Below are 57,671 nucleotides of genomic sequence, written 5' to 3'. Positions count from 1 at the left end.
TGTCAGGATTATTTTGCCATGCAGGTGGAACCAATAAGCGCATAGCTCGTACAATATCCATTCCTCCTACAAGAAATAGCTCAAGCATGTTATCTAATGAACTTGAATCAGAACCTGTGACATTAACAAAAGGTGCCGCATCTTGTAAGTCCGGAATGAGTGGCGTTTTAAATTTATAGGAACGTGCTTGTGCCCATTGTCTATTACCTTCAATAGTGTTTATTTCACCATTATGAGCTAAATGCCGAAAAGGTTGCGCTAATGGCCAACGAGGAACAGTATTGGTTGAAAAACGTTGATGAAATAAACAAATTGCTGTTTCCATTCGGATGTCAGCCAAATCTAGATAGAATCGAGGTAAATCTTTAGGCATACATAAGCCTTTATAGATATTGACCTGATTTGAGAAGCTACAAACGTAAAATGTATCGTCTTGTACCCGTTTTTCAATTCGACGGCGTACCATATATAGGCGACGTTCTAAATCAATTTTTGTCCACCCAGCGGGCGCATTGACAAATACTTGTTCAATTTTTGGTAATGAGGATAGGGCAATTTCACCAAGTACGCTTTTATCAATTGGTACTTCACGCCAACCTAGAATTGATAAGGTTTCATTGGTTAATTCTTCTTCGACAATATCACGGCTAATTTGAGCTTCTTTTTCATTTTGGCTCAAAAACAACATACCAACAGCATAATTACTTGCTAAACGCCAGCCCGCATCTTGTGCCACTAATCTAAAAAATCGATCGGGTTTTTGTAATAAAAGTCCACAGCCATCGCCAGTTTTACCGTCTGATAAAATGGCACCACGGTGTTGCATTCTGGCAAGTCCGTGAATTGCAGTACGCACCACTTTATGACTTGGTTGTCCTTCAATGTGAGCAATTAAACCAAATCCACAGTTATCTTTTTCATGATGCTGGTTATATAACATATCATTGCCTCTAATTCATCGCTTTTATAAGAAGGTATAGGCTTTAATCCCATATTAAATGTGACGTTAATTAAAAAAACTTTTTTGGTCAAATAAATATTACTTATAAGTCAATTTTCTAATAATTTATATTGGGGTTATTAATGAATCTAATAGTAGTATATATCTTTATGATTTTTTATAAGTTGAAACTACGCATTCAACAATTAGCATAAATATATTAAGTATGAATTCTTTTTCTTATTGAAAAGTTTCAGGAAAGCATTTATTTCAGTATACCAATTCTGTTCCGTCCAATGGCTATGAGTGATAATTGTATACTGTTATAATTTGTTATCTTTTAATTTTTGAAGTATTAATAATGCAAACTAAAATTACGATTGTAGGTGCTGGTGCTGCTGGGCTTTTTTGTGCAGGCTTACTGGGACAAAAAGGTTATGAAGTTACAGTAATTGATAATGGTAAAAAATTAGGTCGTAAAATCTTAATGTCTGGTGGTGGTAATTGCAATTTTACTAATCTTACTGTCGAGCCAAGTAATTATATTTCTGAAAATCCACACTTTTGTAAATCCGCATTGAAACGATATACACAATGGGATTTTATCCAATTAGTAAATCACTATGGTATTGCTTACCATGAAAAAGATCATGGCCAATTATTTTGTGATAATTCAGCGCAAGATATTGTTGATATGCTATTAAACGAGAGCAAGAAAGGGCATGTTAATTTTATGATGCAGACTCAGGTTGAAGATATTAGCAGTGATGGAATAGGATTTAAATTACATACTTCTCAAGGTATTATTGATACTGGGAAACTTATTATCGCAACGGGAGGTCTATCTATGCCAGCTCTTGGTATGACTTCAATTGGTTATAAAATTGCTGAAAAATTTGATATTCCTATAGTGCCAGTAAAAGCGGGACTAGTACCACTTACGTTGCATAAACCTTTACTTGATGTGTTATCAACCTTGTCAGGTATTGCCGTTGCTGTTGAAGTTTCTAATGAAAGAATTAGTTTTAAAGAAAATTTATTGTTTACTCATCGAGGGATTTCTGGGCCTGCTATTTTGCAGATATCGAGCTATTGGCAGGCTGGTGAGCCAATTACTATTAATTTATTACCTGATTTTACATTCGAATCATCGTTTAAACCATTATTAGAGCAAAATCGTAATCAAACGATAAAAAACTGCTTAGCACAGATTTTACCTAAAAGGCTTATTGAAGTGTTAATACAGATCAATTTGATAAATGATATAACAGTTAAGCAACTTAATCTTAAACAACAGCAAGACTTGTATAATGTGTTAACACATTGGCGTATTATTCCAAATGGGACAGAAGGTTATCGTACTGCTGAGGTGACTCTTGGTGGTGTAAGTACTGATGCGTTGTCATCCAAAACTATGGCAGTTAAAACACACCCCAACCTTTATTTTATTGGTGAAGTTGTCGATGTGTCAGGCTGGCTAGGAGGTTACAACTTTCAATGGGCTTGGAGCAGTGCTTTTGCTTGTACTGAGGATTTTTAATTAATAAATTTGCTATTGATAAGTTGTGATTTAATTTTATTATATTGATTATTTCTTTATTGAAATTGTAAAGAGGATAAATGGTGAGTAAGTAGTCGATAATTTGATAATTAGAGATGATATTATCTTTTGACAATCATCACTACAAAATACTATCTTCTTTTTTTAAATTAGGTTAAACTTTAGCTACTATTATTTCCTATGGTCTTATCTTTAAGATAGCAATTAAGGTCACGCTTTTCTGTTGTAATAGTATATTTACACCTTATCGATAATGGCTTTGCCAATGTGTTAAACCAAAAAAATTTAAATATTTCCAAAGATTGTAATTATTCAAGATTGACTATCATAATATTAGTACATTATGAAATTTGGATTGTTTGCTAAAACGTGTTCTTTTATTAAATGCCTTTCTATCATCTTTAATAAAATTAATGAATGTTTGTCATAGTAGTCTGTTTTATTTAATGACAAATATTTTTATCAGAAATGTTTTACCTATTTATTTAATTATTATATTTTTCAAATTGATCTATCAATTGCATTGGATGCAATAAGCTATTTTTGATTGTTTTCTTATGTAGTTTTTATGTATTAATTAACTGGAGGTCATATGTCCGACAAAATTATTTCTAATTACAATAAATTACGTAAAGATCTTATAATGAAAGATCGACGTTTTAGTGCTCAAAACGGTAAATTATGTTTTGAGGGCGTTAATTTAGAAGAATTAGCAAAAAAATATCCAACCCCTTTTTATGTTTTTTCTGAAAAGGAAATTGACCGTAATGTACAAGAAATTAAACAGGCATTTAAGGCTCATTCAAATACTAAAATTTTCTATGCATCAAAAACTTGTTCAGTAATGGGCGTTCTTAAAGCAATTAAAGATGCAGGAATTTATGCCGAAGCGAACTCAATGTTTGAAGTGCGCAAATGCTTGGAAATTGGTTTTAGTGGCAGCCAAATTGTGTTCAATGGGGTAGTGAAAAAACCGGTGGACTTAGAGTATGCTATCGAAAATGATCTGTATATTATCAATGTGGATAGTTTATATGAACTTGATATTATTGATGAAATTTCAAGGCGCTTGAAAAAAGTGGCAAATGTTTGTGTGCGTGTTGAGCCAAATGTTCCATCAGCAACCCACGCAGAATTGGTAACAGCGTATCATGCTAAATCTGGCATTGATCTAGAGCAAGCGGAAGAGACTTGTCGTCGTATTATTGAAATGCCTTATGTGCATTTACGTGGTTTACATATGCATGTTGGTGATCAGGTTCCAGAATCAGAACCTTTTGCTAAAGCAACTAAAGTATTAGTTGATGAATCACGCCGTTTAGAAGAAGTGCTTGACATTAAATTTGATTTAATCAACGTAGGTGGTGGTATTCCTGTTCCATATAAGTATGACGAAGAGAATGGCGATCCATTGCAAGATAACATGTATGCGGGAATTACTGCACAAGAATTTGCTGATGCCGTTATTAATGAAGTACACAAATGGCGTACTGATGTTGAAATTTGTATTGAACCAGGTCGTAAAGTAACTGGATCAGCTGGCGTGCTTGTAACCGAAATAGCCTGTGAAAAACGTAAAACTAACTATGATTTAGACGGCAATATTGAAGAGCATGTTGAATGGAAATTTGTGGATGCTGGCTATAGTGTGCTTTCTGATAGTCAACATTTCGATTGGTTTTTCTATGTTTATAATGCTTCAAAAATCAATGAAGCACATGATGAATATGTTAAATTAGCTGGTCCTTTATGTGATGGCGGTGATTATTACCATGTTGGTGTAAAAGGCGAAGAGTTCTTAATGCCAAAAGATACACAGATTGGTGATATTGTGGTTTTCTTGGATGCTGGTGCTTATACCATTGAAAGCCAAACAGTTTATAACAATCGCCCTCGTACCGCTGTTGTGATGATAGATAAAAAAGACAAGGATAGGTTGATTAGACGAGAAGACACTTACGAAGATATGGTTGGATACGACGTATATTAATCATGAACTATCTGGAGATTTTTTAGGCTCCAGATATTATAATGTGAGGTTACTATGAGTGATTCTAAAGATTCAAGCTTGCTTGGTATTAAAGACATTGTGTTTATGAATGTCATTGCGATACTCAGCTTGCGTCAAATCCCGAATGTTGCTCCTTATGGGGCATCTGCAATGATACTTTGGCTCATCGCTGCATTTTGTCTATTTTTTCCATTAGCAATGGTTTGTGGTGAGCTTTCAACAGGCTGGCCAAAAGATGGTGGAATCTTTGTTTGGGTAAAAGAAGCTTTTGGTAAACGTATTGGCTGGATAGTAGTTGTTTGTTTCTTGTTTTCTTGTGTGCTCTTCTTCCCGTTAATGTTGCAATTTGGTTTTACTGCAATTGGATATATGTTTAGTGCCGAATTAGCCCAAAATGAGGTGTTTATTGGAGTAGGATCTATGGTGGTATTTTGGATTCTAACGCTGATGAATATTCGCGGCATGCAATGGACTAAAATTATCAATAGTGTGAGTGCATGGCTCGGTGTATTTATCCCAGCAGCTATTATCATATTACTTGCTATTGTTTGGTTATTTACAGATCATCCAATGGCAACTAATTACAGTCATTTCAGTGATTGGATGCCAGATTTAAGCAGTTGGGATACTATTGTTTTCCTATCTAGCATGATGTTCGCATTTGCTGGCCTTGAGGTGGCTCCAATGATTGCAGGGCGTACACGAGATCCACAACGAGACTTTCCAAAAGCAATGTTGGTTTCAGCAGTGGTAATTGTTGGTATTTATATGGTCGGAACATGGGCTATTAATACTTTATTACCCGCAGCCGATACTGATATCGTAGCGGGTGTTATGCAAGCAATGGAAGCGGCTGCAAAAGAGTTACATATGCCTTGGTTGCTTCCTGTTATGGCAATCTGTTTATTTTTTGGCGCATTAGGACAAATTAACTCATGGCTAGTTGGTCCTATCTATATGTTACAAGAAGCATCAAAAGAAGATAATTTGCTGGGTGAGCGCATTGGCCATTTACACCCAGTATATCAAACCCCTGCTTTTGCATTAACTGTTCAAGCTATTATCGTAACGGTACTTTGTTTTTCAACATTCGTTTCACCAAGTATAGCTGCTGCGTATTGGATGTTAACAGCGTTAACTACAATTTGTTACTTCATCCCTTACTTAGTGATGTTTATTGCATATTATCGTTTACGCATTGCTCAACCCGATGTACCGCGTAGCTTTAAAATTCCTGGGAAAGTCCTTCCGATTATTTTACCGGCTTTAGGGTTTCTATCTACATTGTTCGCAGTGATATTAGTATTTATTCCCCCAGCCCAAATTGATATGGGTGGATATGTTGAGTATATCGCTAAAATTGTTGGTGGTGCAGTGCTTGCTATTGTATTGGCTGAATGGATCTATCATCGAGCTCAAAGACGTAATCATTTGCAACAACAGTAAAATATAGAGGAGTAAATATGTACAAACCTATATTGGAAATCGATTTATGTAAATTAAAAGAAAATGCTCGTGTTGAAAAAACTATTTTAGCCAAACACGGTATTGATGTAATGGCTGTTAATAAAGTTTTTGATGGCTGTATTGAAACAGCAAAAGCTGTTCTTGATGGTGGTATTGATGTGATTGCCGAATCAAGAACTTACAATTTAAAAAAATTGAAAGATGCTTTAAATTGTAAAACATGCTTATTACGTAGTCCTTGTTTAAGTGAAATTAGTGATGTGGTTAAATACGCGGATATTAGCCTAAATAGCGAAAAGCAAGTTATTCAATCACTTTCTGATGAAGCTGTTAAGCAACAAAAAGTTCATCAAGTTTTGTTGATGGTAGATATGGGAGATTTACGAGAAGGTATTTGGTTTGAAAATATTGATGAAATTATTGATATGGTAAAATTAATCCTTGCTTTACCAGGAATTGAACTTTATGGACTTGGAACCAATTTTAATTGCTATGGTACGGTATTACCGACGGTTAAAAATGGGGTGGATTTTTTACATATAGCACGTAAAGTAGAGCAAACTTGTAGTATTAAAGTACGATATCTATCGGCAGGAAATTGTACCAGCTATCATTTGTTAGATAAAAATATTTGGCCAGAAGGGTTAAATCACATAAGAATTGGTGGGTTACATGAGTTTGGTATTGAATATGTTGAAATGAAATATCTTGATGAATTTCATCATTCCAATAAGCCTGTTGGTAAAGCATGCAGTAATATCTATAAATTATATGCACAAATCATTGAACTTAATAGTAAACCAACCGTTCCTGTTGGAGAATTAGGTGTTGATGCTTTCTTGAATAGTAAGACATTTATTGATCATGGAACTCGTAAACGGGCACTACTTGCTTTTGGCCGTCAAGATGTACCTGCTGAAAACTGTACTCCTATTAGTGATAGTATTACTATTTTAGGGCAAACGAGTGATCATACTATTGTTGATATTGAGGATGTTCCTAATACATTACGAGTTGGTGATGTGATTGGTTTTGAACTTGATTATACTGCTTTACTTATGGCGTGCCAAGCGAGTGGCGTAGACAAACGGTTTATTTATTAATTCATTCATGTATTCATGTTGCTGCTGGTTTCCAGCAGCTTTTATTCCTGACTAGGTGGTTTACATGGTAACATCAGAATATCAAGGAAGTTCCTATCCTAGTACTAGTAGTTTAAAGAAGAATTTAAAGAATCGCCATCTTTTAATGATCTCTTTAGGTGGTTCAATTGGTACAGGACTATTTATTGGTATTGCAGCACCTCTTAGCGATGTTGGACCGCTAGGCACTATTATTGCTTATTTGTTAGCTGGTAGTATTATGCTTTCAACCATGCTATGTTTAAGTGAATTATCGTGTGCCTTTCCTCATGCTGGTTCTTTTCAACATTATGCATTAATGTTTATACCGAATCCAATTTGGAGCTATACCATTGGTTGGTTATATTGGTTAAGCTGGGTGCTGTCTATGGCTGCAGATTTAACGGCTGCTGCGATGATTGCTTATCATTTTTTTAATTCAATTCCTATCTATCTTTTTAGCTTATTAATTCTTGTTATTTTAACCTTAGTACACTTAACCTCAGTACGAGCTTTTGGTGAAAGTGAATACTGGTTTTCAACCATTAAAGTCTTTGCAATTATTGCGTTTATAGGAACAGGTATTTATCTGCTTTATCATCAATATGTTGATACACAGGTTTTACCTACGTTAAAAACAGAAAATGGTTGGTTTCCCAATGGTTTTTCAGCCATATTGGTTTGTATGACTATTGTGACTTATTCTTTTCAAGGTGTTGAATTAATTGGTAGTGCAGCAGGTGAAGCTGAGTCACCACAGGCAGTTTTACCGAAAATTATTACAGGTGTTGCTTTTAGAATTATATTGTTTTATGTCTTATCGATTGCAGTATTAGCGTTTGTTTATCCCTATGGAACAATACATGGTGAGATTAGCCCCTTTGTCTGGGTATTTAACCGCGCAGGTATTAAATTTGCTTCATATGCAATGTTGTTTGTGATTTTTTGTGCAGCAATATCTGCGGCTAATTCTGCAATCTATGCAAGCTCAAGGATGTTATGGTCTATGGCTCAGGATAATTTAGCTCCTAAGTATTTTTCAAAAGTAAATAGGCGAGGAGTACCAACAAAAGGAATTTTATTTATTTCAAGTATTGCATCAGTATCGTTATTATCGAAGTATATTGCTGCTGAAAAACTTTATCTTTATTTAGTTGCAGCCACAGGGCAAGTAGGTTGTTTTGCTTGGATCATTATTGCTTGGTGCCAGTATCAATTCCGAAAAGGTGTGATTAATGGTAAATATTCCAAAGAGATGATTAAATTTAAATCTCCGTTATTTCCTTGGTTAGCTGCAATTTCAATTATTGCTAATGTTGTGATTATTGTTGGAGTATGGTTTGGCGAATCGGGTCACTTTATTTTATTATCTGAAGTTATCTTAGTCATAATCATTTTACTGACTTACTTTTTCTATAAAAACCGTAAACTTCACAATAACTACTAAATTAGATTAGTGATGAACATACTTAGTCAATTAAGTATGTGATTACCTAATGGTAATTACATACTATTCTGAATTAAATCAGATCTAAGACATTTAAAACATGTATTTTATCTATTTTATATAGCAGTTTGAAGAAATTATAAAAGTCATGCTAGGTTATTTTATAAAAGCAGATATTCCGGTAAAGACAACTTGTGCGGCTATAGCTGATATTAATAGCCCGGTCAGTTTCGATAAAATTGCAATACCTGTATTTTTTAATACTTTTGCAATGCTTTTTGCGCATAACAGCATTGCATAAATTCCTGAAGAAGCAATGAATAAAGAGACGGCACCAACCATATTGGCAGCAAAGCCTACTGAACTTGTTCCCATAACAATGATAGTACCAATAGAAGCGGGTCCCATACAAAGTGGAATTGCAAGAGGTACCACACTGATATCTTCATCACTACTAATTTTGTTTTTTTCAGGAGAATCATTCATTAGTGAAACCGCTGTGATAAAAAGTAATGCACCAGAGCCTATGCGGAATGCATCTAGAGTAAAGCCAAAAACACTAAACATAGTATTGCCAAAGAAAAACAGTACAATACCAATGATAAATACAGCATATGAGGTTTTTAGCGCTGTTTTGCGCCTTAATAATTCATCATATTGCTTAGTACCGCTCAAAAATGCACTTAAAACTGCTGGAGGAGTCATTAATGCAAATAATTTAACTGTTGTGGCAAGAATATCAATAAGATAGTTACCCATAGCATTCCCTTTTGAATAAAACTACTTTTAATTTTCTAACTAATTAAAATTAACATAAATAATTTCTTTTAGACATAAAAACGGTCACCATCGAGGTGACCACCTTTATCTGGTTTTAAATATCAACCAATAAAAAATTAGTTAAGGCGCTCTTTAATGCGAGCCGCTTTACCACGAAGTTCACGTAAGTAGTAAAGTTTAGCTTGACGTACTTGACCGCGACGTTTCACAGTAATTGAATCAACAATTGGTGAGTGAGTTTGGAATACTCGTTCAACACCTTCTCCATTCGAAATCTTACGCACTGTAAATGCAGAGTGCAAACCACGATTACGAATGCCAATAACAACACCTTCATAAGCTTGAAGACGTTTTTTATTACCTTCAACAACCCATACTTTTACTTCAACCGTGTCACCTGGGCGAAAAGACGGGATGTCTTTTTTCATTTGTTCTTGTTCTAATTGCTGAATAATTGCATTTTTCATAATATTATCTCTTACTAGTTATACTGAAATATTAATTGCTTAGTTTGTCACCGTATTCTTGTTGGAATTCAGTGAGTAAACATTGCTCTTCATCAGTCAGAGCTAGATTTGCAAGAAGATCTTCTCTTCTTAACCAAGTTCGTCCTAGTGATTGTTTTAATCTCCAACGACGAATCGCTTCATGGTTACCAGACATTAATACGTCAGGTACCGCCATTCCATCTAACACCTCAGGCCGAGTATAGTGTGGACAGTCAAGTAAACCGTTAGCAAAAGAGTCTTCTTTTGCCGATGATTGGTGATTTAGCACGCCAGGAATAAACCTTGCTAATGCATCAATCATGGTCATCGCTGGTATTTCACCACCACTTAACACGTAATCCCCAATTGACCATTCTTCGTCAATTTCGGTTTGAATAACGCGTTCATCTATACCTTCGTATCGTCCACAAATCAAAATTAAATTTTGATTTTGTGACAATTCGCAAACACCTTGTTGGTCTAATTTGCGCCCTTGTGGGGAAAGATAGATTACTTTTGTATTGTTACCTGCAACTGTTTTTGCCGCATGAATTGCATCTTTAAGTGGTTGAACCATCATTAACATGCCGGGACCACCACCATAAGGCCTATCATCGACAGTCTTATGCTTATCATGCGCAAAATCGCGAGGGTTCCAATATTCTACTGTTAACAGTCCATTTTTAACGGCTCGACCAGTTACGCCATAACAGGTAATGGCTTGAAACATTTCGGGAAAAAGGCTGATTACGCCAATCCACATAGTTTTACCTTACCAATTAAAAAGCAGGATCCCAATCGACCACAATCATTTTTGCTGTTAAATCAACTTGTTTTATAAATTGATTATCAACAAAAGGGATTAAACGTTCTGTTGCGCCAAATGCATCTTTTAGATTTGCTTTAACCACTAATACATCGTTAGATCCGGTTTCCATCAAATCAGTTACCTGTCCTAAATCATAGTTATTAACTGTTTTAACTCGGCAACCAATGAGATCCTTCCAATAAAAATCACCATTGCTAAGTGCAGGTAATTTTTCTGCATCAACAAACACTTCAATATTGGTTAATGCAATGGCTTGATCACGATCATCAATGCCTTTAAGTTTCACAATCATATCATGATTATGCGGTTTAAAGCTCTCTACAATTACCTCTTGCCATTGTCCAGCACGCTGAATATACCAAGGTGTGTAATCAAAAATGCTATCTGGGAATTCTGTAAACGAAAAAATTCTGAGCCATCCGCGAATGCCGTAGCTTGAACCAAGTTTACCAACAACAATAAGATTCTCAGTATTCATCATTACAGTGATTATCAATTACTAAATTAAGCAGCTTTTTGCGCTTGTTTAATTAGTGCATTAACACGATCAGAAACAGTTGCACCTAAACCAACCCAATGATTTACGCGATCAAGATCTAAACGTAATTCCTCTGCTTTACCTTGTGCAATTGGATTAAAAAAACCAACGCGCTCAATAAAACGACCATCACGTGGGCTACGGCTATCGGTAACAACTACTTGATAAAAAGGGCGCTTTTTAGAGCCACCACGAGCTAAACGAATAGTTACCATAACATCCTCTTAAGTTAAAAAATAATCTTCTTTTTGTCCAACACGGACAAAATCAAAGCCATAGGATTATACTCTTTTTGGCAAAAAGCGCAATGGTTGTTTGTTGATGATGGAGGCTATATTGGTGGACTTAAACTAACTTAAAAAAGGATGGATAAAAATGATACCAACTATAATTCATTTAATTTAAGTGAAAATCGATAAATATAACAAAATAGTGATTTTCATTTTTTGTTCTTTTTGTGAAAAAAAGCTCTCTTTAAAACATCAAAAAAGCCAAGTGACCGGACCATTTTTTGCCCGTCAACATAAACTCGAATGGCTTTTAATACCTTCTTGGGCTCTTTAGATGCAAAGGTATATGTACCATTTTTTTTTGTTTGTATTGAATAACGAGGAATCCATCTACCACCTAATAATACAGAAGCAATCACATAGTCAACTTCATTCCATGGTATTTGGATATATTTGCGTGGATCTTGTTGATGATAAAACTCAAAGGCTTTGTTACCAATTATTATATTGCCGTATTCAGATAAGCCTGTAAATGCGGTTGCTTTCACTGTCAAATCAATTTTAGTATTTAATGATTGAACCATCTACCCTATATCCATGCAAAGTTCAAATGATTAATGACACCTTTTCATCGCATTATGTGATGAAAAGGTTAATGTAATATTAAATAGAAAGTTGGAGCTATTTTTAAATATCATACTTTCCAAATATATGTAGGCATAGCTATATGTTTATAAAAGGCCGATTACATGACCAACAATACCTACTATAAATAATCCCAAAATAATTAGGATTGGTGATACTTTTTTACGAAGTAACCACATACAAAAGAAGGTTAATAGTAAAGGAACAAGTCCAGGTATTAACTGATCCAAGTTATTTTGTAAGGTGGTTACCTTTTGTTGAGTCAGTGATAATCCGCTTTGCATTTGAATTAATGCTTGTTGAATGCCTTCAGCACCTGCTGGTAATGTATTCCAATCAATAAAAGCACCATTGTCTAGCTTGACAGTAGATACGACTGGTTGGAATTTAATTGATACCCATCTTTGTACTAAGGCCGCCAGTACAAACATCCCTAAAATAGAAGCTCCTTTGGTGATTTTTTGTAGTAATCCGCCAGATAAATTATCGGTTATTTTAGAGCCTGTGCGGTAACCAAATTCTTGGGTATACCACATGAAGCCCCAACGAATAATATTCCATAATAAGAAGAATAAAATTGGTCCCATAATATTACCACTTAGCGCAAGTGAAGCGCCAAGAGCACCGAGCATTGGACGTACGGTAAACCAGAATACTGGATCACCCACACCCGCTAATGGTCCCATCATCCCAACTTTTACCCCTTGAATTGCTACGTCATCAACAGCAGCTCCATTAGCCCGTTCCTCTTCAAGTGCAAGAGTTACCCCAAGTACTGGAGAAGCTAAATAAGGGTGAGTATTAAAAAATTCTAGGTGACGCTTAAGAGCAGCAGAGCGCTCCTCTTTGGTGGTATATAATTTTTTGATAGCAGGGATCATTGAATAGACCCATCCACCATTTTGCATACGTTCATAGTTCCAAGACCCTTGGAGGAAGGTTGAACGCCAAGCAACCGCTAAACGATCTTTTTTGTTTAATTGGATTCTATCAGTCATTTTCTTCTCCAAGTTTTTAGTAATCATTTAAAATATCATCAAGTGGATCACCTTTGCTACCACCATTGGATGAATTGCCACGTTCAGAAAGATTGAGGTAAATTAGTGCTAATGCTATACCTAAAGCGCCAAGTGCAATCAGTGTTAATTGTGATATCGCAGCAACGACAAAACCAATAATGAAAAATGGCCATACTTCTCGGTTTGCCATCATATTGATTACCATTGCATAACCAACAGCAACAACCATTCCACCACCAATAGCCATTCCTGTTGTTAGCCATTCTGGCATTGCTTCTAGTGTACTTCTAACAATTTCAGCAGGAATAAAGAGTAATGCAGCAGCTGGGATTGCGATACGTAAACCTTGTAAACAGATACCTAAAATTTGTAACCATTCAATTTTTTGAATATTGCCTTCCTCCGCTGCCGCATCCATCATGTGTACTAATGGAACTGCAATAGTTCGCACAATCATGGTTAAAAATAGCCCTGCAACTGCAAGTGGAATAGCAACAGCTATAGCGGTAGATACGCCAGCTATACCTTGGCCACCTAATACTAAAATAATTGATGAAGCAACCGATGCTAAAGCTGCATCAGGCGCTACTGCCGCCCCAATATTGGCCCAACCGAGAGCAATCATTTGCAACGAACCGCCCAATACAACCCCTGCTTCTAAATTACCTGTTACAAGTCCAATTAAAGAACAAGCCACTAAAGGTTGGTGGAATTGAAACTGATCTAAAATACCTTCCATACCAGCTAGAAAGGCAATAACTATCACTAAAATGATAGCAATAATTGACAATGTCATAATATAACCCCTTAAATAAACTAATTCTTTTGTTGCGCCAATTCTTCTTTCGCTTTTTTCAATAATTCGTCCATATTACTGCTAGAGTCATTAGGTACTTTGCGAACATCAAATTTCACATTTTTTGTTTTTAATTTTTCAAATGTATCAACATCATCAGAATTCATTGACAGCACTTTATTAACCATAACCTTTCCTACGGAATGGGCCATTGAACCAATATTAAGTTCATTGATATCGACACCGCCCTCTATGGTTCGTAGCACATCTTGTGGATTTTCAAATAGAAGTAGCGCTTTGGTATTACCAAAACGAGGATCGCGTGAAACTTCAATAATTTTTTTAACTGGAACTACATTTGCTTTTACACCAGGAGGCGCTGCTTCTTGGATGAGTTTTTTTCTTAATTCATCTTTTGCAACCGAATCAGAAACAACAATAATCCGGTTCGGATTGGTTGATTTTGTCCATGCTGTCGCCACTTGCCCATGTAATAGGCGTGAGTCAACACGAGCTAACACGATTTTCATCTTACCATCTCCGAGTACTGTTCCTTCGGGGATAGTATTTGCGTTTTTAGTAGAAGCAGAAGATTGTGTTGGTATTTCGACTGTTGCTCGAACTCCTTCTTTGCCTGGTTCAATAATTGCAGCAGCAATTTCTTTTGCACTTTCCATTGAAAAGCGCGAGGAATAGGCTTCAATTAACATAGGTAGATTTAAACCGGCTACAATAGCCCAGTTGCTATGCTCTCCACATAAATTGTTAGCCTGATTAAATGGTGTGCCTCCCCATAAATCAACTAAAAAAAGTATTTCATCTTGATTATCAAATGTAGCTATTGCTTCAAGCATTCGCTCTTTTAAACTTTCCGGACTATCACTTGGATACAAGGTAACAGCTTTAACGTTTTCTTGCTCTCCAAATATCATCGTTCCTGATTGTAGAATACCTTCAGCAAACTCACCATGAGTTGCTAGGATGATTCCTACCATACAACTACCTCCTAATTTTATATTAATTAAATAATATAAATAGTATAAAAATAAAAGCATTTATTTTATAACACAAAATAATTTGAAAATTATGTATCTATCACATTTTGATAACAACATAAATTTTCTATTTTTTATTAAAACAAAGTTAGTTTATGTTACAGCGTTTGACGAATAAAACCATTTTCTTTTTTAAGTTTCAGTCTTGCTTGCTCTGCATTTAAACCTGAAAGAATCATTAAAATAGCGGTTTTACAATGTTTGTTACTCTCTGCTAATGCTGCAATGGCTTTTTCACGGCTGCAATCGGTAGCCTGCATAACAATAGATATTTGCCGTTCAACAAGCTTGGCGTTGGTAGCTTCTACGTCAACCATCAAATTACTATAGACTTTGCCGATTTTTATCATGCTGGCAGTGGTTAACATGTTGAGGACTAATTTTTGTGCTGTGCCCGCTTTCATTCTGGATGAGCCAGTAATTACTTCTGCACCAACGATTGGTGTAATAGCAATATTGGCTAAATTAATCATTGGAGCTAATGGGTTACAGCATAAGCTAATCACTGTTGCTCCAATTGATTTAGCATATTGCATAGCACCTATTACATAAGGTGTGCGCCCACTAGCGGCAATGCCAACTAAAACGTCATTTGAGCTAAAATTAATGTTTTTTAAGTCAGTAATTGCCAATTCTGGGTTATCTTCTGCATTTTCAACCGCCTTAAAAATGGCTGTTTTGCCCCCAGCAATTAAACCAATAACTTGTTCTGGTGATGTACCATAAGTTGGTGGACATTCACTTGCATCTAAAATACCTAGTCGTCCTGATGTGCCAGCACCGATATAGATTAGTCTACCTTGATTTGAAAATGCTAAACTAATTGCATCAACAGCTTTTGCGATATTGGGTAACTCTTTTTCAATAGCCAATGCGACTTTTTTATCTTCATTATTGATGATTTGTAGCATTTCTAATGTTGAACAGTTATCTATTTTTTCGCTATTAGGATTACGCCTTTCTGTTAGCATTGCTGATAAATTAATGTGATTCATTATTTTTTAATCCTAACCATAACAAAAATATAACTAAAGCAAATAAACTCCCAAAACCAACACCGATAGCAGTAACCGATAAATTTAAAGCAACGGCTAACGTATAAAGCCCTAACATTATCATCATCGCTGAGTATTCACTTAGATTTTGTACCGAAATAACACTGCCGGCACCGACCAAATCTTTCCCCATTTTTTGAATAAAAGCATTTAATGGTACCAAAAAGAAGCCACCTAATGCTCCGATAACAATGAGTAAAATATAAGACGAAATTATGTTCCCTTGCAAAGTGAAGGCAATTACCGCTATGCCCATCATTATACCAGCAGGAACGCAGCTTAAGGTTTTGTTAATAGCAATAAATGTACTAGCTAGACCTGCGCCAATAACAATGCCGATAGCAACTATTGCATTAAGGTTTGTTGGTGTTGCGTTGTCATGAATATTTAAGATAGCTGGAACCCAGCTAATTAAAAGAAAACGTAAAGTAATACCTGCTCCCCAAAACAAACTAGTACCTAATAATGTAAATAAGATTTGCTTATTGGTGAAGGTAATTTTGATTGTGTTAGCAAAATCTTTGATCATGCCTATAAATTGCCATGAAATATCCTGTCGTGCAGCAGGTAATTTAGGAATAAAAAAGTTAGCAATAACTGCCAGCCCATACACTAACACGCACGCAATTAAGGAAGCGCTCACATTAAGATCGGCAATATGACCACCAGCCAGCGAACCAAGTAAAATGGCTGCAATGGTTGATGCTTCTATTAACCCATTTGCTTTAACTAAATTATCGCCTGTCGTAAGTTCACCTAAAATTCCATATTTAGCAGGAGAGTAGGCCGCAGCGCCTATACCGACTAGGAAATAGCCAGCAAAAGGACTGATGTTTAAACAAATGCAACTAGCACCCAGTAATTTTATACTATTTGAAATCATCATTGCCTTACCTTTTGATATGCTGTCAGCAAATTGACCAACAAAAGGCGAAAGGATAATAAATGGCAGTACAAAACTAATCTGTAATACCGATTGACTCCATGTTGGATAATGTAAATTTTTGATGAAAGCTAAGATCGCAAAAAAGATTGCATTATCAGCAAATGCTGAAAAAAACTGCGCCAGCATGGTTGCAACCATGCCTTTGCTTAACAGAGAATGTTGTTTCATGTGACATCCTTTAGTTTATTCGTCAGCCATTTTTCGTAAAGTAATAAAATCAATTTTACCTGTACCTAGTAGTGGTAACTCTTTTACTATACGAATATCACGAGGAACGGCTAATGCCGGAATGCCTAATTCTTGAGATGCCAGATTAAGTTGCTCTCGATTTAATTTTGTTGAGGTAGTAAATAAGACAATTGCTTCACCTTTAGCAGCATCGGCTTTAACTGTTGCACCGTGCATTGCATCAGAGTCAACTTTTTTTGCTAAGGATTCAACACTTTCTAATGAAACCATTTCACCGGCAACTTTGGCAAATCGCTTCAAGCGCCCTTTAATTGTTACAAAACCTTCACTATCAATAGCAACGATATCGCCGGTATCATACCAACCTTTTTCGGCTTGTCCATTTTCATCAACTGCAACTGGCTCTTCAAGTTTTCCGGGATTTTCCACCCTTAAATAACCCTTCATCACATTAGGCCCTTTGACTTGTAATTGGCCTCCATCGCTAATGCCTGGAATATGAATTAATCTTGATGCCATGCCCGGCAGTAATCGTCCTACAGTACCAGTTTTAAATGCCATAGGAACATTAAGCGCTACAACAGGCGCACATTCGGTAACGCCATAGCCTTCTAAAATACGAATACCATATTTATCTTTCCATTGTTCTCGTACTGCATCTGATAATTTTTCAGCGCCTGCAACAACATAGCGTAAACGCATAAAATCATATGGGTGAGCATAACGGGCATAGTTTGCCAAGAAAGTTGGCGTACCAAATAAAACTGTACAGTTTTGGTCATAAATAATTTCAGGAACCATACGGTAATGTAATGGATTTGGATATAAAAATGTACGGCTACCTGAAAATAGCGGCAGGAATAATCCTGCTGTAATACCAAAAGCATGAAATAATGGCAGTGCTGACATAAATCGATCTGCTGGAGTTGGATCAATAACCGTTCGAATTTGCTCAACATTAGCAAGTAAGCTAGCATGGCTATGAGCAACACCTTTAGGGTTCCCCTCTGAACCAGAGGTAAACAATACTAGTGCTTCGTCATCGCTTGATTGTTGATATTTAATTAAGCGTGGAATATATTGATGCACTGCAACATAAAACTTATCTTTTAAAGTTAAGTTTTTCCGCAAATCTTCAAGAAAACACCACTTAACGTCTTTGATTTCTTCAAGTAGATAATCAAGTTTCCCTTTTCTAATAAATGTGCGTGAAGTAATAATCGTTTTTATTTCAGCCGCAGTAATGGCACAGTTTAAGCCTTTTGTTCCCGCAGTATAGTTAAGCATTGCTGGAATTCGATTTTTTACTGACAAACCAAAAATAGTTGCAACAGTAATGGTCGCATTGGGTAATAAAACACCTACTCGCTCTTTATTTTTAGTAATTTTGGCAATAATACAACCAACACCTATAATTTGTTTTAATAAATTGCGATAAGATGCTTCGTGAGTTGTCGGGTCTTGTACCATTCTTGATTTCACGCCATAGCGAACTTGTGCTTCTAATAATGCTTCAAACAGCGTTAATTTTGGACGACTTGCCATGCGTGCATTCATCATAATTTGATGAAGTTTTTCACCTGCAATATAACGCCTTTCACTAGCTTTAGGCGCATCTGGCATCGGAATAGATGTGGGGTTAAGAACATGAATAGTTATTTTAGGAAATAAACGACGCTTAAATAAACCTTTTAAACGACTAGTTAAAGTAAATTCAGCTCCTTCGATCCACACTGGTACAATGGTGGCTTGAGAGCGAGCAGCAACAAAAGCAGCGCCATCATAAATTTTCATTAATGAGCCAGTTATAGTAATTCTCCCTTCAGGGAATATGACTATCGGGCGGCCTTTTTCAACTTCGCGAACTAATCGCTTTATTGCCATTGGACTAAGCGGATCCATTGGCACAAAATCAACATAGTGCTTTGCTAAGCGAACTAACCAATGATTAATATAACCCGAATAAATAGCAAAGACAGGTCTTATGGGTAAAAATATGCCGATTAGAATACCATCAAGGAAAGATACATGGTTAGGTGTAATAAGAAGTCTATCTTGTTTTAAATTTTCTAAATCGCCATCAATTCTGACATGAAATAAAGTCTTTAAGAAAAATTTTAATATTTTAAATAACATCTGATATTCTCAAATATCGTGCAAAAGTACACGCAGTAATAATAGTGAAAATATAAAAGATATACAAGAACTGCGATTTTTGTTATATAAAACAGTTTTTTATGGTTTAATTAACAATAAATCTTGCTCTAAAAAATAGATATTAGATACTAAAGTTTAAAAAATATAGAAAATCAATAAGGAATAAAAATGCTTATTTTAACAGCCAATGATATTGAAAGATTTTATACAATGAAAGATGCAATAGCTGCAGATAAACAAGCCTTGAAAATCTATAGCCAAGGAAACAGTGATGTGCCGTTACGAATAAATTTTGATATGCAAAAGGGACAATGTTTGTTTATGCCCGCGCATATTAAAGGTAGCGATATTGTGGGTATAAAAATTGTTTCGGTATTTCCTGACAATCCTAAATTGGGTAAACCATCAGTACCAGCTCAAGTTTTAATGTTAGACCCACAAACAGGTGAAGTCTGTGCTATGTTAGATGGTACTTTTGTCACTCAGCTTCGTACAGGAGCCGTTCAAGGTGCAGCAACCGATTTGCTGGCGCGTAAAAATGCTAGTCGAGCAGTATTGATAGGTACTGGTGGGCAAGCAGTATCTCAATTAGAGGCAATGTTAACTGTTCGTTCACTTACTGACGTTGCTATTTTTGATATTGATACACAAAAAGCGAAACAATTTACAGAAGAGATGAGACATCGTTTTGCCCATTTTTCTACTAATCTTTATTTTTCAAAAAATTTGGATGATGATATTAGCCAGGCTGATATTATTACTTCGGTTACAACCTCAAAAGTTGTGACATTTAATGGCGAAAAAGTAAAACCTGGCACGCACGTTAATGGAGTGGGTGCTTATACGCCAGAAATGCATGAAATTCCAGAATGTATTGTTGAAAAGGCTAATATTCGTGTAGTTGATACTAAAGAAGGTGTATTTGCTGAAGCCGGCGATATTATTGATCCAATTAAACAACAATTGGTATCAGAAGATGATTTTTTAGAGTTAGGAGATTTAGTGATAGATCCAGCTCAATGCCGTCTAAATGATCAGCAAATTACGCTGTTTAAAACTGTTGGTACAGCAGTATTAGACGTGTATATTGGCTACGATATCTATCTTAAAGCAAAAGAAAAAGGAATTGGTACGTTTTTATAATACTTAGGTATCAAGTTAGTATAATTTTGTGTTAAAAAGTTTCCGGTAGGTGTTTGAGTATAAAAATTAGCTTTTTAGTTCTTCTTTTTGTGATCGTCTAAGTAATGCCATCGCTGCTTGTTTGGGGTCTTTATGCTCATAAAGGATTTGATAAATTTGATCAGTGATTGGCATATCTACATGATATTTTTGGGCTAATAACCAGACCTCTTTTGTATTATTGCGACCTTCAACAACTTGGGCAATAGCATCTTGAGCTTCTTGAATGGATTTATTCTGACCCAGTAACATTCCAAAACGACGATTACGAGATTGATTATCGGTACAAGTTAAAACTAAATCACCTAATCCTGCCATCCCCATAAAAGTTGCTGGATCTGCGCCTAATGCAGCACCTAAACGCATCATTTCGGCAAGTCCACGTGTGATTAATGCTGTTCTGGCATTGGCGCCAAAACCAAGACCATCAGATAATCCAGCTCCAATAGCAATAACATTTTTGATTGCGCCACCAAGTTGCACTCCAATAAAATCTTTGCTGCTATAGACTCGGAAGCTTTTGCTACAATGAAACAAAGTTTGCAGTTGATTCAAAAAATGCTCATCAGTTGATGCTACAGTTACTGCCGTTGGTAATCCAGATGCCACTTCTTTAGCAAAAGTTGGACCAGAAATAACCGCTAATGGGATTTTATCACCTAAAATTTCCTTAGCTACATCTTGTAACATTCGCCCTGTATTAACCTCAAGCCCTTTTGTAGCCCATACAATTTTAGTATCTTGGCGCAAAAAAGGTTTAATTTGTATCAGAATATTTGCAAAGGCATGGCTTGGTACAACAATCAACAAAATAGGGGCAGCTAAAACAGCTGTTTGTAAATCGCTTTCAATTTGAAGCGGATCAGGAAAAGCAATATCCGGCAAAAATTGCTTATTTTGTCTGTCTTGCTGTAGAGCAGCCATTTTATCAGGGTTATGACCCCATAGCAGAGTTGGATGCCCATTACGAGCGAGTAAAATAGCTAAGGAGGTTCCATAAGAACCTGCTCCAATTACTGTCACTACAGCTTTTTTTTTCATAACAATTTATTAATTTATCGTTAATGTTAATTAATTTAGAAAAATCATTGTAGCGTTTCGTTTGTTTCAGATTCGGCTCCAACATTAGCTTCAGCTTGTTGTTGCTGTTGTTGAAGATAATTCATAAATAACACATCAAAGTTAACTGGCTCTAAATTTACTGGAGGGAATGTACCTTTACTAACTAAACCAGAAATAGTTTCACGTGCATAAGGGAACAAAATATTAGGACAATAAGCGCCGAGGCAATGTTGTAATTGAGCATCATTGAATCCAACAACAGAAAAAATACCTGCTTGAGTTACTTCACAAATATAAACTACTTCATCTTGTGATTTCATTGTAACTGTAACGCGTAATGCAACTTCAAATACATTTTCATTCAACAATTGAGAGGAAGAATTTAGCTCAACATTCATAGCAGGCTGGAACTGCTTAGTAAATATCTCAGGTACATTGTTGGTTTCAAAAGAAACATCTTTAGTGTAGATTCGTTGAATCGCAAATTGTGTTTCTGAACGTTGTGTATTGTTTTGTTCTGTCATGATAAAACCTTATTTTAAAATTATATTATTTTCTTACTAATGGTAAATTTTCGCTATTCCATCCTACAATGCCATCTTTCAATGTAAAGACATGCAAAAAGCCTTGCTTTACAAGGATTTCACCAATAGCCGTTGATGATAAACCATTTTCGTCAACTAAAACAACAAACTTTTCTTTAAATTTTTCAATTGGCTTAATATTCGCATTTTTAATATCAATTGGCAAAATGTTATAAGACTCAGTAATATGCCCTTTTTTAAAGTTATCTGCTGAGCGAACATCAACAACAATTGCATCTTGTTTATTTATTAAATTAATTGCTTGAGCATTATTAATGTTTTGAACTTTAGATAATTTACTTTTGATGGTCAATACAATAATTGCAATAACTAAAATAATCCAACCGAGTGAAAGTAAAATATGATTTTTTATAAAAGGTAGTAATTCGAGTGTAAGAAATTCCATACTTGTATGATTACCTAATTTTTTCGATATAAACGCAGATTATAACGATATTACAAACTGAAATATAGTAGAAATATAAGAAAACTTGCCATAGTATGCTTAAAATCTTTGTAACAAGTAAAGTGTTAAAAAGTTTTTGAGTTATTAGCTTAATAGTTTGATTAAATTGTTTAACACTACCAGATTTATGCGCTTATTAAAGTTCGATATTCAATGAAGTTAAAATCGAGTTGAGAAATATTTAATATAAAATTATGAGTCATCTTTTGAAGATAATTTAACTAAATTTATTTAGTAAATATATTAAGCATTAATTAACATAACAATATAACTTGTGTACATATTATATGTCTTATTTTAGTGCATCTATTTGGTGCTTAATGCATTGTTTTGGTGTGTTGTGATGTTTGTGTTATTATTTACATAATAAAAATGATTAAAAAAACACAAAAAAATGGCATCATATTTGCATACACTCTATTTACATAAATAAATTACTTGGCGAGTATGCCATATACTGAACAATTATTTGTCCTCAATGGAGAAGCTACATGTCTATACAAAAAGTTTTAACACTAATTAAAGAAAATGATGTTAAATTTGTTGATTTACGTTTTACAGATACTAAAGGTAAAGAGCAACACGTAACTATCCCTGTTAATCAAATTGATGATGATTTTTTTGAAGATGGCAAAATGTTTGATGGTTCATCAATTGCTGGTTGGAAGGGTATTAATGAATCAGATATGGTATTAATGCCGGATCCTTCAACGGCGGTAATCGACCCATTTTTTGAAAATGCAACATTAAATCTACGTTGTGATGTTTTAGAGCCAGCAACGCTGCAAGGATACGATCGTGACCCGCGTTCAATTGCTAAACGTGCCGAAGAATTTTTAAAATCATCAGGTATTGCTGATACTGTTATTTTCGGTCCTGAACCAGAATTTTTCTTATTTGATGATGTTCGTTTTGGATCGCCAATGTCTGGTAGTTTTGTTCATATTGATGATATTGAAGCAGCTTGGAACTCTGGCACAAAATATGAAGAAGGTAATAAAGGCCATCGTCCTAGCGTTAAAGGTGGTTACTTCCCACTTCCTCCTGTTGATTCATCACAAGATATTCGTTCTGAAATGTGTTTAATCATGGAACAACTTGGTTTAGTTGTTGAAGCGCATCACCATGAAGTTGCAACAGCTGGCCAAAATGAGATTGCCTGCCGTTTCAATACATTAACTAAAAAAGCTGATGAAGTTCAAATTTACAAATATGTTGTACAAAATGTGGCACACGCATATGGTAAAACTGCGACATTTATGCCAAAGCCTATGTTTGGCGATAACGGTTCTGGTATGCACTGTCACCAATCACTTGCTAAAGATGGCGTAAATCTTTTTGCTGGTGACAAATATGCTGGCCTTTCTGAAATGGCATTATTCTATATTGGTGGTATTATTAAACACGCTAAAGCAATTAATGCATTTACTAATCCTGCAACTAACTCTTATAAACGCCTAGTTCCAGGATATGAAGCACCAGTTATGCTTGCATATTCTGCTCGTAACCGTTCTGCATCAATTCGTATCCCAGTTGTTACTAGTCCTAAAGCGCGACGTATTGAAGTTCGCTTCCCAGATCCAGCAGCTAACCCATACTTAGCATTTGCTGCTCAGTTAATGGCTGGTTTAGACGGCATTATCAATAAGATTCATCCAGGTGATGCCATGGATAAAAACTTATATGACTTACCACCAGAAGAGTCTAAATTAATTCCTCAGGTTGCGGGGTCACTTGAAGAAGCACTTAATGCATTAGATGCAGATCGTGAATTCTTAACACGTGGTAACGTATTTACTAACGATACTATTGATGCATACATTGATTTAAAACGTCAAGACGTTGATCGTGTACGTATGACACCACACCCAGTTGAGTTTGAAATGTACTATAGTCTATAAACTATATAGTAATTTAACCTATCAAACCACCGTTAATTTGCGGTGGTTTCTAATCAGGACGGAAAACCAACGATGACATTTAATAATGAATCTGATGCTAATCTTGTTCTCGATTCTATGATTACAAGTATTTTATTACTTGATACTAAACTTAATATTTTGTATGCCAATATTGCTGCGCAGCAATTATTAGCACAAAGTTCAAAAAAATTATTAGAAAGTTATCTTCCTGATTTGCTGGGATACTTTTCTTTAGATATAGATTTAATGCTCAGTACATTAGAGCAAAATCAAGGTTTTACAGATAATGAAGTCAATTTAGTTATCAATAATGAATTGCATATTTTAACATTGACCGCTCAACTATTAGTTAATGGACAGATTTTAATTGAAATGACTCCATTAAATAGCCATAAACGTCTTAGCCAAGAACAATTGCAACAAGCTCAACAGAGTGCTGCTCGTGAATTAGTTCGTGGACTAGCTCATGAAATTAAAAATCCACTAGGAGGGCTTCGAGGCGCTGCTCAATTATTATCACGTGAACTACCTAAAAATGAATTGCAAGATTACACAAAAATTATTATTGAACAAGCGGATAGGTTAAGAAATCTGGTGGATAGGTTATTAGGCCCACAGCAACGATTACAGCAAAAAGAACAAAGTATTCATCAAGCAATAGAACGTATCTATGCTTTGCTGTGTTTAGAAAAGACAACCAATATTAAAATTCTGCGTGATTATGATCCAAGCTTACCTGATTTTATTCATGACTCTGAACGAATAGAGCAGGTAATTTTAAATATTGTTCGTAATGCTTTGCAAGCTATCGGGTCAAATATAGGTACAATTACGATCAGAACACGGACAGCTTTTCAAGTTACTTTACATGGACAACGTTATCGGTTATGTGCACGGATAGATATTGAAGATAATGGACCTGGTGTGCCTATTCATATACAAGACACACTTTTTTATCCAATGGTGAGTGGTTATGAAGGAGGAACAGGTATCGGGCTTTCCATTGCACATAATATTGTTGACCAACATCATGGAAAAATCGAATTTAACAGTTGGCCTGGACATACAGAATTCTCGGTATATTTACCAATTAAACAATGAGGTAAGTTAAAATGAATGTTTGGATTGTTGATGATGATAGCTCAATTAGATGGGTGTTAGAAAAAGCTCTAAAAAATGCCCATTTTACTTGTGTTAGCTTTGCGACGGGACAAGAAGTCATTGATGCATTAACCACACATGTGCAAAAACCTGCTGTATTAATTTCGGATATAAAAATGCCAGGATTAGATGGATTAACTTTACTTCATTATGTCAAAGAACATGAACCCAATTTACCGGTGATCATAATGACTGCACATTCTGATCTTGATGCAGCAGTGAATTCCTATCAGAAAGGAGCTTATGATTACATCCCCAAACCTTTTGATGTTGATGAGGTTATTCAGCTTGTTGAACGAGCCATATTACAAAATCAACGTGACAAGTCACATCATCGTGTTACAACCAAAGCCTCTACAAGCATTATTGGCGAAGCACCTTCAATGCAGGAAGTTTTTCGTATTATTGGTAGGCTTTCTAAATCATCAATTAGTGTATTAATTAATGGTGAATCGGGAACGGGGAAAGAGTTAGTAGCTAAAGCACTACATACCCATAGTCCACGCTCACAATCACCTTTTATTGCGCTAAATATGGCAGCCATACCTAAAGATCTTATTGAGTCAGAACTTTTTGGTCATGAAAAAGGGGCGTTTACTGGTGCAGTTCAAATTAGGCACGGAAGGTTTGAACAAGCGAATGGTGGTACATTATTCCTAGATGAAATTGGTGATATGCCTCTTGATGTTCAAACCAGATTATTAAGGGTGCTTGCTGATGGGCAATTTTATCGTATTGGCGGTTATTCACCTGTCAAAGTAGATGTTCGTATTATCGCAGCTACTCATCAAGATTTACAAGCTAGGGTTCGTGAGGGGAAATTTAGAGAAGATCTTTTTCATCGTTTAAATGTAATTCGTATCTTATTGCCACCGCTACGCGATCGAACTGAAGATATACCAAAACTATCAGAACATTTTTTACATACAGCAGCAAAAGAATTGGGGGTAGAAAGTAAAGTGTTTAGTTCGGAAGCTTTAAATGTTTTATGTCGCTTTAATTGGCCAGGTAATGTTCGTCAACTTGAAAATATTTGTCGCTGGGTTACCGTAATGTCTTCAAATAAAGAAGTTATAGTTCAGGACTTACCGCCAGAATTATTGCAATTATCGTCAACTAAAACAGTTGTTGCAAATGAAAAAACCACATTGCCTACAAGCCACTTTTCTCAACAAGAAGTTGATTGGAAGGTATTGCTGGAACAATGGGCAAAGCAAGCATTAGTAGATGGTAAAACAGGAATTTTGACTGAAGCAATAAATGATGTTGAACGAATCTTATTAAGAAGTGCGCTTGATTTTACTCGAGGCCATAAACAAGATGCTTCTCATCTGCTAGGCTGGGGGCGAAATACCTTAACTAGAAAACTTAAAGATTTATCCCTTGATCACACTAAACAACTCTAATTATCAATATTAATTATGCTATCGAATAAAAATCGATAGCTTTTTAATCCGTTCATTTCAGAGTTATTTAATCTATTTCTTATCACATATTAGTTTTTTAAACATTTAAAGTACATTGAATAGAACAAAATTTTTAGTTACAATCATGATGTAAATGATAATTATTATAATTATCGTTTTTGTTTTTTTACTTGGCTGATAATTAGGAGTTACAATGTATTCATATATCAAAGTGAAATTTTTAGTTTTACTTGCTGTTTTGCTTGTTTTGGTTGGATGTGACAATAAAAAAGAACAGCAAACTTCTGCAAATACACTTATCATTGAACATGCTCAAGGTAAAACTAATCTGCCTGAAAATCCTAAAAAAGTTGTTGTTTTTAATACTGCAACACTTGATATCATGGACGCATTAAATATTCCTGTGACGGCTGTGCCTCAATCAGATGTGCATTATCCAACTTTTTTATCTAAATATGAGCGCAAAGACTACACTAATGTGGGCACTTTATTTGAGCCTAATTATGAAGTTTTAAGTTCAATTCAGCCAGATGTTATTGTTGCTGGAGGTCGTGCTACTGATGCTTATAAAAAATTGAATGATATTGCTCCGACGATTTCTTTAGATATTGACCCAAATAACTTTTTAATCAGTTTAACTCAAAGAACAGAACAATTAGGCTCAATCTTCAATAAACAAAATGAAGCTAAGAAACTTATTGTCGATTTTAATCAAAAAATCGAACAATTGAAAACTAAGACAACTACGGCTGGCACAGCACTTGTGATTATGGTTAATGGCGGTAAAATGTCGGCTTATGGTTCAAAATCTCGTTTTGGTTTTGTGTTTGATGTACTTGGTTTTCAGCCTGCAACCACTTTCCAAGAAGCTGGTCGTCATGGTAATGCAGTTACCTCTGAATTTATTTTGAGTGTTAATCCGCAGTGGATATTTGTGTTAGATAGAGATAATGCAATTGGTAATAAAGAAGCTCAGTCTGCACAACAAGTACTTGACAATGAATTGATCCGAAAAACTGCGGCATGGCGACAAAACCATATCGTTTATTTAGATTCTTCTTCCATGTATATTGCTGGTGGTATCCAAACCTATAGCCATTTGATGGACCAAATAGATGCCGCTTTGCAAAGTGAACCAGCACATTAATGTAAAACATGATTAAATCATTTTATTTTATTGCAGGCATGTTCATTTTATTGATCATGACTGCAATAAGTTTATTTATTGGTGCAGGGCATGTGACACTATTTGATTTATGGTCAGATAGCAATATGCGTGAGATTTTTTTTGTAAGCCGTATTCCTAGAACTGTTGCCTTATTGTTAGCTGGTAGCGCCATGAGTGTTGCAGGTTTGATTATGCAATTATTAACACAAAATCGATTTGTTGAACCCTCTTTAGTTGGCACTACTCAATCGGCTAGTCTTGGCTTATTAGTTATGATGGTTCTAGCTCCTGGCGCTAGTGTTATGACTAAAATGGTTGTTGCTAGCCTATTTGCTATGATTGGCACAATGATATTTATGGCGATTTCTCGAAAGATTATTTTAAAGTCAGCAATAATGGTACCTCTTATTGGCATTATGTTAGGTGCAGTTATTAGCGCTATTACTACATTTTTTGCCATGTATTTTGATTTATTACAATCACTTGGTGGTTGGGAATCAGGTGATTTTTCAGCTATTTTAAAAGGCCGTTACGAATTATTATGGTTGGTGGGTGGTTTGACATTACTTGCTTGTTGGTGTGCGGATCAGTTTACTGTAGTTGGCTTGGGGCGTGATTTTTCTATTAATGTAGGGCTTAACTATCGTCGTGTTATGTTTACAGGGCTTATTGTTATTGCATTAATTGGCGGTATTGTCGTTGTAGTTGTTGGAGTTTTACCATTTTTAGGATTGATTGTACCAAATATTGTTAGTTTATTATTTGGAGACAATGTTCGTAAAACCATGCCATGGATCTGTTTGTTTGGTAGTGGATTAGTTTTAATTTGCGATATTATTGGGCGTGTAATTCGCTATCCTTTTGAGATCCCCGTGAGTGTTATTCTTGGCGTAGTTGGCGCTATTATTTTTTTAATATTGTTGAGTCGAAAACGTCATGTTAGTTAATCAAAAACGCCATATTTTGTGTCAAAAAAGAGTTCTTTTATTGTTAATTATTGCTCTAGTTTGCATAATATGTTTTATGACTTTCAACCTTAAAGGCAATATTAGCTATATTTTGAAGCATCGAACGTGGGTAATGCTAACTATGATTTTAGTCGCTTTTTCGGCTGCGACATCAACACTGCTTTTTCAAACAGTTACCAACAATCGGATATTAACACCTTCTATTATGGGATTTGAATCACTATTTGTACTTATTCAAACAGTTGTAATCTTTTGTATTGATTCACAAGGTATTCCTTATATTGGTATTATTGGTAAATTTGTATTCGAATCACTTTTATTAATTCTATTCTCTTTATTTTTATATCGAGGTTTGTTTACTAGAATCAAGAAAAATTTACATTTGGTATTATTAATAGGAATTATTTTAGGCACATTATTCCGTAGTTTTTCTAATCTATTGCAACGCTTGATGACCCCGTCTGAATTCGCTGTGCTTCAAAGTCGTATTTTTGCTACATTTACACGTGCAGAGCCTATATTGATTATCTTTTCGTTAGTAATAGTAGCTATTGTTGGTCTATTTTTATGGCAAATGCGATTTAAATTTGATGTACTTGCGTTGGGTCGGGATAATGCAATCAATTTGGGTATCGATTATCAAAAAAGTGTCACTATTATATTATTGCTAGTTTCAGTTTTAGTGTCAGTGTCAACGGCATTAGTCGGTCCATTCACTTTTTTGGGGCTTTTAATTACTAATTTAGCTTATAGTATTAGTGGATCAAGCCAACATCGTTTTTTATTGCCTACTGCTTTTTTGTTAGGTGTTATTTTTCTGGTCGGTGGACAAATGTTTTTAGAGCGAGTATTAAATATGGTTGGTGCATTATCCATTGTCATTGAATTCATTGGTGGTTCTTTGTTTATCTTCTTATTATTAAAAAAGGTTCCAAAGTGATAAAAATTGATAATGTTAGTAAAAACTATCAAACAGTATCTGTATTAAAAAATGTCAACGCGACGATTTCACAAGGTGGAATTACTGCTATTATTGGTCCAAATGGGGCGGGGAAATCGACGCTATTATCAATTATAAGTCGTCTTCTATTAGCTGATGAAGGACAAGTTAAAATTCAAAATATGGATGTTGTTAATACGCCAAGTGATAAACTTGCCACTTATTTATCAGTATTGAGACAAGAAAACCGTTTTACCAGTAGATTGTCTGTTTTTGAACTAGTTGGATTTGGGCGTTATCCTTATACCAAAGGGCGTTTAAATGCTGATGATTATAACCATATTTATCGAGCGCTCGATTTTTTAGATCTTACTGAATATAAAGACCGCTTTTTAGATGAATTATCTGGTGGTCAACGGCAACGAGCTTATGTTGCTATGGTGTTATGTCAAGATACTAAATATGTATTACTTGATGAACCACTCAATAATCTTGATATGAAACATGCTGTTGCCATGATGAAACAATTGCGCCGCGCAGCCGATGAGCTGGGTAAAACCATTGTGATTGTTATTCATGATATCAACTTTGCATCCGTATATTCAGATTACATCTTAGCGATGAAAAATGGTGAGTTAGTTTATCAAGGAACCCCAGAACAGATTATGAACTCAGTTATTTTAGAAGATGTCTTTGAAACCACTGTTAAAATAGAAAAAGTTCATTCTCAAAATATCGCAATTTATTACTAATTGCGCCATAAATAAACACAAATGATGACAAAGTATTACCTATATTAAATAATAGCAAAACTTAGAATAGGTAAAGCATGTTTTATTGGTATTATTTGGGGTTTAGAAAATAATGGATATTCCAATATTATTAAATTTGCCAGTAAGCCAATTGTGCCTTGATGATATTTAATAATATTAAATTAAAAATTTATAGAGATGTTAATTTTCAATATACAAATAATTATCGCATGCAATATGTCGGAATGGTTTTCAATTAATATTTAAAAACATAAATGACCAAACGGAATTTAGCAACTTCCTTTGTGCTTCTTATAATTTGCTCACGTAACTTTCTTAATGTTCTTGAAATATTAAATGGTTATTTTATAAAATGCTTTAGCTATAACGTTGAGCATGAAAGTTTACATTAATCCATATGAATCATATTTATATTTGACGTTAATTCTCTACAAAATTATAAAACTACATAATGGAAAATATTTATAATAAATCTAAAAATTTTAATTAAAATAAAAGAATAAAAAGTTAGATCCAGATCACATATTGTTTATTAATAGAAATAATTTATTGGATAATTAATGTTAATCTATTCATTATTGCAGAATTGATTCATAAAAGGATTTAGATTTGCTGAGTCATTTTAGTCGACCCAACATTTTAACCCAGAGGTATTTATTATATGTTTCATTTAGTTAAAGAAGATATCCATTTAAATGAACAAGCAACCAATAAAATTGAGGCAATTAAGAAGATTGCCGCAGCATTAACTAGTACTGGTTTTGTCGAAGAAGGATATGTTGAGGGGATGCTTGAGCGTGAAGATCAAGCTGCAACTTATTTAGGTATTGGTATTGCGATACCGCATGGTACACCTAAAACTCGCCATTTAGTTAAAAAAACAGGCGTTCAAGTATTCTGCTTTCCTGAAGGTGTAGAATGGGGAGATGATGGAGAAAAAGCTTATCTTGCTATAGGTATTGCTGCGAGCTCTGATGAGCATTTAGAGCTACTTCGACAATTGACACATGTTCTTGGTGCCGATGGGGTAGAGGAACGAATCAGAAAAATTCAATCTGCTGACGAAGCAGTTGCCATTTTAACAGGAAAAATAAGTCCAGAAGATAGTCAATTTGTTGTAAATGAATCATCATTATTATTAGATATTTCTGCTGATAGTTTATCCACACTACAAGCATTAAATGCATCGCGTTTAAAACAACAACATGCAGTAGATTCAAGCTTTCTCGTAAATGTTTTAGATAGTAGACCAAGTTATTTAGGTAGTGGTGTTTGGTTAAACGATAGCAAAGAAGGGAATTTGAAAAATGCGATTGCAATTAGTCGTACTGTCAGCAATTTGAGTGAAGAAGGAAATCCCGTCAAAATGCTCATTACCATGTCTGTTGTAGATGATTCTGTTTCAGACATTATTGAACATTTGGCATCATTAACATTCAACCAAAAATTGGAACACCTACTGACTGCCAATACTGAAAAACTAATAAGTTTACTTACCTCAGGTTGTGCTGAAATATGCACTGAAACCAATAATACAAATATTGAGCATACTTCACCGAACATATCAACGACAACAACTGCTAATAATATTTTGTGCCGTGAATTTGTCGTACCAAATGAGAACGGATTACATACTCGTCCGTCATCTGTACTAGTTAAATTAGTCAAAGAGTTTAGTAGTAAAGTAACAGTCGCAAATCTTGATGGAAAAGGAGAACCAGTCAGTGCTACTAGCTTAATGAAAATTGTTGCACTTGGTGCTAAAAAGGGTAGTCGATTACAATTTACAGCAGAAGGTGATGATGCTGCACAAGCGCTTGATGCTATTGGTAAAGCTATTGAAAGCGGTTTAGGTGAGGGGGTTTAAATGACTTATCGTATTGCAACAATTACTTTAAATCCTGCTTATGATCTATTAGGTTTTTGCCCTAAAGTTGAACTTGGTGATGTTAATTTAGTTCAAACTAACGCTTTGCTAGCAGCGGGTAAAGGTATCAATGTTGCCAAAGTATTATCTGATCTTGGTATTAAATTAACGGTTGGTGGATTTTTAGGTAAAGAAAATCGTGATGGTTTTAATTTATTATTTGATTCACTAAATGTTGTTGATAAATTTCAAACCATCGATGGTCGTACACGTATTAACGTTAAACTAACTGAAGAAAATAACGAAGTAACAGACTTAAACTTTTCAGGTTTTACTATTAGTGATCAAGATTGGCAAACTTTTGTTACCAATTCATTAGAATGGTTAAAAAACATTGATATGGTAGCCATTAGTGGTAGTTTGCCAGTAGGAGTATCTCTTGAGAAATTCACTGAATGGATGAAGCAAGTTAAAGCTATTTGTCCTAAGGTGGTATTTGATAGTAGCCGTGAAGCTTTAATCGCAGGGCTTAAAGCTAAACCTTGGTTAATTAAACCAAATGATAAAGAGCTTGAAATGTGGGTAGGGAGAAAATTATCCACATTGTCAGAAATTAAAACCGCAGCCATGGAACTTATTGATAGAGGGGTAGAAAACGTAGTAATTTCATTAGGAAGTAAAGGTGCTTTATGGGTAACAAAACATGAAGCATGGCTAGCCAAGCCGCCTAAATGCAAGGTGGTTAGCACGGTTGGTGCTGGTGATTCAATGGTCGGTGGTTTACTGTATGGTTTACTAACTAATCAATCAATTAAAGACACCTTAGTATTTGCATCAAGTATTGCCGCTTTATCAGTTGAACAAGCAGGTGTTGGTATCTCAGACCGCCAAGCGGTTACCAACATGTTGGAAAAAATTGAAATAATCGCGGGATAGGAGTATTCATGAATATATACATTATTGAAGGCAGTAATGCAGGCCCAGTTAACGGGCGCTTAGCTAAAGCGGAATTAGCGTTAGCAGCTAATTCTTTAAATTTAAATATTGTTGATAATGCAACATCAGCTGATACCATCATTTCTGTTGGTAGTGGTAATATTAGTGAAAAATCAGTTATTGGCAAAAAAATTTATATAGTAAGTGATTTCAATGAAGTTTTTGCTGATCCTAAAAAAATCTTGAATGAAGCACAAAGTAAAGCAACTGTTTATGAACAATCAGCTAATACTACTATTGCTTCTATCCCAAATAATGGTCAAAAACGTATTGTTGCGGTAACCGCATGTCCAACAGGTGTTGCTCACACCTTTATGGCGGCAGAAGCGATTGAAGAGGAAGCCAAAAAACGTGGATGGTGGTGTAAGGTTGAAACACGTGGCTCAGTTGGTGTCGGTAATGAATTAACACCAGAAGAAGTGGCTTCAGCCGATGTTGTAATTGCGGCTTGTGATATTGATGTTGATTTGAGTAAATTTGCAGGTAAAAAACTTTATCGCACCAAAACAGGTCCAGCTCTGAAAAAAACAGCGCAAGAATTTGATAAAGCATTTGAAGAAGCAACAGTTTATCAGCCAATAGCAAACTCCTCAACAGCTAAGGCAAATAATGATAAAAAAGGTGTCTATCAACATCTATTAACGGGTATTTCTTACATGTTACCAATGGTGGTTGCTGGCGGTTTGATTATCGCTCTATCATTTGCATTAGGTGAGTTTAAAGAAGTAATAAATAACCAAGGTGTTTTGGTTAAAACTTTAGTGGGTGAACCTCATCTAGCTCAAATTGGTGAACTTGCTTTTTCATTGATGGTACCATTACTTGCTGGATATATTGCTTATTCGATTGCCGATAGACCTGGTTTAGTACCAGGACTTGTCGGTGGTTTACTTGCGGTATCGACTGGCGCAGGATTTTTAGGTGGTATTATTATTGGTTATTTTGCTGGTTATTTAGCAATGTGTATTTCTAAATATTTGCCATTACCAAAAACTCTTGAAGCATTAAAACCTATTCTTATTGTGCCATTATTTGCAACATTAATAACAGGGTTAGTCATGCAGCTTATTTTTGCTACACCTATTGCATGGATTATGATTCATTTAGATGTATGGTTAAGATCAATGGGTACCACGAACGCAATTCTTTTAGGGGCTGTTTTAGGCGGTATGATGTGCACTGATATGGGAGGACCTATCAATAAAGCAGCGTATTTGTTTGGGACAACATTAATTTCATCACATCAATATATGCCAATGGCAGCTGTTATGGCTGGTGGCATGGTTCCACCTTTAGCAATGGGGATTGCGACACTTATTGCACGCAAAAAATTTGCTAAAACTGAACAAGAAAGTGGTAAAGCTTCATTGGTATTAGGTTTATGTTTTATATCTGAAGGGGCAATTCCATTTGCTGCGCGCGATCCATTACGTGTTATTCCATGCTGTATTATTGGCGGTGCTATTACTGGTGGCATGGCGTTAGCCTTCGGTTCAACATTAATGACACCACATGGAGGGTTATTTGCTTTAGCGATTCCAGGTGTGGTTAAACCAGTTGGAGGTTACTTATTATCTATCGTTGTTGGTGCCGTTATTGCTGGTGTTGCTTATGCATTTATTAAACAGCCAGAATCGGAAGCTACAGCTGTCGCTTAATGTTTGTTAATAATATAAGAAAAAGCGCCATCAAGTGATGGCGTTTTTATATAATATGACATTTAAGCTATTTTTTTACCCAGCGCTGTAAATCTTTAGGGATAAAATGATCCATTCGTTGTAGTATAGTTTGATGATCTTCCGAAACAATTAATGTTTTATAAAAACTATCTCGAACAAAACCTTCATTCACTGCATGTTGCAAAAAATTAAGCATTGGTTGCCAAAATTCTAACACATTAAATAATGCAACGGGCTTTTCATGATAACCTATTTGCATTGCTGTCCAAACTTCAAAAAGTTCTTCTAAAGTTCCCGTTCCTCCTGGCATAGCAATAAAACCATCAGCCAATTCCGAAAGTCTTGCTTTGCGTTGATGCATATTATCCACTACTTCTAAACGAGTGGTACCGTGGTGTGCTGTTTCAGCCTTGACTAAATGTTCAGGAATAATACCAATCACCTCACCACCATGAGCAAGTGCTGCATTAGCAATAATCCCCATTAAACCTTTATTACCACCACCATAGATTAAACGCCTATTTTGCTGAGCTAATATTTTACCTAATTGTTCGGCATATACTCGATATTCTGGACGGATTCCTTCACTCGCACCACAAAAAACACAAATATTTTTTTTCATAAAACATATTCTAGCAATTGTTAAATTGATTCTCTATTTTAACATAATTTGTTTACAAGATGAGCAATTGGTTTTATTTAGTATTTTTACGATTGACAGAATAACTATAGATGGTTAATATTCTGTCCGTTGACTGTTCCTCCATAGTTCAGTCGGTAGAACGGCGGACTGTTAATCCGTATGTCACAGGTTCAAGTCCTGTTGGAGGAGCCAACTTTCCTAATTCCAATATTTTAACTCCTGCTTATGGCAGGTTTTTTTTTCCTCTACAAACAATATTTTTTAGCCGTTAATTTTTAGATAGCAAGGCTGATTTAATAGGTCTATAATTCAATCATGAGTCCGACAATATGGTTAAATTATGAAGGTTAATATAGTCATTGCAGTCATTCTAACTGCCGCTAGTTTATTTTGTCTCGCTGCTGAACATACTCCACATTGGGGCTACGAAGGGCAAGAAAAACCCGAAAATTGGGGAAAACTTTCGCCTGATTTTTCAACTTGTGAAAATGGCAAAAATCAATCTCCTATCAATATACAGCATGTGCTTAAAACCCATCATAGTGAACTGAGTCTTACTTTCGAATCTGGCAAACAAGAAATGATAAACAATGGTCATACTGTGCAAATCAACATTACAGGGCAAAATACGTTAATTTTAGATGATGAAACTTTTACCTTGCAACAATTTCATTTTCATTCGCCAAGTGAGAATGAAATTAACAGCAAGCATTACCCAATGGAGGCACATTTTGTTTATCAAAACGAAAATGGCGATCTGACTGTTATGGCTTTAATGTTTAAAGAAGGTAAAACCAATTTAGAATTGGAAAAAGCATGGCACCAAATTCCAATATCGGTTGATGATAGTATTTTATTAGATAGGACAATTGATATTAAAGTATTATTACCAGAAGTATTGGATTTTTACCGTTTTAGTGGTTCACTTACCACACCACCATGTACAGAGGGTGTAAGATGGATTGTTTTAGAACATGAAAGTAGTGCTTCAAAAGAACAAATTGAAAAATTCCACTCAATCATGCATCATGATAATAACCGGCCAGTTCAGCCTCTAAATGGTAGGATTATCATTGATTAAGAAACCTGTTTGGCTTTACGAACATAATCAAGCTATTTATTACTTGCTCAAAACTTGATTTTTGCTAAATGGTGAGCAAACGGTAATTTTCTTTTAATCTTCTATTATGTAAATGTTAGGACTACTATTCGAGCAAAGGATATGATAACCGATGTTTATTCACTTTTATTATGGTTGACACGGTTATCTTTAAAAAATTATATGATTATTTAGGTAAATAATCTGTACCAAAATAGTGATAACGACAAGCTTTAATTGGTAACATATGTAATTTATTACCAAATGGCGTATCAACATAATTAATTTTGATGATAAAAAGTTATCTTTATTTATCTCATCATTTTGGGGCATAACAACTTTACCTTATAAACTTATGTTTACTCCTTTTATTTGATAAGGCAAACTTAAGCTATCTAAGTTGGATTAATTTAATCCAGCATCAAATTCTTTTAGAATAAAATAACAAATAAGCATATTTATATAATTATCAATCATATATAGGAATGGTTGTAATATAAAAACAATTATTTACCTAATCGCTTATAAAGTCTTTCTGGGCGACCAATTTTTCCGTGATTAAGTTCGACTGTTAATAGTTTTATCTGTACACAATATTCAAGGTATCGTCTAGCTGTAGTTTTACTGATTTTTGCTTTTTCAACAATTTCATCAACAGTTTGAGGCTTATTGGTTTGCATAAAAAGATCCTTAACTTTTTGTAAAGTGATTTCTTCAATGCCTTTTGAGTGTCGATTCATATCAACAAAATCTTTAGTTTGCAAATTAAATAGTTCATCAATTCTACGTTGATTAACATGTTTTTGTAGACTTTGCCGATATAAGAAAAGTTCAAAACGCTCTAAAGAGTGTTTCAATCTTTGATAAGAAACGGGTTTAATTAGGTAATCAAAAGCGCCATAACGAATTGCTTTACTGCAAGTATCCATATCGCTTGCTGCGGTAATAAAAATTACATAACAATCTAAATTATTATTAAGGATATATTCAAATAGATCGATGCCCTTACCATCAGGTAAATAGTTATCTAGCAAAATTAGCGTTGGCTTAAGTTTTTCAATCATAATTTTTGCTTCGGCAAGATTCGATGCAATACCTATAACTTTAACCTTGGTATCTTTTTGAATAAATTCAGCATTTAGCTCAGCTAAAAGGGGTTCATCTTCAACAATAAGTGCTCTAATGATGTCATCTTTTATTTCATTCATACTTTACTCATCCTATTTAGGTATAAAAACAGAAAAAATGGTCCCATAGGGTTTATTATCTTCAAATATAATATAACCATTTGCTTTCTTGATATAAGTCGAAACAAGATGCAGGCCAATACCATGCTCTTTAGTATCTTGGGAGGTAACACCTGGCTCGAAAATTGAATCACGGATACTATCATCGATACCACAACCTTGATCACTCACCTCAAGCACAATTTCATCAGTTGCATCGCTTAAATATAGATAAATTGTTTTATCACCAAGATTATTTTGCAAACTGGCATTAAATGCATTATCTAGTAAATTACCTAAAATTGACATAAATTCTGTTTCGGTTATTAGATCGGGTAAAGCAGTTAATTGGCAAGCAGGATCGAACACTAATTTTAAACCAATTTCATGTGATTTAGAATATTTACCAATTAATAAACCGCATACAGCGGGAACTTTAAAATGCTGAGTAATAAAATCTAAATTATTTTGATTGTCAGTTGAATGTAATGCAATAAACGATTGTGCTTCATCATAACGCTTCATACAAATTAATCCGGATAAAGTTGCCATCCAGTTAAGATGCTCATGTCTTAAGGCTCGTAAATTATCCACATATTGAGTAACTTGGGTTAACTGCATACTCAATAAATTGATCTCATCAAAGTTACGGAAAGTAATTACCCAGCCTTGAATTTTATCATCAACAATTATCCGTATACGGTTAGCAATCACAACAATATGATTAAACTGGCAAATATGGTCATGAAGATCCTTAGTTTCTTTATCTTCACCATAAAAAATATCTGTCGATTGAATAAAATCACTCAAATCATGATTAGGCAATGCTTCATCACTCACTTTAATACCTAAAATATTTCTTGCTGATTGATTAATATTTATAATTTTATAATTAAGATCGATAGCAATAACACCCTCAAAAATTGACGCCATGATGGATTTTTGTGTTTTGACTAATAACGCAATTTCTTTGGGTTCTAAATTAAACATCTGTGTTTTGATTGCTTTTGAAAAACAAAATGAAAAGATGAATAAAGCAAAAAATAAAAAAGAACAGAAAAAAATAAAAGGTATAAATTGTGTTAGATGTATAGCGTAGATATCATCTATCATATAACCGACAGAAACAATCCCAATAACTTTACCTTGATCTACAATAGGTGCTTTACCTCGTAATGCTAAACCAAGCGAACCTTCGCTAATAGTAATACTGCTATTACCATTAAGTACTTCCTGATTATCTCCTCCAATCATTGGTGAGTATAAAGGACTGTTAGCCGTATGAAATAGACGATGAGCATTAGCATCACCTATAACAATATAACTAGCATCACTTTGTTGAAAAATATCAATAATAAAATCGGCTATTTTATTTGTATTCTTTTCTTTAACGTATTTGATTAAGCTTGGTACAACGGCTAATTCTTTTGCTTGAATTTGGGCTTTTTCACCTAAACTTCGATATAAATTTGTTTCTGTTGTATTCCAAATATAGCTTTGCAGTAGAGCAAGAATTATCAAGGAAAAGAGCAAAAGAGAACCAAATAACTTAGTAGTAAATGAGAAGTGAATTTTTTTTCGCATTTTTACATTTACTTTTCAAATTAAAATAAGAATGAGTGTATCATAGCATTAAAAAACATAGATCCTTTAAAACCATAAAAACCATAGTTAAAATATGATTTAAATCACAAAATTTATGTCAATCTTTTGTCAAGATACGCGCCAATCAAATTCGAGAAAATCAAATTATTTTGGAGAAAAAAAACATATGGTGGATTTCAATTCAATTGGAAAAACGCATAATGAAAAAGAATCAAAGGTTAAGCACTTTGAAGAAAAACAAATAGGCTGGCCATATAACTGGTGGCGATTTATGGACAATTATAAAATTGGTGTAATTCCGCTTCCTTTATTTATAATTGCTGGTATCCTTATTTTCGCTGAAGTTCTGGTTACTGGTAAATTACCTAGCGAAATTGTTGTTATGATAGTAACTTGTGCTTTCTTTGGTTTCCTTTGTGGTGAAATCGGGAAGCGTTTACCGATTGTTGGCAAGATGGGGGCAGCGGCTATTTGTGCTACTTTTATTCCATCTGCACTAGTATATTACAATATTCTTCCAACATCGGTTGTTGAAGCAACAACTAAATTCTATAAAGATACACATATTCTTTACTTATACATCTGTTGTATCATTGTTGGTAGTATTATGAACATGGATAAGAAAACCCTTATTCAAGGTTTCTTAAGAATCTTTGGTCCAATGGTATGTGGTGAGATTGTTGGAATGTTAGTTGGTGTTGGTGTTGGTTATTTACTTGGTTTAACACCGTTTGAAACATTTTTCTTCTTAGTATTACCGATTATGGCTGGTGGTGTTGGTGAAGGTGCAATTCCACTTTCAATCGGATATGCTTCAATTTTAGGTATGGAGCAAGGTGAAGCGCTTGGTCGTGTGTTACCAATCGTAATGTTAGGTGGTTTAACCGGTATTATCTGTGGTGGTATTCTTAACCGTATAGGTAAAATTTATCCACACTTAACAGGTAACGGTCGACTATTACCAGCTGACGATGAAGTTACCGATAAAAAAGAAGCTAAAACTGAATCTATTATTGATGTAACAACTTTTGCTTCAGGTGTATTATTAGCGGCTATTCTGTATATGGTTGGTATGATTGGCCATAAGGTAACAGGTATTCCAGCACCAGTAGGGATGCTATTTGCAGCGGTTTTTGTTAAACTAATATCTGGAGTTTCACCTAAAGTATTGAGTGGTTCACAAGTTGTTTACAAATTTTTCCAAACGTCTGTAACCTATCCAATTTTATTTGCGGTAGGTGTGGCAATCACTCCGTGGGAAAGAATTGTTGAAGCATTCACAATTACAAATTTAGTTGTTATTGTTTGTACAGTAGTAAGCTTAGTAACCACAGGTTTCTTTGTAGCGAAAAAACTTGGTATGTATCCTGTTGATGCTGCAGTTATTTCATGCTGTCAAAGTGGCCAAGGCGGAACAGGTGACGTAGCGATCCTAACCGCAGCAGAACGTATGGAGTTAATGCCATTTGCACAAATCGCAACACGTATTGGTGGTGCAATAAATGTATCAGTGTCATTACTCATTCTCGGCAATTTCCTAGTATAGTTTTTAGAGTTATAAAAGAACAACCTTAGCTTTGACTAGGGTTGTTTGTTTTTATTTTTATAGTAACAATTAGCACAAACAGCTTTTAAGGAGTATTCATGAAGCTTGTAAGTTATCTTGTTTCTGGCAGAGCAAGTTTTGGTCTTCTTACTGACAACGGCATTGTTGACTTAGGTCAAAAGTTAGGCGATAAATATGTTGACCTAAAATCGTTGCTTGCAGATGATGAAGGTTTATCTATTGCCAAAACTTACCTTAATGCCTCAAGTGACATTAATGAACAAGACGTTACTTATTTACCTATTATTCCAAATCCAAACAAAATTTTATGTGTTGGAATGAACTATGCTGAAAAACGTGCAGAATTTAACGAAACAAGTTCAGCACCAACACTATTTGTACGTTTTCCTGATTCTCAAACTGGGCATAAAACAAATATTATCAAACCAGCTATTACAAATGAGTTAGATTACGAAGGTGAATTGGCGATTATTATTGGCAAATCATGTTTCCGAATTAAACCAGAAGACGCATTATCGCATGTAGCCGGCTATAGTTGTTACATGGATGGCTCCATCCGTGATTGGCAATATACTTGGTTTACTGCAGGTAAAAACTGGCCAAGTACAGGTGCATTTGGACCTTGTTTAACTACATCAGATGAAATTCCAGATCCAACAGTATTAACATTAGCGACATATTTAAATGATCAAGAAATGCAGCATGATTCAGTAAAAAACTTGGTTCATACAGTACCAGAATTAATTGCTTATATCAGCACTTTTACCCGATTATCACCGGGTGATGTAATACTTACAGGTTCACCTGGTGGAGTTGGTAAAAAGCGTAATCCACCGGTATTTATGAAAGATGGCGATAAAATCGAAGTTGAAATTAAAGGGATTGGTCGTTTAACCAATTATGTGGTAGCAGAAAAATAGGTGGCATCATGTATAATTTGGTCGATTTTTCAGTAGTAGATATATCTAAATCATTAGAAGAACGTGATCAGATAAAGCAATTATTAGCCTTATCGGATCTGGACTTAGATCCTCAAGTCGACACATTTATCATTGCCCGAATGGATAATAAAATTGTGGCTTGTGCAGGTCTAGATGATAATATTATTAAATGCGTTGCAATTGACCCAAATTATCGCGGGAATCAACTTAACTTAACATTGCTAGATAACGCCATTAAATATGCTAATGAACAAGGTCATTTTCATCTATTTTTATATACAAAACCTGAAAATATCGATTTTTTCAAAGGATGTGGATTTTATCCGATTGTTGAAATAAATGACCTAATAGTGTTAATGGAAAATACACCCGTTGGCATTAAACAATATTGCAAACAGCTTAGCGAACAGCGTAAAGATGGAGCCAAGATTGGCAGCGTTGTCATGAATGCCAACCCTTTTACTAAAGGTCATCAACATCTACTAGAATATGCAGCAAACCAATGTGATTGGTTACACGTTTTTGTGGTTAATGAAAATGTTTCGCTTTTTCCGTTTGATGTTAGATTACAGTTGGTGAAAGAAGGTTCCAAACACATAAAAAATGTTACAGTACATGCAAGTTCTTCATATATTATTTCAAGAGCAACATTTCCTACATATTTTTTGAAAGACAATGATAAGATCGATAGCGCATACATGGGAATCGATTTATTAATTTTCCGTAATTATATTGCCCCAACCCTTAATATTACTTATCGATTTGTTGGCACTGAACCATACAGTAAAGTCACTAATGCATACAACACATCAATGGGTTATTGGTTACAGGATGAAAAAGTTAGCGATTATCCAGTTATCACGTTGGTTGAAATACAACGTATTGTTGAAGGGCAAGATATCATATCTGCTTCTTTGGTAAGAAAGCTACTTGCTGCAGAGCAATATGAACAGGTAAAACGATTGGTTCCAGAAACCACTTGGAATTATCTAGCGGAAAATTTAGATTCAGTCAAAAAATTAATTCGTTCAAAAGGTAACTAAATGAAAATCAAAAAAGAAGCCATGGCAGGGACTCTCGAATCGAGCGATTTGTTAGTGAAAGTCATGCCAAATTCAGGAATCGAAGTTGTTATTAATAGTGATGTTAATAAACAATTTGGCGATCAAATACGAGCAGTTGTAGATCAAACTTTAAATGATCTTAACGTCACAGATGGTTTAATTATTATCGATGATAAAGGTGCATTAGATTGTGCTATTAAAGCAAGAGTACAGTGTGCAGTGTTACGAGGTGCTGAAGAAGAAAGCTTAGATTGGAGTAAATTACTATGAAAAAATTACGTCGAAGTATGTTATTTCTTCCGGGTGCAAATGCTGCAATGTTATCGACATCATTTGTATACAAACCTGATTCAATTATGTTTGATCTTGAAGATGCCGTTTCAATTAAGGAAAAAGATTCTGCGCGTTTATTAGTCGCACAAACTTTACTTCTTCCTATTTATAAAGAAAATGGTATTGAAACAGTTGTTCGAATCAACGCACTTGATACTCCATTTGGTTTAAAAGATCTTGAAGCTGTTGTTAGAGCTGGTGTCGATGTTGTACGTTTACCAATGACCAATAGCGCAGAAGATATCCACGAACTTGAAGCACACGTTGAACGAATCGAAAAAGAGTGTGGGCGTGAAGTTGGTAGCACTAAATTAATGGCAGCTATTGAATCTGCTCAAGGCGTTGTTAATGCAATTTCTATTGCTAAATCATCTCCACGTTTAATTGGTATTGCATTAGCGGCATTTGACTACCTTGTTGACATGCAGACTGAACGCGGTGACGGTACTGAACTATTTTATGCTCGTTGTGCTGTTTTACATGCAGCACGTGTAGCGGGAATTGATGCCTTTGATGTAGTATATTCAAATGTTAATGATGACGAAGGCTTCTTAAAAGAAGTCAGCCTAATCAAAAAACTCGGATATAACGGTAAATCACTTATCAACCCAAGACAAATTGAACTATTACATAACGCGTATGCCCCAACAGCAGCTGAAGTTGAAAATGCTCAAAAAGTCGTTGAAGCAGCTGAAGAAGGTGAAAGAAAAGGTCTTGGTGTGATTTCGCTAAACGGCAAAATGATCGATGCACCAATTATTGCTCGCGCTAGAAAGGTGATTGAATTAGCCAAATATTCCGGTGTACGTAAAGAAATTTGATAGGATTAAAAAATGACTACTTCTATAGATAAAAAAATTGATGATTTGCTTAAACAGCATCCTAATCTCAAGAATATTAAGCCTTTTGTTGATGCTAACGCAACAACACCATATTTAAAAGATGAGTCTAAATACACGCGCAAATTGTGTGATTCTATTGAACAAGCAATTAAAAAATGCGAATTACGTGACGGCATGACCATCTCTTTTCACCACGCTTTTCGTGAAGGTGATAAAGTTATTAACAAAGTAGTTGAAACGATTAGCAAATTAGGTATTAAAAATTTAACTTTAGCATCAAGTTCGCTACTAAGTTGTAACTCAGCATTAATTCCTCATATTGAATCAGGTGTTATAACTAAAATTTATACTTCTGGATTACGGGGAAAATTAGCGGATGCTATTTCACATGGTTTAATGGAAAACCCAGTCCATATTCATTCTCATGGCGGACGAGTAAAGCTAATCCAAAGTGGCGAAATTAATATTGATATCGCATTTTTAGCTGTATCAACTGCTGATGAACAAGGTAATGCAAACGGTGTATCAGGTAAATCACAATGTGGTGCACTAGGCTATGCCATGGTTGATGCTCAATTTGCTAAAAAAGTGGTATTACTGACAGAAGATATTGTTGGTTACCCTAATCACCCAGCAAGTATTCGCCAAGATCAAGTTGACTACATTGTGAAAGTTGATGAAGTAGGCGACCCAACAAAAATTAGTGTAGGTGCTGCGCGTATTACGAGTAACCCACGTGAACTAATGATTGCTCGTTACGCTGCAGATGTGATCGAGCATTCAGGTTATTTTAAAGATGGCTTCTCGATTCAAACAGGTTCTGGTGCGTCTTCAACAGCAGCAACCCGTTTTCTAGAAAATCGCATGCGTGCAAAAAATATCACAGCATCATTTGCGCTAGGTGGGATCACAGCAAGTATTGTTGATCTTCATGAAAAAGGCTTAGTTAAACGTTTATTAGATACTCAAAGTTTTGATGGTACAGCTGGGCAATCTTTAGGTAGAAATAAAGATCACATTGAAGTATCAACTAATGTTTATGCAAACCCAGCATCGAAAGGTGCAAGTGTTGATGAACTCGATGTTGTAATTTTAAGTGCTTTAGAAATTGACCTTGATTACAATGTTAATGTATTAACTGGTTCTGACGGCGTAATGCGTGGTGCATCTGGTGGTCATTGTGATACAGCGGCTGGTGCAAATTTAACAATTGTTGTTGCGCCACTTATCCGTAGCCGTATCCCAACTGTAATTAAAAAAGTGACAACATTAGTTACTCCAGGTGAAAGTGTTGATGTGTTAGTGACCGACCATGGTATTGCAGTTAATCCTAACCGTCCAGAAATTGCTGAACGCTTAAAAGCAGCAAATTTACCAGTGATGAGCATTGAAGAGCTGTATCAAAGAGCGGTTTCTTTAACAGGTGAACCCAAACCAATTGAATTTAAAGATAAAATTGTTGGAATTGTTCATTACCGCGACGGTTCAATCATTGACGTAGTGCGTGAAGTTAAAGACTAATCACAACCAAGTAATAGCCTAACATTGAACTAAACAATGTTAGGCTAGTGCGCTTTTATAACGAATAAAATGCTAATAAAATTTGATGATGGAACGCCAATAAGCCTAGAGCAAATGTTACTTGCCAAGGAAAAAAGGGTCGTTAACCAACAATCTGTACTGACGCTTTATCAGCACCCTATAATCTCACTAAGTTTAGTTATTCCTGGTGCTATAAAAAATAGTAGTGGTGCAAAATACCTTTTTAATGAAGCTATCAAAGCACTTCACAAATGCTTTTTAAAAAATAATATTACTATCATTGATGAAAAACATTATTGCGATATAACCGGTTATGAAGCCATATTTTCAATAAATTATTGTGCCGAAAAGCTAAAGCAATATTGCATTAATATTGAAAATAGCCACCCATTAGGACGATTATGGGATATTGATGTTATTGATCCAGTAACCAAAAAAAGCCTTTCTCGAGTGTTATTTGCAAATCAACCAAGACAATGCCTAGTTTGTGATGACATAGCAAAAGTTTGTGGGCGAGCAAAACGACACTCAATTAATGAAGTTTTTATTGCAATAGAAAAAAAGATACAAAACTTTCAGCAGTCATAAAAATATTCACTAGTTTTAAAACGTGCAACAACAATAAATCTACAGTAATTTTATGTCCAATAACAACCTAATTACTATCAAAAACAGGTTGAAGCTTTACTAAAAAAGTAATCGAAAGCTAATAAATTACGGATTGAAGTTATCACCTCAATCCTTATATATTATCCTCTGCAATATTTAAATTATGGCAAGAGCCTGCTCCAAATCAGCTAATAAATCATCAATATCTTCTAGACCAACTGAAATTCGTAATAACTGATCTGAAATACCTGCTGTTTCACGTGCTTTTGCACTAATTCCAGAATGTGTCATTGTCGCAGGGTGGCAAACAAGGCTTTCAACGCCACCTAAAGATTGCGCTAATGTGAAAATATTAAGTGCTTTTAAAAATTTTGGCATAATCTCAGGGTTGCCTGCTAATTCAAAGCTTAAAAGTGATCCAAACCCTTTTTGCTGTTTTTGGGCAATATCGTGTCCAATATTTGACGATAAAGATGGGTGATAAACTTTTTTTATCTTAGAGTGGTTAACTAAAAACTCTACAACTTTCTGAGCATTATCTTGTTGTAATCTTACTCTAGCGGAAAGAGTACGTAATCCACGTAACAAAAGATAACTATCGAATGATGAAGTCAGTGTACCAATATTATTAGCCCACCATAAAACATCGGAAGCAAGCTGCTGCTCTTTAAATACCAAAATGCCTGCCAACAGATCTGAATGACCATTTAAAAATTTAGTACAAGAATGAGTAACAATATCAGCACCAAGTTCCAATGGTTTTTGTAATATAGGCGTCATAAACGTATTATCGACTAAAACCAAAGCACCAATATTATGTGCTTGTTGCGCAATTTTTTGAATATCAACAACACGGAGCAATGGATTACTAGGCGTTTCAATCAATACTAATTTAGGATGTAAGCTGAGTGCTTCTTGCAAGGCCGCTGAGTCAGACTGATCAACAAATTTTACCTTAAAGTAACCTTTTTGGCTTAAACTATTAAAAAGGCGATAGCTACCACCATAACAATCATGGGGAGCAACAACTAAATCATTTGGCGTTAATAAAGCGACACTAACAAGGTGAATAGCCGACATCCCACAATTGGTTAAAATAGCATCTGCGCCGCCTTCTAATTGTGCGACAGTTTCTTCTACTAATCGCCGACTTGGATTTGATTTCCGCCCATAATCGAACTCCCTTGGTTTTGCAAATTCTTGATATCGATAACAAGTAGAAGGTGTAATGACTGGAACAACACTACCATACTGATCATCGGTATTTAACCCCCCACGAACAGCAATAGTACTCTGGTTTAGCTTAGCACATTGGCGTGAAATTTTAGATTGACTGACCATAATATCATTCCTAGAAAAGATTGCGTTTATTAAAACATCAGTTGTATAAGAATAGCACAATAAATAAGGACGTCAACATGTCTAGACGTCTAAGTATCTTGGCGTATAGATTGCAGCAAAATGAAAAAAACGCTAGAATTACCCACATGATTTGTAATGTAATTCGGTGAAAAAAATATGATGGAATGGAATGGTGAGTATATCAGCCCTTATGCAGAGCACGGCAAAAAAAGTGAGCAAGTAAAAAAAATCACAGTATCAATCCCTTTAAAAGTATTGAAAATATTGACAGATGAACGTACAAGACGACAAATTAATAACTTGCGCCATGCAACCAACAGTGAACTATTATGTGAAGCCTTTCTTCATGCTTACACAGGTCAACCATTACCATGTGATAAAGATTTACAAAAAGATCGCGAAGATGGAATACCAAGCCAAGCACAAAAAATGATGCGGGATTTAGGTATCAACCCAGATTTAATTGATGAATAAGATATTGCATTACAATTAGGCTAAAATTAGCTAATTTAATTTACAGAAAGCAAAAAGACGCATAAAGCGCCTTTTTTAACGAATGCCAACTGTACATTTGGGGAAATTATTTTTTACCGCCAACCATAGCAAAACGTTGTTTGAATTTATCGACACGTCCACCAGTTGCAACATCACGTTGTTTACCAGTATAGAACGGATGACATTCACCACATACGTCAAGGTGAATATCATGACCAATGGTAGAATGTGTTTTAATCACATTACCGCAAGAACAAGTTGCAGTAATTGCTTTATATTCTGGATGAATACCTTCTTTCATAATAAGCCTCTAAAGTTTGTTTGTATCGCTATATAAACGGCTATAGTAGCAAAATTTATACACCATACAAGTGTTAAAATAACATGATAAGATCGCAAATTATACGACCAATAGCCATGATAATCAAGTAGTAAAAACTAATTAAACAGACAACTGACCGATTGTCACTTGTAACTCAATCCTTTCACCATTTCGCAAAACTATAATGGGGACAACAGTGCCTGGTTTCAACTCTGCAATCTGATCCATTGTTTCAACAATCGATTTTACAGGTTTATTATTCACCATAACTAAAATATCATCAGTTTGAATACCTGCTTGTAATGAAGGGCCTTCAACATTTGTTACTAAAATACCTAACACAACTGGCATATCACTTGGATTTTGTGTTGGTGCAAACTCTAAACCATCAATACCAATATAGCCGCGAATAATCTTGCCATCTTGAATTAATTTATTCATGATTTTCATTGCTAAAGCGGTTGGAATTGCAAAGCCTATTCCTTCAGGGACTTCATTGCCTAAATTTTTAGCAAAAGTAAGGGTATTAATACCGACTAATTCACCTTTAGTATTAACAAGAGCACCGCCAGAATTACCATGATTAATTGAAGCATCAGTTTGAATAAAATTCTGTCGTCGATAAGGACTTAATCCGTCACGGCCTGTTGCACTAATGATACCTTGAGTAATTGTTTGCCCAATATTATAAGGATTACCGATAGCTAAAACGACATCTCCAATTTTGGGTTCGCGCGAGGTATTGATATGAATAGTTGGGATATTCGTTGCTTCTATTTTAAGCACAGCAATATCCACAAGCTTATCAGCCCCTGCTGAGAGTGCTTCAAAAATTCGTCCGTCTTGCAAGGCAACAATAATTTGTTCTGCCCCCTCGATAACATGATAATTGGTAATGATATAACCTTGATTATTAATAATCACGCCCGATCCAAGAGGCGTAATGGCACTATTTTGTGATTGATGAGAAACGGCATTAACCGAACGGCTATAAATATTAACCACAGCAGGTGCAGCTGTTCTAACTGCATCATAGTAACTTATTGGCGCATTATCAAAAAGTGATCTTGAAAAGCTCGATTGAGTTCCATTACGTAAAGTCGGAAAAATAATCAAAAGAACGAGTGCTAAAACGGCTCCAATCAATATTGGCCATAAGATTTTTTTAAGCATGATTATTTAGATTATAAAAAAGAACGTAGGCAGATTCTAACACATCTATCTAAATGTTAAAATTGACGATTTCCGCCGATGTGAAAACACCGGCGAAAAGAAGAAAATAGCGATAATGACTAATAAAACTTAGCGAAGAATTAAATATAATCGGCTATTTCCACGGATAATATTTAATGCAATGGCTGACGGCTTACTATCAATAATCTTACGAAGATCAGCAATATTATTCACACGCTCTTTGTTTACACCAGTAATCAAATCGCCTTCTTGCAAACTTAACCGAGAAGCGGCTGAACCTTTAGCAATACTTTCAATTAATACTCCTTTTTGACCTTTAACTTCTCCATTGCTTAAGATTGCCCCCTCAAGTGAACGATGAAGTGATCTTGCCTCGGTATTCGATTCATCACTGTGTTTCAATTTAACATCAACCGTAATTTTTTTACCGTCTCGAATTAAACCTAATTTAACGATACGATCAGCCCCAGTTGTTGCAATTTTGGCACGCAATTCAGCAAAGCTATCTACAGGTTTACCGTCCATAGAAATAATCACATCACCAGATTTAATACCTGCTTCTTTCGCAGCGGAATCATCAATAACCTCACTAACAAAAGCGCCTTTTTGCACATCAATATCAAAAGCTTTGGCAATATCAGAGGTTAACTCATTACCTTTAATACCTAACACACCACGCTTCACTTCGCCAAATTCAATAAGTTGGAATGCTAAGTTTTTAACCATATTGCTTGGTATTGCAAAACCTATACCTACATTGCCACCACTTGGTGCAATAATCGCCGTATTAATACCAACTAATTCACCCTTTAAATTAACGAGTGCACCACCAGAATTACCACGATTAATTGACGCATCGGTCTGAATAAAATTTTCAAAACCACTCATACTAAGTCCACTACGAGCCAGAGCTGAAATAATACCAGAAGTTACTGTTTGACCAATACCAAATGGATTACCAATAGCGACAACATAATCACCAACTCGTAATTTATCGGAATCTGCAATTTTAATGGATACTAGCTTTTTAGCATTTTCGACTTTAAGTAACGCAATATCACTTTGTGGATCTTTACCAATCAATTTTGCGGTATATTCATGTCCATCGTTTAAATTAATTGTAATCTTATCTGCATTTTCAATAACATGATTATTGGTTACCACATACCCTTTTTCTGCATCGATAATGACACCAGAACCTTGACCAGTAAATGCTCTTGATTGATTTTCAGGATAGCCAAAAAAACGTCTAAATTCTTCTGGCATCGTATTTTGCATTTTTGCCACACCTTCCACTTTAATACTCACCACGGAAGGTAATACGGTTTCTAACATAGGTGCTAAACTTGGTACTTCAGTATTATCAGCGGATTGAGTAGCTGAAAAGCTTGCATGAGCATTTGAAAAAACGGACAAGCTCATACTGATACTTAATGCAATTACACCTAACAATTTTTTTTGTTTTTTTAATGAATTGTTCATTTTACAACTCTCACTATTCAAAAAATATAATATTTACGAAAGATCCAATTAATATAAAAAACGAAATCGATATTACTTTTCATTTGTTTTAAACAAATTTGGAGGGGTTTCAGAATAATCTTTGGGCTGTTTTTCAAAAACCAAATTATTTTGGGTATCCGCGTTAGGTTCTGAATCAATCCGAATATTGGGTATATTATCATTACCAATAATTTGTTGAGAATTTTCTGCCATGTGTTGATAAAGGCGTCGAAAATCTTTTGCCATATTATCTAAAATTTCTGCACTGTGTGAAAAATGTTTAGCAATGATCTGCTTTTGGGTTTTCAACTCTTCTTGTGCTTGCTCAAGTTCGCGTTTTACACTTGCATACTTACGTGCTTTAGGGCTTATCACATTCATAATAATAAAACTGATAATAAACCCTACGGCAAAACCAATAATAAGGTAGATCACTATATCTTTGTCCATATTTACTCCTTGTATTTATTCATAATAAAATTGCATAAAAAATCGTACTCAAATCTCTGCGCTTATTTTGCATGGTTAGCAAGTTTAATCAATTGTTTTTTTAATTTATCGGGTGCTTGTTGTGCTAAAGTGTATAAATACTTAGCACTATTAATCGTCATATAATTTTTATTATTATTTATTTTTTTTGATTTTTCGGTGCGTGGTAATGGCATTATCAATATATCTGGGTTAATTCGATATTGAATAGAAGATAAAGAAGGCAAAAGTTTTTTACGAATGCCTGACAACAAATTGCTTTGTTCATATTTTAATCGCGTTAGCCAACTAGCTGAACTCACTTCAATAATTAATACTCCTTGACGATAATTTGACACCCGACACTGTTGATTTAATGGTGAAGGTAACAACTCGTTAACGACATAAGACAATTGATTTAATGCAGAAACTCTTTCCTTAATTTGTGACAAACATGTGTCTTGTGTCAATATTGACATTAATACCTGTGGTTCGTTATCACGCATATGTAATCCTATAATCCGTTATCGATCAAGAGTAATAAATTTCATCAAAAATCGTACAACTAATAACTTAATAATTTACCCTAATTGTTAAAAAATGTCTTACCAAAAAATTATATTTACGCATTATTAAATAAAAATTTCATTAATCTTATAATAAATTCATGCCTAGAATAACGCTTAGATTAATAAAAAATAAATTTTAAAATTATTAACTACATTAACAAAACAAAAAATGATAACTTTATTAAAAATAAGGGAAAAATCAACTTAATTACCGCTTTTTTCAAGCTATCCAACTAATTTAATTAAAGAATAAATGAATAAATAAAGATTGCATAATGTCCAAAAATCACGTAGTTTATGGCGAACAAAAAATTACCTATGTTAATTATTCAATACTAGTAATAAAAAGTTAAAAATAAGATTATTAAAATCAGCATGGATATAATACAACAACGAGCAAGGCAATTATTCTTTTTAACTAGCTTCGCATTACTTAACAATTATCTACTCTTTCTAAAAGAAAAAGCTAAAACCACATTGGTATGGTTTCATTTATGTATTGGAAAAAAAACATTATTGAGCCGATGCTATCACGCCGTTTGGAAAACGGATAAATTTAGCAATCTCCATCAGCAACAATTACAACAGCGTTATCGACAAAAAAATATTGTTGTAGCTAAACAGCCCTTGTTATTTTATCGATTATTGCGTTACTTACCTCTAATTATGATTGATCTTTTAAAGAAAAATATCGAGGTAAATACATTACAATCCTTGCTCAATCAATCGACTAAAAATGATATCTCTGCTCAAACTACTTTTTTTGATTCAATACAATATAGTGCTCAGTACCAACATAAAAAAATCCCTATTATGAACAATCATATTGCTTTTCACACGTAAAGGCTATTATCACAATGTATTTTAAACTTAACGTTTCAAAGATTATTTAATAACTATAAAAATAACTAAGGAAATAAAATGGGTGCAAACAATACAAAGATTAACAATACTAACTCAGAATTTAACGACAACGATCTTCAAGCCAATAACGAGCCACCAGTTGTAACACCTGAGCTGATTAATGAAGCCAAGGAAAACATGATATTGAACAATGGTAAATGTGGTGCATGCCAAAAAAAGGGCTTTCCTCTTTTTTTAGTTAGAAAAAGTGTGGTACCTAAAAACTTTAAAGGGATTGAATGGGACAAAGGTATGTTATCCCTAACAGACCGAGAGCCAGAAGAAGCGCTAACCCATTTTAAATATGCTTATCGAACCTTAAGAGAAGGTTATGTCTATCTATTATTACAAAAAAATAAATCGGTAAAAGAATGGCAAGGTACTAACCTAGACCTGTTAAAAGTGAGTGTATTTGAAGTGACCAATTCAGGTGCTTTTCGCTTAAGAGAGTTTAGAAACGTCAAAGGTTCACGCCCCAAAGCGCTACCAACATCGTGTATTGAAGAAGGGCATCAATTTAAAGCGAAATTTATCACAATAGACAATAAAATTTATGACAAAGCGTGGGTAGCCTACAGTTCTTACCGTTGGGATAAAAAAACGGTTGAATATTATCGTCAAAACGAAGACAAACGCAAACAGCGTTTTACTGAAATTGATTTAACCCAAACCAAACCAGAAGAGATGGCGGCATCTCAAAAACGCAGTTTTTCATTTAACGACTTTATGCATACAGGCACACAAGAACGTTACTTGCTTGAACTTGAATGCAGCGATAAAGAAGTACTTGACTATTTTGATACAGAACAACAAACGGCATATCAAAAATCATTAAAAGCAAAAACAACGGCACTAAATACCTCAGCCAATAAAGAGATAGGCAAAGGGGTGTTTTATGCCCAAAAAGTGAATTTAGACGATTTAATTAACAACACCACTGAAGAAGTACTGCGTCATTTTAGCACCTTATTTTGCACGGCTAGCCATTTTAACTCATTAAGAAAAGCGGTCGGTGGCGTGCATAAAGAATTTGAACAAACCATAAACAGCTATCGAAGTGAAGCACGAGAGCATTCAAATTACAAAACTGATGAAATTGGGGTCATACTGGTGGAAGACAGCTTTGGACTAGCCGAAGAGCTTTCAGTCCAACGCCGACAGCTATTAGCGCCGATAGTCAATGGATTAGCGGGTCGCAGTCAAGAACAGGTGATTGCTTTACAAAAAAGATTAAGCGCAAATTTGGGTAAAACCACCGAGAAAATTATTCTTGAAGGTAAAGACGAAATAGGCAACGATATCGACCCTGATATCATCAAATCGTTTTATGCTGAAAATATTTTAGATCTCAGTTATAACCAGCAGTATAAAGAGATTAATAGCACCCCTAACTATTTACGATTTAGCACCCCGCCTCAGGGTTGGTTAGAGCATAAATCTGAGGGCAACGTACGTACAAAAGTAGCTGCAAATTTAGCCGGCCCACGAACCAAAGCAATTCAAAATTATTTTAGCAAGCAACAATCACAAGCAAACAATGATAGACCTTTTCTTTACTTTAAACCCGAAACAAGCTATGCCCGTAATCAATATAACAGCATAGAAAGTTATAAAGATATCTTAAAAATAAATCATCAACCCACCGAGGCATCGGAATGTATTTTATTTGCGTTTTATAAAGATTCAGTAAATAAAGATGAATTAACGCTCAGAAAAAGAAGGGCGGCAATAGATGAGCTAAAAAATCACTATAACCCAAACATGAGACCCAACACTGGTACACCAGACCAGATTTACCTTGATGAAATTACCGTGTTAGATGTTATTGGTGAGCGTGAATTTGCCGCAGAAAATGGCTTACCGTTAAATGGCGTAGCTTATGAAGCAGCCATGAGCTTACCAGCCAAGTATTTTTATTTTAGGTACCTAAGTAATAAAGGGGTTGGATATTCAACCAACAATCCGCCATTAGGCGATTATCAACGAGTTAAGATTAGCGCTGAGCAAAAACAGAAAATCTTAGCGCTTTATAAACAAAATAGCGATAGCCCTATCCATGGTGATGACTATGATGTTGTTGTTGTCAGGTACCCCAATGCTAAAAATATCCTTGCCGAATGGCGAAGGGATGAAGCTTGGAGTAAAAAAGAATCCAAACGTTTAAACGAAGCTTCTTATAGTCAATACCACGCATTAAATAAAACACTGTACCAAAATTTAGTTACCTATGTGGAAAAGGTCTCTAACGATTACTTCAATTATGTGTTATGGCTATTTGGTGAAAAAAACACCCTGCCATTTTGGTTAGACGAATGTGCCCCAGATACCTCAGACCGGCATCTAAATGCTTTATCAAGTTTACATATTATTTTAGATAATGATTTTATTGGCAGTCTTTATTTAGACAAACAAGCGGAGTTATGGACACTATTAATAAATAATGAAACGAGTATTTATCATCATTTCATTGAGGGCAAAGAAGGAAGCTATACCCTATTTAATGTTGCCTCTGGTAATGTGAGCGAAGCTGACAAACAACTAACGGCCGAAGTAAAAGCGATATTAGCAAAAAATGACACAAATAGTGAAGCACAAACAGCCGAGGTTGCCAACCCGCTATCGGGCATAAAAACGGTGTTAGATTTAGCCGACCCGATAATGAACTTAAAAATTAAAGAAAATGTCACCGTAGGGGCTTACTTAACTGAAGAGCTGGTTAAGCTCTCAATGACCAACATAGTCAAAACGTTATCCCACAATTCAACTTACAAGCTAAATACCGCCATTGCTGACAAGCACCTAATCCAAGCAATGAATATGTTTACCACCGCAACGCATAAACAATACACCGTAAAGGTACCGGTAAGTAATTTGCAGGCATTTTTAGACACCTTAGGCAATAGCGCCAAAGTGGTCTTCCCAACGGAGCGAGGCGGCAAACTTGTTACCTCAGCAGGGAAAAAAATTCAAGGTCGTTATTTTGCAACCCAAGAAAAATTTGTTTTAAAAAGTCTAGACATTAAAAAAGCACAAGGACAACACGTAGAGCTTAATTTACTCATGACCTTTGGTTGTGATGCACAGCGGCTCAACTTTGAAAGCACCATGACCACCAGTCGGGGCACAGCCAAAGTAGAAAAGTTTAAAGAAGCCCATGTAATTAGTTATGATGAGTTGCAATCAGCTAAATTGAAAGCAGAAAGCCAGTGGCGAAGCACTGTATTAGATACCTCAGCGACGGGTATTGTTAATGTATTGACGTTGGCTTATCAGCATATTCAAATTAAGAATTTACAGGAAAAACTGAGCATACTAACCGATTCAGTCTTAATTGATAAAGTATCAAAAGCCTTATTTAGGACTTATTTAGATATAGCCCTAACGGCATCTGAAGCGGCAATCTCCGGCATCAAACTGGCGGCTCTTTTTGGTGAACGTAACGAAAGCTTATTAAAAGTACTCAATAAGCTAGGTAAAGCTGGGAACTTTGTTGGCGCAGCAGGTAAAGTATTGGCATTGGTGGATAGCTTAAGTGATATCTGTCGTGCCAATAAAGCATTAGCCCGGGGTGATGTTGGCGCCGTTAGTTTTATGGTCAGTTCTTGTATTGGTTTTGCAATAGCCGGATTGGGGTTATCGTTTGCGTTGTCTGGACCATGGGGGCTGGTTTTAGTTTTAGCGCCATTTATTCTTAATTTTCTATTTGGCACTTACGACGACGGCAGCCAATGGGACGAAATGGACAAATGGATAAACCGCTCCATATTTGGCAACCTAGCTCGCAATGACTTATACCCACCTTACCCCATTAGTGATACGGGCAACTACCTATCCGAGCAAGATTTTTATTTGGCATCCCGAAAAGGACTTTGCCAAACCGCCCACCATGAAGTGAATGCAAGCGATTTGGGGAAA

The 57,671-nt window shown here is 35.1% G+C and carries 50 protein-coding genes, 1 tRNA gene and 3 pseudogenes (1 of these 54 running past the window's edge); 28 read left to right on the top strand and 26 right to left on the bottom strand.

The annotated features are described in order from the left end of the window. Window positions 1-940, bottom strand: the beginning of a protein-coding gene (gene gltB, locus A9G34_RS09505) for a glutamate synthase large subunit (protein ID WP_065569560.1). 3,518 nt of this gene lie to the left of the window's left edge; the window shows 940 of its 4,458 coding nt (coding positions 1-940); it begins with the start codon at window positions 938-940; its stop codon lies off the left edge, out of view. Between the two features lie 361 nt (window positions 941-1,301). Between gltB and A9G34_RS09500 the strand changes: the two genes are divergently transcribed. From A9G34_RS09500 to A9G34_RS09480, 5 genes are all read left to right on the top strand, one after another. After that, window positions 1,302-2,480 carry an NAD(P)/FAD-dependent oxidoreductase gene (locus A9G34_RS09500; protein ID WP_065569559.1) on the top strand — a complete coding sequence of 393 codons (1,179 nt, stop codon included), beginning with the start codon at window positions 1,302-1,304 and terminating at the stop codon, window positions 2,478-2,480. Window positions 2,481-3,093: 613 nt separating this feature from the next. Further along, entirely contained in the window at window positions 3,094-4,491 is a 1,398-nt protein-coding gene (gene lysA, locus A9G34_RS09495; protein WP_034946805.1) for a diaminopimelate decarboxylase, read from the top strand. A gap of 54 nt (window positions 4,492-4,545) precedes the next feature. Next, window positions 4,546-5,958: an APC family permease gene (locus tag A9G34_RS09490; protein WP_034946802.1), complete on the top strand. Its 1,413-nt coding sequence runs from the start codon at window positions 4,546-4,548 to the stop codon at window positions 5,956-5,958. Window positions 5,959-5,975: 17 nt separating this feature from the next. After that, window positions 5,976-7,082, top strand: a complete 1,107-nt coding sequence (locus A9G34_RS09485) for an alanine/ornithine racemase family PLP-dependent enzyme (RefSeq protein WP_065569558.1) — start codon at window positions 5,976-5,978, stop codon at window positions 7,080-7,082. A 64-nt stretch (window positions 7,083-7,146) separates the two neighbouring features. Continuing rightward, on the top strand, window positions 7,147-8,547 hold the full coding sequence (locus A9G34_RS09480; RefSeq protein WP_065569557.1) for an amino acid permease: 1,401 nt from the start codon (window positions 7,147-7,149) through the stop codon (window positions 8,545-8,547). Between the two features lie 156 nt (window positions 8,548-8,703). Here the strand turns inward: A9G34_RS09480 and A9G34_RS09475 are convergent, their stop codons facing one another. The 13 genes and pseudogenes from A9G34_RS09475 to aas all read right to left on the bottom strand — a co-directional run bounded on the left by A9G34_RS09475 (window position 8,704) and on the right by aas (window position 19,253). Beyond that, window positions 8,704-9,306, bottom strand: a complete 603-nt coding sequence (locus A9G34_RS09475; RefSeq protein ID WP_034946789.1) for a MarC family protein — start codon at window positions 9,304-9,306, stop codon at window positions 8,704-8,706. Between the two features lie 137 nt (window positions 9,307-9,443). Then, window positions 9,444-9,794 (bottom strand): 50S ribosomal protein L19, encoded by a 351-nt coding sequence (rplS, locus tag A9G34_RS09470; protein WP_034913735.1) that lies wholly within the window; start codon window positions 9,792-9,794, stop codon window positions 9,444-9,446. A gap of 31 nt (window positions 9,795-9,825) precedes the next feature. Continuing rightward, window positions 9,826-10,578, bottom strand: coding sequence for a tRNA (guanosine(37)-N1)-methyltransferase TrmD (trmD, locus tag A9G34_RS09465; RefSeq protein ID WP_034946787.1), 753 nt, complete (start codon window positions 10,576-10,578; stop codon window positions 9,826-9,828). Between the two features lie 16 nt (window positions 10,579-10,594). Continuing rightward, the gene (gene rimM, locus A9G34_RS09460; RefSeq protein WP_065569556.1) at window positions 10,595-11,122 is read right to left on the bottom strand and encodes a ribosome maturation factor RimM; all 528 of its coding nucleotides are present in this window, start codon (window positions 11,120-11,122) and stop codon (window positions 10,595-10,597) included. Between the two features lie 26 nt (window positions 11,123-11,148). Next, window positions 11,149-11,397 (bottom strand): 30S ribosomal protein S16, encoded by a 249-nt coding sequence (gene rpsP, locus A9G34_RS09455; protein WP_034946782.1) that lies wholly within the window; start codon window positions 11,395-11,397, stop codon window positions 11,149-11,151. 224 nt (window positions 11,398-11,621) lie between these two features. After that, window positions 11,622-11,996 carry a DUF956 family protein gene (locus A9G34_RS09450; protein WP_034946779.1) on the bottom strand — a complete coding sequence of 125 codons (375 nt, stop codon included), beginning with the start codon at window positions 11,994-11,996 and terminating at the stop codon, window positions 11,622-11,624. Window positions 11,997-12,143: 147 nt separating this feature from the next. Continuing rightward, window positions 12,144-13,055: a PTS system mannose/fructose/sorbose family transporter subunit IID gene (locus A9G34_RS09445; RefSeq protein WP_065569555.1), complete on the bottom strand. Its 912-nt coding sequence runs from the start codon at window positions 13,053-13,055 to the stop codon at window positions 12,144-12,146. A 16-nt stretch (window positions 13,056-13,071) separates the two neighbouring features. Continuing rightward, window positions 13,072-13,866, bottom strand: a complete 795-nt coding sequence (locus tag A9G34_RS09440; RefSeq protein WP_034913760.1) for a PTS mannose/fructose/sorbose transporter subunit IIC — start codon at window positions 13,864-13,866, stop codon at window positions 13,072-13,074. Window positions 13,867-13,892: 26 nt separating this feature from the next. Beyond that, window positions 13,893-14,435 (bottom strand): annotated as a pseudogene (locus A9G34_RS11175) (PTS system mannose/fructose/N-acetylgalactosamine-transporter subunit IIB); the annotation flags it as partial. A 56-nt stretch (window positions 14,436-14,491) separates the two neighbouring features. Beyond that, window positions 14,492-14,867, bottom strand: a pseudogene (locus A9G34_RS11170) (PTS sugar transporter subunit IIA); the annotation flags it as partial. A gap of 158 nt (window positions 14,868-15,025) precedes the next feature. Further along, entirely contained in the window at window positions 15,026-15,922 is an 897-nt protein-coding gene (murQ, locus tag A9G34_RS09430; protein WP_065569553.1) for an N-acetylmuramic acid 6-phosphate etherase, read from the bottom strand. Beyond that, window positions 15,909-17,096 carry a lysophospholipid transporter LplT gene (gene lplT / locus A9G34_RS09425; RefSeq protein WP_065569552.1) on the bottom strand — a complete coding sequence of 396 codons (1,188 nt, stop codon included), beginning with the start codon at window positions 17,094-17,096 and terminating at the stop codon, window positions 15,909-15,911. Before lplT ends, murQ begins: the two co-directional genes overlap by 14 nt. A gap of 15 nt (window positions 17,097-17,111) precedes the next feature. Next, entirely contained in the window at window positions 17,112-19,253 is a 2,142-nt protein-coding gene (aas, locus tag A9G34_RS09420; RefSeq protein ID WP_065569551.1) for a bifunctional acyl-ACP--phospholipid O-acyltransferase/long-chain-fatty-acid--ACP ligase, read from the bottom strand. Between the two features lie 189 nt (window positions 19,254-19,442). Here aas and A9G34_RS09415 point away from each other — a divergent pair, with 189 nt between their 5' ends. Beyond that, a complete protein-coding gene (locus tag A9G34_RS09415) occupies window positions 19,443-20,417 on the top strand; it encodes an ornithine cyclodeaminase family protein (RefSeq protein WP_065569550.1) in 975 nt (324 codons plus the stop codon). A gap of 66 nt (window positions 20,418-20,483) precedes the next feature. Here the strand turns inward: A9G34_RS09415 and gpsA are convergent, their stop codons facing one another. Genes gpsA through A9G34_RS09400 form a run of 3 tightly spaced genes read right to left on the bottom strand, consistent with a single transcriptional unit; the run spans window position 20,484 to window position 22,508 of the window. Then, a complete protein-coding gene (gpsA, locus tag A9G34_RS09410; protein WP_065569549.1) occupies window positions 20,484-21,497 on the bottom strand; it encodes an NAD(P)H-dependent glycerol-3-phosphate dehydrogenase in 1,014 nt (337 codons plus the stop codon). A 44-nt stretch (window positions 21,498-21,541) separates the two neighbouring features. Then, the gene (gene secB / locus A9G34_RS09405) at window positions 21,542-22,042 is read right to left on the bottom strand and encodes a protein-export chaperone SecB (protein WP_065569548.1); all 501 of its coding nucleotides are present in this window, start codon (window positions 22,040-22,042) and stop codon (window positions 21,542-21,544) included. Between the two features lie 25 nt (window positions 22,043-22,067). After that, complete coding sequence (locus tag A9G34_RS09400) at window positions 22,068-22,508, bottom strand: rhodanese-like domain-containing protein (protein WP_065569547.1); 441 nt, start codon at window positions 22,506-22,508, stop codon at window positions 22,068-22,070. A gap of 551 nt (window positions 22,509-23,059) precedes the next feature. Between A9G34_RS09400 and glnA the strand changes: the two genes are divergently transcribed. From glnA to fruA, 10 genes are all read left to right on the top strand, one after another. After that, window positions 23,060-24,469 carry a glutamate--ammonia ligase gene (glnA, locus tag A9G34_RS09395; protein ID WP_034946750.1) on the top strand — a complete coding sequence of 470 codons (1,410 nt, stop codon included), beginning with the start codon at window positions 23,060-23,062 and terminating at the stop codon, window positions 24,467-24,469. A gap of 72 nt (window positions 24,470-24,541) precedes the next feature. Continuing rightward, complete coding sequence (gene glnL, locus A9G34_RS09390) at window positions 24,542-25,591, top strand: nitrogen regulation protein NR(II) (protein WP_034946747.1); 1,050 nt, start codon at window positions 24,542-24,544, stop codon at window positions 25,589-25,591. An 11-nt stretch (window positions 25,592-25,602) separates the two neighbouring features. Further along, complete coding sequence (gene glnG, locus A9G34_RS09385) at window positions 25,603-27,057, top strand: nitrogen regulation protein NR(I) (protein ID WP_065569546.1); 1,455 nt, start codon at window positions 25,603-25,605, stop codon at window positions 27,055-27,057. A 214-nt stretch (window positions 27,058-27,271) separates the two neighbouring features. After that, window positions 27,272-28,225: a siderophore ABC transporter substrate-binding protein gene (locus A9G34_RS09380; RefSeq protein ID WP_141670396.1), complete on the top strand. Its 954-nt coding sequence runs from the start codon at window positions 27,272-27,274 to the stop codon at window positions 28,223-28,225. Window positions 28,226-28,236: 11 nt separating this feature from the next. Continuing rightward, window positions 28,237-29,193 carry an ABC transporter permease gene (locus A9G34_RS09375; protein WP_034912658.1) on the top strand — a complete coding sequence of 319 codons (957 nt, stop codon included), beginning with the start codon at window positions 28,237-28,239 and terminating at the stop codon, window positions 29,191-29,193. Then, a complete protein-coding gene (locus tag A9G34_RS09370) occupies window positions 29,183-30,154 on the top strand; it encodes an iron chelate uptake ABC transporter family permease subunit (RefSeq protein WP_065569545.1) in 972 nt (323 codons plus the stop codon). Before A9G34_RS09375 ends, A9G34_RS09370 begins: the two co-directional genes overlap by 11 nt. Beyond that, a complete protein-coding gene (locus A9G34_RS09365) occupies window positions 30,151-30,906 on the top strand; it encodes an iron ABC transporter ATP-binding protein (protein ID WP_065569544.1) in 756 nt (251 codons plus the stop codon). The genes A9G34_RS09370 and A9G34_RS09365 overlap by 4 nt, the downstream gene beginning before the upstream one ends. Window positions 30,907-31,588: 682 nt before the next feature. After that, entirely contained in the window at window positions 31,589-32,794 is a 1,206-nt protein-coding gene (fruB, locus tag A9G34_RS09360) for a fused PTS fructose transporter subunit IIA/HPr protein (RefSeq protein WP_065569543.1), read from the top strand. Then, window positions 32,795-33,730 carry a 1-phosphofructokinase gene (gene fruK, locus A9G34_RS09355; RefSeq protein WP_065569542.1) on the top strand — a complete coding sequence of 312 codons (936 nt, stop codon included), beginning with the start codon at window positions 32,795-32,797 and terminating at the stop codon, window positions 33,728-33,730. 8 nt (window positions 33,731-33,738) lie between these two features. Next, complete coding sequence (fruA, locus tag A9G34_RS09350; protein WP_065569541.1) at window positions 33,739-35,448, top strand: PTS fructose transporter subunit IIBC; 1,710 nt, start codon at window positions 33,739-33,741, stop codon at window positions 35,446-35,448. A gap of 67 nt (window positions 35,449-35,515) precedes the next feature. Here fruA and A9G34_RS09345 read toward each other — a convergent pair whose 3' ends face one another. Further along, on the bottom strand, window positions 35,516-36,091 hold the full coding sequence (locus tag A9G34_RS09345) for a TIGR00730 family Rossman fold protein (RefSeq protein WP_065569540.1): 576 nt from the start codon (window positions 36,089-36,091) through the stop codon (window positions 35,516-35,518). 137 nt (window positions 36,092-36,228) lie between these two features. Between A9G34_RS09345 and A9G34_RS09340 the strand changes: the two genes are divergently transcribed. Continuing rightward, window positions 36,229-36,304 (top strand) — tRNA-Asn (locus A9G34_RS09340). Between the two features lie 148 nt (window positions 36,305-36,452). Beyond that, window positions 36,453-37,193: a carbonic anhydrase gene (locus tag A9G34_RS09335; protein WP_065569539.1), complete on the top strand. Its 741-nt coding sequence runs from the start codon at window positions 36,453-36,455 to the stop codon at window positions 37,191-37,193. 524 nt (window positions 37,194-37,717) lie between these two features. Here the strand turns inward: A9G34_RS09335 and A9G34_RS09330 are convergent. Both A9G34_RS09330 and A9G34_RS09325 read right to left on the bottom strand, forming a co-directional pair. Further along, entirely contained in the window at window positions 37,718-38,410 is a 693-nt protein-coding gene (locus A9G34_RS09330) for a response regulator (protein WP_034947061.1), read from the bottom strand. A 21-nt stretch (window positions 38,411-38,431) separates the two neighbouring features. Next, entirely contained in the window at window positions 38,432-40,021 is a 1,590-nt protein-coding gene (locus A9G34_RS09325; RefSeq protein WP_065569538.1) for an ATP-binding protein, read from the bottom strand. 280 nt (window positions 40,022-40,301) lie between these two features. Here A9G34_RS09325 and A9G34_RS09320 point away from each other — a divergent pair. From A9G34_RS09320 to citX, 7 genes and pseudogenes are all read left to right on the top strand, one after another. Then, window positions 40,302-41,588: pseudogene (locus A9G34_RS09320) on the top strand (2-hydroxycarboxylate transporter family protein); the annotation flags it as partial. A 98-nt stretch (window positions 41,589-41,686) separates the two neighbouring features. Beyond that, window positions 41,687-42,529, top strand: a complete 843-nt coding sequence (locus A9G34_RS09315; RefSeq protein ID WP_034946717.1) for a fumarylacetoacetate hydrolase family protein — start codon at window positions 41,687-41,689, stop codon at window positions 42,527-42,529. 8 nt (window positions 42,530-42,537) lie between these two features. Continuing rightward, on the top strand, window positions 42,538-43,593 hold the full coding sequence (gene citC / locus A9G34_RS09310) for a [citrate (pro-3S)-lyase] ligase (RefSeq protein WP_065569537.1): 1,056 nt from the start codon (window positions 42,538-42,540) through the stop codon (window positions 43,591-43,593). Beyond that, complete coding sequence (gene citD / locus A9G34_RS09305) at window positions 43,594-43,884, top strand: citrate lyase acyl carrier protein (protein WP_034946714.1); 291 nt, start codon at window positions 43,594-43,596, stop codon at window positions 43,882-43,884. It abuts the gene before it with no gap. Then, entirely contained in the window at window positions 43,881-44,768 is an 888-nt protein-coding gene (gene citE / locus A9G34_RS09300; RefSeq protein ID WP_065569536.1) for a citrate (pro-3S)-lyase subunit beta, read from the top strand. The genes citD and citE overlap by 4 nt, the downstream gene beginning before the upstream one ends. Window positions 44,769-44,780: 12 nt before the next feature. After that, the gene (citF, locus tag A9G34_RS09295; RefSeq protein WP_065569535.1) at window positions 44,781-46,310 is read left to right on the top strand and encodes a citrate lyase subunit alpha; all 1,530 of its coding nucleotides are present in this window, start codon (window positions 44,781-44,783) and stop codon (window positions 46,308-46,310) included. Between the two features lie 69 nt (window positions 46,311-46,379). Next, the gene (citX, locus tag A9G34_RS09290) at window positions 46,380-46,919 is read left to right on the top strand and encodes a citrate lyase holo-[acyl-carrier protein] synthase (RefSeq protein WP_034946708.1); all 540 of its coding nucleotides are present in this window, start codon (window positions 46,380-46,382) and stop codon (window positions 46,917-46,919) included. Window positions 46,920-47,096: 177 nt separating this feature from the next. Here the strand turns inward: citX and metB are convergent, their stop codons facing one another. Beyond that, window positions 47,097-48,281 carry a cystathionine gamma-synthase gene (gene metB, locus A9G34_RS09285; RefSeq protein ID WP_051825302.1) on the bottom strand — a complete coding sequence of 395 codons (1,185 nt, stop codon included), beginning with the start codon at window positions 48,279-48,281 and terminating at the stop codon, window positions 47,097-47,099. Between the two features lie 177 nt (window positions 48,282-48,458). Here metB and metJ point away from each other — a divergent pair, with 177 nt between their 5' ends. Then, the gene (gene metJ, locus A9G34_RS09280; protein ID WP_034946705.1) at window positions 48,459-48,776 is read left to right on the top strand and encodes a met regulon transcriptional regulator MetJ; all 318 of its coding nucleotides are present in this window, start codon (window positions 48,459-48,461) and stop codon (window positions 48,774-48,776) included. Window positions 48,777-48,882: 106 nt separating this feature from the next. On the opposite strand, the gene rpmE is transcribed toward metJ, so the two are convergent. The 5 genes from rpmE to A9G34_RS09255 form a co-directional block, all read right to left on the bottom strand. Beyond that, window positions 48,883-49,098 (bottom strand): 50S ribosomal protein L31, encoded by a 216-nt coding sequence (gene rpmE, locus A9G34_RS09275; RefSeq protein ID WP_034946702.1) that lies wholly within the window; start codon window positions 49,096-49,098, stop codon window positions 48,883-48,885. Between the two features lie 141 nt (window positions 49,099-49,239). Beyond that, window positions 49,240-50,292, bottom strand: coding sequence for an outer membrane-stress sensor serine endopeptidase DegS (degS, locus tag A9G34_RS09270; RefSeq protein ID WP_034946699.1), 1,053 nt, complete (start codon window positions 50,290-50,292; stop codon window positions 49,240-49,242). A 129-nt stretch (window positions 50,293-50,421) separates the two neighbouring features. After that, on the bottom strand, window positions 50,422-51,795 hold the full coding sequence (locus A9G34_RS09265) for a Do family serine endopeptidase (RefSeq protein ID WP_034946696.1): 1,374 nt from the start codon (window positions 51,793-51,795) through the stop codon (window positions 50,422-50,424). 72 nt (window positions 51,796-51,867) lie between these two features. Then, window positions 51,868-52,266 carry a YhcB family protein gene (locus tag A9G34_RS09260; RefSeq protein ID WP_051825300.1) on the bottom strand — a complete coding sequence of 133 codons (399 nt, stop codon included), beginning with the start codon at window positions 52,264-52,266 and terminating at the stop codon, window positions 51,868-51,870. Between the two features lie 62 nt (window positions 52,267-52,328). Next, window positions 52,329-52,790 carry a DUF721 domain-containing protein gene (locus A9G34_RS09255; RefSeq protein ID WP_065569534.1) on the bottom strand — a complete coding sequence of 154 codons (462 nt, stop codon included), beginning with the start codon at window positions 52,788-52,790 and terminating at the stop codon, window positions 52,329-52,331. 438 nt (window positions 52,791-53,228) lie between these two features. Between A9G34_RS09255 and A9G34_RS09250 the strand changes: the two genes are divergently transcribed. Both A9G34_RS09250 and A9G34_RS09245 read left to right on the top strand, forming a co-directional pair. Then, window positions 53,229-53,696 (top strand): hypothetical protein, encoded by a 468-nt coding sequence (locus tag A9G34_RS09250; protein ID WP_065569533.1) that lies wholly within the window; start codon window positions 53,229-53,231, stop codon window positions 53,694-53,696. Window positions 53,697-53,774: 78 nt separating this feature from the next. After that, a partial coding sequence (locus A9G34_RS09245; RefSeq protein WP_141670395.1) for a toxin VasX occupies window positions 53,775-57,671 on the top strand: 3,897 nt, incomplete at its 3' end.

This window comes from Gilliamella sp. Choc4-2 (genome assembly GCF_001690355.1).
GTDB classification, from domain to species: domain Bacteria; phylum Pseudomonadota; class Gammaproteobacteria; order Enterobacterales; family Orbaceae; genus Gilliamella; species Gilliamella apicola_A.
Note: the sequence above shows the minus strand (reverse complement) of the source record. Positions and strands in the feature narration are given on the sequence as shown.

Coding starts and splice junctions, on each gene's coding strand:
- A9G34_RS09500 (WP_065569559.1), top strand. CDS start 1,302: ATGCAAACTAAAATTACGATTGTAGGTGCTGGTGCTGCTGGGCTTTTT.
- lysA (WP_034946805.1), top strand. CDS start 3,094: ATGTCCGACAAAATTATTTCTAATTACAATAAATTACGTAAAGATCTT.
- A9G34_RS09490 (WP_034946802.1), top strand. CDS start 4,546: ATGAGTGATTCTAAAGATTCAAGCTTGCTTGGTATTAAAGACATTGTG.
- A9G34_RS09485 (WP_065569558.1), top strand. CDS start 5,976: ATGTACAAACCTATATTGGAAATCGATTTATGTAAATTAAAAGAAAAT.
- A9G34_RS09480 (WP_065569557.1), top strand. CDS start 7,147: ATGGTAACATCAGAATATCAAGGAAGTTCCTATCCTAGTACTAGTAGT.
- A9G34_RS09475 (WP_034946789.1), bottom strand. CDS start 9,306: ATGGGTAACTATCTTATTGATATTCTTGCCACAACAGTTAAATTATTT.
- rplS (WP_034913735.1), bottom strand. CDS start 9,794: ATGAAAAATGCAATTATTCAGCAATTAGAACAAGAACAAATGAAAAAA.
- trmD (WP_034946787.1), bottom strand. CDS start 10,578: ATGTGGATTGGCGTAATCAGCCTTTTTCCCGAAATGTTTCAAGCCATT.
- rimM (WP_065569556.1), bottom strand. CDS start 11,122: ATGAATACTGAGAATCTTATTGTTGTTGGTAAACTTGGTTCAAGCTAC.
- rpsP (WP_034946782.1), bottom strand. CDS start 11,397: ATGGTAACTATTCGTTTAGCTCGTGGTGGCTCTAAAAAGCGCCCTTTT.
- A9G34_RS09450 (WP_034946779.1), bottom strand. CDS start 11,996: ATGGTTCAATCATTAAATACTAAAATTGATTTGACAGTGAAAGCAACC.
- A9G34_RS09445 (WP_065569555.1), bottom strand. CDS start 13,055: ATGACTGATAGAATCCAATTAAACAAAAAAGATCGTTTAGCGGTTGCT.
- murQ (WP_065569553.1), bottom strand. CDS start 15,922: ATGAATCACATTAATTTATCAGCAATGCTAACAGAAAGGCGTAATCCT.
- lplT (WP_065569552.1), bottom strand. CDS start 17,096: ATGAAACAACATTCTCTGTTAAGCAAAGGCATGGTTGCAACCATGCTG.
- aas (WP_065569551.1), bottom strand. CDS start 19,253: ATGTTATTTAAAATATTAAAATTTTTCTTAAAGACTTTATTTCATGTC.
- A9G34_RS09415 (WP_065569550.1), top strand. CDS start 19,443: ATGCTTATTTTAACAGCCAATGATATTGAAAGATTTTATACAATGAAA.
- gpsA (WP_065569549.1), bottom strand. CDS start 21,497: ATGAAAAAAAAAGCTGTAGTGACAGTAATTGGAGCAGGTTCTTATGGA.
- secB (WP_065569548.1), bottom strand. CDS start 22,042: ATGACAGAACAAAACAATACACAACGTTCAGAAACACAATTTGCGATT.
- A9G34_RS09400 (WP_065569547.1), bottom strand. CDS start 22,508: ATGGAATTTCTTACACTCGAATTACTACCTTTTATAAAAAATCATATT.
- glnA (WP_034946750.1), top strand. CDS start 23,060: ATGTCTATACAAAAAGTTTTAACACTAATTAAAGAAAATGATGTTAAA.
- glnL (WP_034946747.1), top strand. CDS start 24,542: ATGACATTTAATAATGAATCTGATGCTAATCTTGTTCTCGATTCTATG.
- glnG (WP_065569546.1), top strand. CDS start 25,603: ATGAATGTTTGGATTGTTGATGATGATAGCTCAATTAGATGGGTGTTA.
- A9G34_RS09380 (WP_141670396.1), top strand. CDS start 27,272: ATGTATTCATATATCAAAGTGAAATTTTTAGTTTTACTTGCTGTTTTG.
- A9G34_RS09370 (WP_065569545.1), top strand. CDS start 29,183: ATGTTAGTTAATCAAAAACGCCATATTTTGTGTCAAAAAAGAGTTCTT.
- fruB (WP_065569543.1), top strand. CDS start 31,589: ATGTTTCATTTAGTTAAAGAAGATATCCATTTAAATGAACAAGCAACC.
- fruK (WP_065569542.1), top strand. CDS start 32,795: ATGACTTATCGTATTGCAACAATTACTTTAAATCCTGCTTATGATCTA.
- fruA (WP_065569541.1), top strand. CDS start 33,739: ATGAATATATACATTATTGAAGGCAGTAATGCAGGCCCAGTTAACGGG.
- A9G34_RS09345 (WP_065569540.1), bottom strand. CDS start 36,091: ATGAAAAAAAATATTTGTGTTTTTTGTGGTGCGAGTGAAGGAATCCGT.
- A9G34_RS09335 (WP_065569539.1), top strand. CDS start 36,453: ATGAAGGTTAATATAGTCATTGCAGTCATTCTAACTGCCGCTAGTTTA.
- A9G34_RS09325 (WP_065569538.1), bottom strand. CDS start 40,021: ATGCGAAAAAAAATTCACTTCTCATTTACTACTAAGTTATTTGGTTCT.
- A9G34_RS09315 (WP_034946717.1), top strand. CDS start 41,687: ATGAAGCTTGTAAGTTATCTTGTTTCTGGCAGAGCAAGTTTTGGTCTT.
- citC (WP_065569537.1), top strand. CDS start 42,538: ATGTATAATTTGGTCGATTTTTCAGTAGTAGATATATCTAAATCATTA.
- citD (WP_034946714.1), top strand. CDS start 43,594: ATGAAAATCAAAAAAGAAGCCATGGCAGGGACTCTCGAATCGAGCGAT.
- citE (WP_065569536.1), top strand. CDS start 43,881: ATGAAAAAATTACGTCGAAGTATGTTATTTCTTCCGGGTGCAAATGCT.
- citF (WP_065569535.1), top strand. CDS start 44,781: ATGACTACTTCTATAGATAAAAAAATTGATGATTTGCTTAAACAGCAT.
- citX (WP_034946708.1), top strand. CDS start 46,380: ATGCTAATAAAATTTGATGATGGAACGCCAATAAGCCTAGAGCAAATG.
- metB (WP_051825302.1), bottom strand. CDS start 48,281: ATGGTCAGTCAATCTAAAATTTCACGCCAATGTGCTAAGCTAAACCAG.
- metJ (WP_034946705.1), top strand. CDS start 48,459: ATGATGGAATGGAATGGTGAGTATATCAGCCCTTATGCAGAGCACGGC.
- rpmE (WP_034946702.1), bottom strand. CDS start 49,098: ATGAAAGAAGGTATTCATCCAGAATATAAAGCAATTACTGCAACTTGT.
- degS (WP_034946699.1), bottom strand. CDS start 50,292: ATGCTTAAAAAAATCTTATGGCCAATATTGATTGGAGCCGTTTTAGCA.
- A9G34_RS09265 (WP_034946696.1), bottom strand. CDS start 51,795: ATGAACAATTCATTAAAAAAACAAAAAAAATTGTTAGGTGTAATTGCA.
- A9G34_RS09260 (WP_051825300.1), bottom strand. CDS start 52,266: ATGGACAAAGATATAGTGATCTACCTTATTATTGGTTTTGCCGTAGGG.
- A9G34_RS09255 (WP_065569534.1), bottom strand. CDS start 52,790: ATGCGTGATAACGAACCACAGGTATTAATGTCAATATTGACACAAGAC.
- A9G34_RS09250 (WP_065569533.1), top strand. CDS start 53,229: ATGGATATAATACAACAACGAGCAAGGCAATTATTCTTTTTAACTAGC.